The 57,671-nt window shown below is 65.5% G+C and carries 51 protein-coding genes and 1 riboswitch (1 of these 52 running past the window's edge); of the genes, 32 read left to right on the top strand and 19 right to left on the bottom strand.

Annotated features, from left to right (window positions below; translation table 11 throughout):
• A protein-coding gene (gene groL, locus RhoFasB10_RS16760; RefSeq protein ID WP_068432175.1) for a chaperonin GroEL crosses the window boundary here: on the top strand, positions 1-1,017 show its 3' portion. Its footprint begins 597 nt before the window's first position; only the last 1,017 of its 1,614 coding nucleotides appear in the window; its start codon lies off the left edge, out of view; its stop codon occupies positions 1,015-1,017.
• Between the two features lie 60 nt (positions 1,018-1,077).
• Here the strand turns inward: groL and RhoFasB10_RS16755 are convergent, their stop codons facing one another.
• From RhoFasB10_RS16755 to RhoFasB10_RS16740, 4 genes are all read right to left on the bottom strand, one after another.
• Positions 1,078-2,568: an adenylate/guanylate cyclase domain-containing protein gene (locus tag RhoFasB10_RS16755; protein WP_167677437.1), complete on the bottom strand. Its 1,491-nt coding sequence runs from the start codon at positions 2,566-2,568 to the stop codon at positions 1,078-1,080.
• Between the two features lie 95 nt (positions 2,569-2,663).
• Entirely contained in the window at positions 2,664-4,250 is a 1,587-nt protein-coding gene (gene ahpF / locus RhoFasB10_RS16750; RefSeq protein ID WP_068432172.1) for an alkyl hydroperoxide reductase subunit F, read from the bottom strand.
• Positions 4,251-4,388: 138 nt separating this feature from the next.
• Positions 4,389-4,952, bottom strand: a complete 564-nt coding sequence (ahpC, locus tag RhoFasB10_RS16745; protein ID WP_068432471.1) for an alkyl hydroperoxide reductase subunit C — start codon at positions 4,950-4,952, stop codon at positions 4,389-4,391.
• 259 nt (positions 4,953-5,211) lie between these two features.
• Positions 5,212-5,505, bottom strand: a complete 294-nt coding sequence (locus tag RhoFasB10_RS16740) for a WhiB family transcriptional regulator (protein ID WP_068432169.1) — start codon at positions 5,503-5,505, stop codon at positions 5,212-5,214.
• 704 nt (positions 5,506-6,209) lie between these two features.
• On the opposite strand from RhoFasB10_RS16740, the gene RhoFasB10_RS16735 reads away from it, so the two are divergent.
• The 3 genes from RhoFasB10_RS16735 (at position 6,210) to RhoFasB10_RS16725 (ending at position 8,730) form a co-directional block, all read left to right on the top strand.
• Positions 6,210-7,025: a hypothetical protein gene (locus RhoFasB10_RS16735; protein WP_346764413.1), complete on the top strand. Its 816-nt coding sequence runs from the start codon at positions 6,210-6,212 to the stop codon at positions 7,023-7,025.
• Between the two features lie 123 nt (positions 7,026-7,148).
• On the top strand, positions 7,149-7,727 hold the full coding sequence (locus RhoFasB10_RS16730) for a sigma-70 family RNA polymerase sigma factor (protein ID WP_068432163.1): 579 nt from the start codon (positions 7,149-7,151) through the stop codon (positions 7,725-7,727).
• Positions 7,720-8,730 (top strand): anti-sigma-D factor RsdA, encoded by a 1,011-nt coding sequence (locus RhoFasB10_RS16725; protein ID WP_167677436.1) that lies wholly within the window; start codon positions 7,720-7,722, stop codon positions 8,728-8,730. Before RhoFasB10_RS16730 ends, RhoFasB10_RS16725 begins: the two co-directional genes overlap by 8 nt.
• Positions 8,731-8,805: 75 nt before the next feature.
• Here RhoFasB10_RS16725 and RhoFasB10_RS16720 read toward each other — a convergent pair whose 3' ends face one another.
• On the bottom strand, positions 8,806-9,210 hold the full coding sequence (locus RhoFasB10_RS16720; protein ID WP_068432470.1) for a DUF5319 domain-containing protein: 405 nt from the start codon (positions 9,208-9,210) through the stop codon (positions 8,806-8,808).
• Between the two features lie 277 nt (positions 9,211-9,487).
• Between RhoFasB10_RS16720 and guaB the strand changes: the two genes are divergently transcribed.
• The 4 genes from guaB to guaA all read left to right on the top strand — a co-directional run bounded on the left by guaB (position 9,488) and on the right by guaA (position 15,833).
• Positions 9,488-11,011, top strand: a complete 1,524-nt coding sequence (guaB, locus tag RhoFasB10_RS16715) for an IMP dehydrogenase (protein WP_165839629.1) — start codon at positions 9,488-9,490, stop codon at positions 11,009-11,011.
• Positions 11,012-11,059: 48 nt separating this feature from the next.
• On the top strand, positions 11,060-12,199 hold the full coding sequence (locus RhoFasB10_RS16710) for a GuaB3 family IMP dehydrogenase-related protein (RefSeq protein ID WP_167677434.1): 1,140 nt from the start codon (positions 11,060-11,062) through the stop codon (positions 12,197-12,199).
• 266 nt (positions 12,200-12,465) lie between these two features.
• Entirely contained in the window at positions 12,466-14,211 is a 1,746-nt protein-coding gene (locus RhoFasB10_RS16705; protein WP_167677433.1) for a GMC family oxidoreductase, read from the top strand.
• Between the two features lie 32 nt (positions 14,212-14,243).
• Complete coding sequence (guaA, locus tag RhoFasB10_RS16700) at positions 14,244-15,833, top strand: glutamine-hydrolyzing GMP synthase (protein ID WP_167677432.1); 1,590 nt, start codon at positions 14,244-14,246, stop codon at positions 15,831-15,833.
• Between the two features lie 4 nt (positions 15,834-15,837).
• On the opposite strand, the gene RhoFasB10_RS16695 is transcribed toward guaA, so the two are convergent.
• Both RhoFasB10_RS16695 and RhoFasB10_RS16690 read right to left on the bottom strand, forming a co-directional pair.
• Positions 15,838-16,083 carry a hypothetical protein gene (locus RhoFasB10_RS16695; protein WP_068432148.1) on the bottom strand — a complete coding sequence of 82 codons (246 nt, stop codon included), beginning with the start codon at positions 16,081-16,083 and terminating at the stop codon, positions 15,838-15,840.
• The gene (locus RhoFasB10_RS16690; protein ID WP_068432145.1) at positions 16,076-17,461 is read right to left on the bottom strand and encodes a PspC domain-containing protein; all 1,386 of its coding nucleotides are present in this window, start codon (positions 17,459-17,461) and stop codon (positions 16,076-16,078) included. Before RhoFasB10_RS16690 ends, RhoFasB10_RS16695 begins: the two co-directional genes overlap by 8 nt.
• A gap of 137 nt (positions 17,462-17,598) precedes the next feature.
• On the opposite strand from RhoFasB10_RS16690, the gene RhoFasB10_RS16685 reads away from it, so the two are divergent.
• The 3 genes from RhoFasB10_RS16685 to RhoFasB10_RS16675 are packed head-to-tail and all read left to right on the top strand — an operon-like array spanning position 17,599 to position 20,280.
• Positions 17,599-18,267: an NAD(P)-binding domain-containing protein gene (locus RhoFasB10_RS16685; protein ID WP_068432468.1), complete on the top strand. Its 669-nt coding sequence runs from the start codon at positions 17,599-17,601 to the stop codon at positions 18,265-18,267.
• A gap of 22 nt (positions 18,268-18,289) precedes the next feature.
• Complete coding sequence (locus RhoFasB10_RS16680) at positions 18,290-19,636, top strand: ATP-binding protein (RefSeq protein WP_157105444.1); 1,347 nt, start codon at positions 18,290-18,292, stop codon at positions 19,634-19,636.
• Positions 19,633-20,280: a response regulator transcription factor gene (locus RhoFasB10_RS16675; protein ID WP_068432141.1), complete on the top strand. Its 648-nt coding sequence runs from the start codon at positions 19,633-19,635 to the stop codon at positions 20,278-20,280. The genes RhoFasB10_RS16680 and RhoFasB10_RS16675 overlap by 4 nt, the downstream gene beginning before the upstream one ends.
• 24 nt (positions 20,281-20,304) lie before the next feature.
• On the opposite strand, the gene RhoFasB10_RS16670 is transcribed toward RhoFasB10_RS16675, so the two are convergent.
• Complete coding sequence (locus tag RhoFasB10_RS16670; RefSeq protein WP_068432138.1) at positions 20,305-21,522, bottom strand: serine/threonine-protein kinase; 1,218 nt, start codon at positions 21,520-21,522, stop codon at positions 20,305-20,307.
• A 211-nt stretch (positions 21,523-21,733) separates the two neighbouring features.
• On the opposite strand from RhoFasB10_RS16670, the gene RhoFasB10_RS16665 reads away from it, so the two are divergent.
• Genes RhoFasB10_RS16665 through RhoFasB10_RS16650 form a run of 4 tightly spaced genes read left to right on the top strand, consistent with a single transcriptional unit; the run spans position 21,734 to position 25,459 of the window.
• Positions 21,734-22,594, top strand: coding sequence for a hypothetical protein (locus RhoFasB10_RS16665; RefSeq protein WP_157105443.1), 861 nt, complete (start codon positions 21,734-21,736; stop codon positions 22,592-22,594).
• Positions 22,591-24,144: a DNA polymerase Y family protein gene (locus RhoFasB10_RS16660; protein WP_068432135.1), complete on the top strand. Its 1,554-nt coding sequence runs from the start codon at positions 22,591-22,593 to the stop codon at positions 24,142-24,144. The genes RhoFasB10_RS16665 and RhoFasB10_RS16660 overlap by 4 nt, the downstream gene beginning before the upstream one ends.
• 43 nt (positions 24,145-24,187) lie before the next feature.
• Entirely contained in the window at positions 24,188-24,925 is a 738-nt protein-coding gene (locus RhoFasB10_RS16655) for an alpha/beta hydrolase (protein WP_240931178.1), read from the top strand.
• A gap of 24 nt (positions 24,926-24,949) precedes the next feature.
• Positions 24,950-25,459 carry a hypothetical protein gene (locus tag RhoFasB10_RS16650; RefSeq protein WP_167677428.1) on the top strand — a complete coding sequence of 170 codons (510 nt, stop codon included), beginning with the start codon at positions 24,950-24,952 and terminating at the stop codon, positions 25,457-25,459.
• Positions 25,460-25,465: 6 nt separating this feature from the next.
• On the opposite strand, the gene RhoFasB10_RS16645 is transcribed toward RhoFasB10_RS16650, so the two are convergent.
• Together RhoFasB10_RS16645 and RhoFasB10_RS16640 are read right to left on the bottom strand one after the other, a co-directional pair.
• Complete coding sequence (locus tag RhoFasB10_RS16645; RefSeq protein ID WP_167677426.1) at positions 25,466-27,466, bottom strand: SDR family oxidoreductase; 2,001 nt, start codon at positions 27,464-27,466, stop codon at positions 25,466-25,468.
• A 198-nt stretch (positions 27,467-27,664) separates the two neighbouring features.
• Positions 27,665-29,797, bottom strand: a complete 2,133-nt coding sequence (locus RhoFasB10_RS16640) for an MMPL family transporter (RefSeq protein WP_167677424.1) — start codon at positions 29,795-29,797, stop codon at positions 27,665-27,667.
• Between the two features lie 140 nt (positions 29,798-29,937).
• Between RhoFasB10_RS16640 and RhoFasB10_RS16635 the strand changes: the two genes are divergently transcribed.
• From RhoFasB10_RS16635 to RhoFasB10_RS16610, 6 genes are all read left to right on the top strand, one after another.
• Positions 29,938-33,222 (top strand): error-prone DNA polymerase, encoded by a 3,285-nt coding sequence (locus tag RhoFasB10_RS16635; RefSeq protein WP_167677422.1) that lies wholly within the window; start codon positions 29,938-29,940, stop codon positions 33,220-33,222.
• Between the two features lie 96 nt (positions 33,223-33,318).
• Positions 33,319-34,275 carry an ABC transporter substrate-binding protein gene (locus RhoFasB10_RS16630; protein WP_254303672.1) on the top strand — a complete coding sequence of 319 codons (957 nt, stop codon included), beginning with the start codon at positions 33,319-33,321 and terminating at the stop codon, positions 34,273-34,275.
• A 58-nt stretch (positions 34,276-34,333) separates the two neighbouring features.
• Entirely contained in the window at positions 34,334-35,305 is a 972-nt protein-coding gene (locus RhoFasB10_RS16625; protein ID WP_068432117.1) for an iron chelate uptake ABC transporter family permease subunit, read from the top strand.
• Entirely contained in the window at positions 35,292-36,308 is a 1,017-nt protein-coding gene (locus RhoFasB10_RS16620) for an iron chelate uptake ABC transporter family permease subunit (RefSeq protein ID WP_167677420.1), read from the top strand. Before RhoFasB10_RS16625 ends, RhoFasB10_RS16620 begins: the two co-directional genes overlap by 14 nt.
• Complete coding sequence (locus RhoFasB10_RS16615) at positions 36,305-37,063, top strand: ATP-binding cassette domain-containing protein (protein WP_068432112.1); 759 nt, start codon at positions 36,305-36,307, stop codon at positions 37,061-37,063. Before RhoFasB10_RS16620 ends, RhoFasB10_RS16615 begins: the two co-directional genes overlap by 4 nt.
• A 17-nt stretch (positions 37,064-37,080) precedes the next feature.
• Positions 37,081-37,593, top strand: coding sequence for a metallophosphoesterase (locus RhoFasB10_RS16610; RefSeq protein WP_167677419.1), 513 nt, complete (start codon positions 37,081-37,083; stop codon positions 37,591-37,593).
• Here RhoFasB10_RS16610 and RhoFasB10_RS26405 read toward each other — a convergent pair.
• From RhoFasB10_RS26405 to RhoFasB10_RS16595, 4 genes are all read right to left on the bottom strand, one after another.
• Positions 37,579-38,172 (bottom strand): HAMP domain-containing protein, encoded by a 594-nt coding sequence (locus tag RhoFasB10_RS26405; protein ID WP_346764412.1) that lies wholly within the window; start codon positions 38,170-38,172, stop codon positions 37,579-37,581. The genes RhoFasB10_RS16610 and RhoFasB10_RS26405 overlap by 15 nt on opposite strands.
• Entirely contained in the window at positions 38,121-38,528 is a 408-nt protein-coding gene (locus RhoFasB10_RS26400; protein WP_240931165.1) for a hypothetical protein, read from the bottom strand. Before RhoFasB10_RS26400 ends, RhoFasB10_RS26405 begins: the two co-directional genes overlap by 52 nt.
• Before the next feature lie 81 nt (positions 38,529-38,609).
• A complete protein-coding gene (ctaD, locus tag RhoFasB10_RS16600; RefSeq protein WP_167677417.1) occupies positions 38,610-40,397 on the bottom strand; it encodes a cytochrome c oxidase subunit I in 1,788 nt (595 codons plus the stop codon).
• Between the two features lie 127 nt (positions 40,398-40,524).
• Entirely contained in the window at positions 40,525-41,001 is a 477-nt protein-coding gene (locus RhoFasB10_RS16595; protein WP_068429117.1) for a DUF6764 family protein, read from the bottom strand.
• 221 nt (positions 41,002-41,222) lie between these two features.
• Here RhoFasB10_RS16595 and RhoFasB10_RS16590 point away from each other — a divergent pair, with 221 nt between their 5' ends.
• Positions 41,223-42,125 (top strand): DUF4349 domain-containing protein, encoded by a 903-nt coding sequence (locus RhoFasB10_RS16590; protein ID WP_167677415.1) that lies wholly within the window; start codon positions 41,223-41,225, stop codon positions 42,123-42,125.
• Between the two features lie 3 nt (positions 42,126-42,128).
• Here the strand turns inward: RhoFasB10_RS16590 and RhoFasB10_RS16585 are convergent, their stop codons facing one another.
• Positions 42,129-42,593, bottom strand: a complete 465-nt coding sequence (locus RhoFasB10_RS16585) for a tRNA (cytidine(34)-2'-O)-methyltransferase (RefSeq protein WP_217266268.1) — start codon at positions 42,591-42,593, stop codon at positions 42,129-42,131.
• 33 nt (positions 42,594-42,626) lie between these two features.
• Between RhoFasB10_RS16585 and RhoFasB10_RS16580 the strand changes: the two genes are divergently transcribed.
• The 3 genes from RhoFasB10_RS16580 to RhoFasB10_RS16570 are packed head-to-tail and all read left to right on the top strand — an operon-like array spanning position 42,627 to position 44,419.
• Positions 42,627-43,235, top strand: a complete 609-nt coding sequence (locus tag RhoFasB10_RS16580) for a pentapeptide repeat-containing protein (protein WP_068428346.1) — start codon at positions 42,627-42,629, stop codon at positions 43,233-43,235.
• Positions 43,236-43,272: 37 nt separating this feature from the next.
• Complete coding sequence (locus tag RhoFasB10_RS16575; RefSeq protein WP_217266267.1) at positions 43,273-44,139, top strand: bifunctional methylenetetrahydrofolate dehydrogenase/methenyltetrahydrofolate cyclohydrolase; 867 nt, start codon at positions 43,273-43,275, stop codon at positions 44,137-44,139.
• Positions 44,140-44,143: 4 nt separating this feature from the next.
• Positions 44,144-44,419 (top strand): DUF3017 domain-containing protein, encoded by a 276-nt coding sequence (locus RhoFasB10_RS16570; RefSeq protein ID WP_167677413.1) that lies wholly within the window; start codon positions 44,144-44,146, stop codon positions 44,417-44,419.
• Positions 44,420-44,430: 11 nt separating this feature from the next.
• On the opposite strand, the gene RhoFasB10_RS16565 is transcribed toward RhoFasB10_RS16570, so the two are convergent.
• Both RhoFasB10_RS16565 and RhoFasB10_RS16560 read right to left on the bottom strand, forming a co-directional pair.
• A complete protein-coding gene (locus tag RhoFasB10_RS16565; RefSeq protein WP_068428336.1) occupies positions 44,431-45,585 on the bottom strand; it encodes a homoserine O-acetyltransferase in 1,155 nt (384 codons plus the stop codon).
• A complete protein-coding gene (locus RhoFasB10_RS16560; protein ID WP_167677411.1) occupies positions 45,582-46,919 on the bottom strand; it encodes a bifunctional o-acetylhomoserine/o-acetylserine sulfhydrylase in 1,338 nt (445 codons plus the stop codon). The genes RhoFasB10_RS16565 and RhoFasB10_RS16560 overlap by 4 nt, the downstream gene beginning before the upstream one ends.
• 190 nt (positions 46,920-47,109) lie before the next feature.
• Positions 47,110-47,232, bottom strand: a riboswitch (SAM riboswitch).
• A gap of 223 nt (positions 47,233-47,455) precedes the next feature.
• Here RhoFasB10_RS16560 and RhoFasB10_RS16555 point away from each other — a divergent pair.
• Positions 47,456-48,739 carry an MFS transporter gene (locus RhoFasB10_RS16555; protein WP_243637032.1) on the top strand — a complete coding sequence of 428 codons (1,284 nt, stop codon included), beginning with the start codon at positions 47,456-47,458 and terminating at the stop codon, positions 48,737-48,739.
• A 15-nt stretch (positions 48,740-48,754) separates the two neighbouring features.
• Here the strand turns inward: RhoFasB10_RS16555 and RhoFasB10_RS16550 are convergent, their stop codons facing one another.
• Positions 48,755-49,792 carry an ABC transporter substrate-binding protein gene (locus RhoFasB10_RS16550; protein WP_068428332.1) on the bottom strand — a complete coding sequence of 346 codons (1,038 nt, stop codon included), beginning with the start codon at positions 49,790-49,792 and terminating at the stop codon, positions 48,755-48,757.
• Positions 49,793-49,921: 129 nt separating this feature from the next.
• Between RhoFasB10_RS16550 and RhoFasB10_RS16545 the strand changes: the two genes are divergently transcribed.
• The 6 genes from RhoFasB10_RS16545 to yhjD all read left to right on the top strand — a co-directional run bounded on the left by RhoFasB10_RS16545 (position 49,922) and on the right by yhjD (position 56,171).
• Positions 49,922-50,590: a response regulator transcription factor gene (locus RhoFasB10_RS16545; RefSeq protein WP_068429109.1), complete on the top strand. Its 669-nt coding sequence runs from the start codon at positions 49,922-49,924 to the stop codon at positions 50,588-50,590.
• On the top strand, positions 50,587-51,558 hold the full coding sequence (locus RhoFasB10_RS16540) for a HAMP domain-containing sensor histidine kinase (protein ID WP_068428330.1): 972 nt from the start codon (positions 50,587-50,589) through the stop codon (positions 51,556-51,558). The genes RhoFasB10_RS16545 and RhoFasB10_RS16540 overlap by 4 nt, the downstream gene beginning before the upstream one ends.
• 84 nt (positions 51,559-51,642) lie before the next feature.
• Complete coding sequence (locus RhoFasB10_RS16535; RefSeq protein ID WP_254303567.1) at positions 51,643-53,109, top strand: DUF4173 domain-containing protein; 1,467 nt, start codon at positions 51,643-51,645, stop codon at positions 53,107-53,109.
• A gap of 90 nt (positions 53,110-53,199) precedes the next feature.
• Positions 53,200-54,027 carry an exodeoxyribonuclease III gene (locus RhoFasB10_RS16530; RefSeq protein ID WP_167677409.1) on the top strand — a complete coding sequence of 276 codons (828 nt, stop codon included), beginning with the start codon at positions 53,200-53,202 and terminating at the stop codon, positions 54,025-54,027.
• A gap of 35 nt (positions 54,028-54,062) precedes the next feature.
• Positions 54,063-55,103: a tryptophan--tRNA ligase gene (gene trpS / locus RhoFasB10_RS16525; RefSeq protein WP_068429100.1), complete on the top strand. Its 1,041-nt coding sequence runs from the start codon at positions 54,063-54,065 to the stop codon at positions 55,101-55,103.
• Positions 55,104-55,142: 39 nt separating this feature from the next.
• Entirely contained in the window at positions 55,143-56,171 is a 1,029-nt protein-coding gene (gene yhjD, locus RhoFasB10_RS16520) for an inner membrane protein YhjD (protein WP_167677407.1), read from the top strand.
• A 3-nt stretch (positions 56,172-56,174) separates the two neighbouring features.
• Here the strand turns inward: yhjD and RhoFasB10_RS16515 are convergent, their stop codons facing one another.
• Positions 56,175-57,479 carry a D-alanyl-D-alanine carboxypeptidase family protein gene (locus RhoFasB10_RS16515; RefSeq protein WP_167677406.1) on the bottom strand — a complete coding sequence of 435 codons (1,305 nt, stop codon included), beginning with the start codon at positions 57,477-57,479 and terminating at the stop codon, positions 56,175-56,177.
• Positions 57,480-57,671 lie beyond the last annotated feature (192 nt).

The raw sequence follows: 57,671 nt of genomic DNA, 5'->3' as shown, positions 1-57,671 counted from the left end.
CCGTACTTCGTCACCGACGTCGACGCGCAGCAGGCAGTCCTCGAAGACGCCTTCGTGCTGCTGTACCGCGAGAAGATCACGTCGCTTCCCGACTTCCTTCCGCTGCTCGAGAAGGTCGCCGAGAGCGGCAAGCCGTTGCTGATCATCGCCGAGGACACCGAAGGCGAAGTTCTGTCGACGCTCGTCGTCAACTCGATCCGCAAGACGATCAAGGCCGTCGCCGTGAAGGCGCCGTTCTTCGGGGACCGTCGCAAGGCGTTCCTCGACGACCTCGCCGTCGTCACCGCCGGTACGGTCATCACCTCCGATGTCGGCCTCAGCCTGAAGGAAGCCGGTCTGGAGCTCCTCGGCAAGGCACGTCGCGTCGTCGTCACCAAGGACGAGACCACCATCGTCGACGGCGCGGGCACGCAGGACGACATCGACGCTCGCGTCGGTCAGCTGCGTCGTGAGATCGAAGCCACCGACTCCGAGTGGGATCGCGAGAAGCTCGAAGAGCGCCTTGCGAAGCTGTCGGGCGGCGTCGCCGTCATCAAGGTCGGCGCTGCCACCGAGACCGAGCTGAAGGAACGCAAGTTCCGTGTCGAGGACGCGGTCAGCGCAGCCAAGGCTGCTGTCGAGGAAGGAATCGTCCCCGGTGGCGGTACCGCCCTGACGCAGGCTGCTCTGTCGCTCGCAGACAACCTCGGGCTGTCGGGCGACGAGGCCACCGGTGTCGCCGTGGTTCGCGACGCACTCAACGCGCCGCTGTTCTGGATCGCGACCAACGCGGGCATCGACGGGTCCGTCGTCGTCTCCAAGGTTGCCGAGCTGGGTGCAGGGCACGGCTTCAACGCAGCGACACTCACCTACGGTGACCTGCTCGCCGACGGCGTCGTCGACCCGGTCAAGGTGACGCGTTCCGCCGTCGTCAACGCTGCTTCAGTCGCACGCATGATCCTTACGACGGAGAGCGCCGTCGTCGAGAAGCCTGCCGACGAGGAAGAGCCGGCTGCCGGCCACGGTCACAGCCACTGATCGACTCGTAACACGCAGAACGGCCCCCTTCCGAACCCGGAAGGGGGCCGTTCTGCGTGTTCACTGTCGATGGCTGCGTCGTCGCTGCCACACGTACGCGACGCGTGCGGCTGCTCGAAGCGCCGACGGTATGCGTCGGGCCGAGGCGAGAACAGCACGATCCACGGCTGTGAGTCGCGGGCGTCGGCGCGGGACCGGGGTGGCGACGTCGGCCGTCAACGCATGGAGAGGCCATCGGCCGGGAACGCCTTTCAGGGTGTGCGTACCTCGTTCGGTGTAGGTGAGGCCGGAACCACCCGTGAGGTCGCGGACGGTACCGGAGACGAGGACTTCACCCGGCCCGGCCAGCGCGCCGATGCGTGCGCCGGTGTGCACGGTCATTCCGGTGAGGTCGGATCCGCTGCGCTCGAGAGCGCCCGAATGCACGCCCGCGCGGACCTCCACGCCGAGGTTCCGGCCGTCACGGCAGACGGTCTCGGCGCAGCGCACTGCCTCGGTCGGCCCGTCGAAGACGCTGAACGTGCCGTCACCGGTCACGTTGACCAACCGGCCGCCCGCAGTGTCCACGGCCAAGCGGACATCGCGCTCGTGTGCCGAGCGCAGGTCTCGATAGTCGTGGTCACCGAGCGTCGCGAGCAGTGAGGTCGAGTCGACGATGTCGGTGAACAGGACGCAGCCGAGAAAGCGATCGATGTCGACCGGCCGAGCGTCCTCCCGTGCGAGCACCGCCTCGACGTTCTCGAGAACCGGCAGCCATGCTTCGCCGAGCGCTGCGCCGGGTTCGGCGGTCGGGAGGACATGCAGCGTCGCGCCGGGGATTGCGTCGGCTATCCGCTGTGCGACGGACTGCGGACGCGGCGATCCACCCGGTTGCAGAATTCGCGTGGTGCACTGCACCGAGCCGAGAACGTCCCATAGATTCTGTCGCAGCGTCCATTCGAGGTGCACGCGAGCGACTGCGGGAGACGCTGCGGACCGTTCCAGCAAGCCCATCAAGCGGCGGTTCAACGGCGAATTCGTCGTGGAGTCCCACATGGACAGAGAGCTCCCCGAACCCCAGGCGTCGTACGCGTCCTGCCAGCCCGACACATAGCCGGCGAGGTCATGTCCTTCCCATCCGGGAGGGACGGTGCCGTCGGAGCGCACGAGCCCTTCGACCAACGGCGTGTTCAACACCAGTCCGGATATCCGGTCGGGATGCAGTGCGGCTGCGAGCAGACAGGGACCGCACGTACTTCCGGTCCCGCAGACCACAGCGGAGTCGAGCTCTTCCGCGTCCATGACGGCAATCAGGTCCTCTGCCTGCTCGTCCAGCGTGGGGATGCGGTCGACCGGGTCGGACATTCCGAGGCCCCGGCGTTGCAGGTCGAATGTGCGGCTCTGTGCAGCGATCCGGTCGAGCAGGTAGTGGAGATGTGGGTCCGTCCACATCAGGTCGGGGTGCAGGCCGATCTCGAAGTACCACACGACTGCACTGTTTCCTGCACCCGCAGCTTGATAGGCGAGTGCGTGACCGTCGCGCTGGACGTACCGCGTCGTCAGCGGGTCCATGCCGCCAGGGTAGTTGCCGGTTTCGACGGGTGGGAAGCCCGAAAGCATAACGACCCGGCCCGCACATGCGGACCGGGTCGTCGGATCGTTACGGGTCAGCCGACCGCGACCGATTCCTCGGCCGGGGTGCTGGTGCGGATCAGGTGGTCGAACGCGCCGAGAGCGGCGGTCGCGCCCGATCCGGCGGCGACGATGATCTGCTTGTACGGGGCCGTGGTGCAGTCACCGGCCGCGAACACACCGGGCACCGACGTGCGAGCGTGATCGTCGACGACGATCTCCCCGCGAGGAGTGAGATCCACGCTGCCGGACAGCCATTCGGTGTTGGGGAGCAGACCGATCTGGACGAACACGCCGTCGAGAGCGACCGAGTGAGAGGTGTCGGTGGTCCGATCGGTGAAGGCCAGACCGGTGACCTTGGCGCCGTCGCCGATGACCTCGGTGCTCAGCGTGCTGAGCAGAATGTCGACGTTCGGCAGGCTGCGGAGCTTGCGCTGCAGCACGTCGTCGGCGCGCAACTGGCTGTCGAACTCGACGAGGGTCACGTGTTCGACGATGCCCGCGAGGTCGATGGCGGCCTCGACGCCGGAGTTACCGCCACCGATGACCGCGACGCGCTTGCCCTTGAACAGCGGGCCGTCGCAGTGCGGGCAGTACGTGACGCCCTTGTTGCGGTACTCGGTCTCGCCGGGGACGTTCATCGAACGCCAGCGGGCACCGGTGGACAGGATGACGCTGCGCGAGAGCAGGCGTGCACCGCTTTCGAGTTCGATCTCGACGAGGCCCTGCTCGGTGGCCGCGGGGGTGAGCTTCGTGGCGTTCTGGACGTTCATGATGTCGACGTCGTACTGACGAACGTGGTTCTCCAGCTCGGCTGCGAACTTGGGGCCTTCGGTGTAGGCGACGGACGCGAAGTTCTCGATGCCCATCGTGTCCAGCACCTGTCCGCCGAAGCGTTCGGCGACGACACCGGTGCGAATTCCCTTGCGGGCGGCGTAGATCGCCGCGGTCGCTCCTGCAGGGCCTCCGCCGACGACGAGGACGTCGAAAGGGTCCTTCTCCGAGATCGCGGTCGCGGTGCGCTCGGCGGAACCGGTGTCGAGCTTGCCGACGATCTGTTCGAGAGTCATGCGTCCGGATCCGAACGGCTCACCGTTGAGGAACACCGACGGCACGGCCATGACGCCGCGATCGTCGACCTCGTCCTGGAACAGGGCGCCGTCGATCGCGATGTGCTTGACGTTCGCGTTGAGGACGGCCATCACGTTCAGTGCCTGCACGACGTCCGGGCAGTTCTGGCACGACAGCGAGAAGTAGGTCTCGAAGTAGAAGTCGCCCTCGAGGTCTCGCACCTGAGCGAGCAGAGCGGCGTCTTCCTTGGAGGGGTGTCCACCGACCTGCAGAAGCGCGAGCACGAGGGATGTGAATTCGTGACCGAGGGGGATGCCGGCGAACTGCACCTCGATGTCGGTGCCGACGCGACGGATAGCGAACGACGGACGTCGAGGATCGGTGCCGGTGCGCGAGTGGGTGACCGACTCGGACAGGCCGGCGATCTGGTCGAGCAGGTCTCCGAGTTCGACGGACTTGGGCTTGTCGTCGAGCGAGGACACCAGCTCGATGGGCTGAGTGACCTTCTCCAGCAACGACTTCAGTTGAGTGGCGAGGGCGGCTTCGAGCACGAGTGTTACTCCTGTGATTGAAAGGGCGGTCACTTCGGTCGGCGAACTTCTCGGCTCGAGCCGAGCGATCCGAACAGGGAAGATGCGGGCGGCACGGGACGAACGCCCCGTGCCGCCGCATGCTTGCTGTCGCGTGGATCAGATCTTGCCGACGAGCTCCAGCGACGGGGCCAGGGTGTCTTCGCCCTCTTCCCACTTCGCGGGGCAGACCTCGCCCGGGTGCGAGCGAACGTACTGCGCGGCCTTGACCTTGCGGAGCAGCTCGGCAGCGTTGCGGCCGATGCCTTCTGCGGTGACCTCGGTGAACTGGACGACGCCGTCCGGGTCGACGAGGAAGGTGCCGCGGTCTGCGAGGCCCTGCTCTTCGCGGAGCACCTCGAAGTCGGTGCTGATCTTCAGAGTCGGGTCACCGATCATCGTGTACTTGATCTTGCCGATGGTGTCGGACGACGCGTGCCACGCCTTGTGCGTGAAGTGCGTGTCGGTGGAGACGGAGAACACCTCGACGCCGAGGCGCTGCAGTTCTTCGTGGTGATCGGCGAGATCGCCCAATTCGGTGGGGCACACGAACGTGAAATCGGCCGGGTAGAAGAAGAAGATGGCCCACTTGCCCGTGATGTCCTCGTTCGAAACGGTCACGAACGCACCGTCTTTGAAGGCCTCCGCGGTGAAGGGCTTGATCTTCTTGTTGATGAGCGACATGTACAGCCTCATTCGTTCTCGGTTGTTGGTGTGTCGGTTTTCGACCCTAACGACCGAAGATTGATCGCACCAATCGATGATCCCGCGATCTTCGATAGCGCCCGGCTATAAGCCCTGCAATCGGTTTCTGGAACCGTTCAAATCAGGGTGGTATGTGAGCGAACCCATAGTCGACCACCGAGTGGCCGAACGAAAACGGCCCCCTTCCGTGACGAAGGGGGCCGTTCTCGGTGGTCGATCGGTTGTGCGCCTGGCTCGTCTAGACCGCGATGCGGCGGCGCGCGTGCCGTGCGTGCATCTCGCGCTCGGTCTCCGACATTCCGCCCCAGATGCCGTAGGGCTCGGCGACACTCAGTGCGTGCGTTCGGCACTGAGCCAGTACGGGGCAGGTGCGGCACATCTCCTTGGCGCGCATCTCGCGCTGTGCGCGGGCGCGTCCGCGTTCACCGTCGGGATGGAAGAACATCGACGAGTCGACTCCACGGCACACGCCGTGCATCTGCCAATCCCAGATGTCGGCGTTGGGCCCAGGGAGGTGGTTCGGCTGTGGCATGGGAACTCCTAGGGTGTTGTGCTTGCCTCGTGTGGAGCAGCCGCACCTCGGTGTGGTGCCGCTGACGCCTCATGAGCCGCAGGGGCCGTTTCTGCTGTCGTGATTCGCGGGAGACTTCTCGAATCTCTGTCGAACGGAAACAACGTTATGTTGGGCGGCGAAATGACGTCAATGCCGCGCGAACGTGGCCATTTCCATAGGCGAACTCGATAAATTAACGCGCCGGACATTTACTTCGCGACGATTTCGTGCGTGCGTTTCGTGTTGAAAAAGTCGTGGAGTCGCGAGACCATGGGTGCGTTCTCGATAGGACCGGGCACCTGTCACGTCGGCGCTGACGATATCGACGCTGTTTGTGTTTCCGCTGCTCGACGCCGTTCTGGCGCAGTCGGTCGACGCCGCGTTCTCCGCATGCGATCTCCACACGACGCGGTGGAAACCGTCCTGTCGTCGATGAGCGTCCGCGCGAGACTCGAATCGAAGCCGGTCTTTTTCGGAGCAGTGCGACGTCGGCGATTAACCTGACGGCCACATGAATGTCAGAAAATGCTCATCTGCGCGTAACTCGCCCTTTTTGTTAATTCCATGAAACAAAGCGTGAAACGGCCGGACAATCTCGGCGAAGCAGTTGATTCGACCGAATACCGGGTACCGATCGACCGCGACGGCCGGGATCGGGCGGAGGGCGCAGTACTGTTGCCGACGTGACAGGTGCGGCAGTGGCATTGCGAGACGCTGCGTGGGGGCACGTTCCAGGTGCGTGGCCGTTGCCGTCGGCCCGTACGCCGTCCGAGCGATGGGACCGTGCCGTGGCACTCGGCGGCCAAGGGCGATACAGCCAGGCAGCTGCGGAACTCGACGCGCTCGAACGCGTCGGGCGGACCGACGACGCCCTTGCCTCACTCGCATCGTCGACGCGTGCGTCGTGGCTGCGCCAGGTCGGCCGGCACGCGGATGCCGCACGCCACGACGGGTCCGCTCTCGCTCGCGTGGGTCTGCCGCGGGAGCCGTCGTCGCTCCTCGTTCTGGAAGCGCGCTGCGACGCGTTGACCGGACTCGCCGCCGACGCACTCGGGTCAGGGGGCTTCGCCCGTGCCGCCGTGCTGCTGGCGAGGTCCAGGCAAGTCCTGGGCGACGCCGAGTCCGACGGCCTTTGGCGGTGTCGATTGCGGGAGCTCTGGGTGTCCGCCGAACTCGCGATGATGTCGGGGGACGGGCCCGCCGCCGTCCGGCACGCGTACGACGCGCGCGACCGTGCCTCCGATACCGATTCGTTACGTCACAGGGTGAAGACCGATCTGATAGTGGCCGCGGCCCTGAGTTCCGCGGGCGAGGTTCGGACGGCGGTGGACGGCGCGAGGGCGGTGCTCGAGGCCTGCTCGGAGCACGGGCTCGTTCCCTTGGCGTGGGCGTCGGCGATGCTGCTGTGCGGTCTCGGTGAGGTAACGCCTGCGCAGTCGATCGTGGCGGAGTGCCGGGCGCTTCTCGCGCACCGCGGTGGCTTCGTCGCTGCTTCGTGAGATCGCGGACCGCATGGTTCGATCCGGGAGCGGCGAGGTCGCTATCCTTACAAGGTTCCACCTGGGGTGGATACGCCTGTCGAAGGCCGACGGCGTCGCTGTAACGCGGGGATTCCTTGAGCGATGAACAACACGGGTGAGGAGTTGGACTCCTTCGTCGCTGCCGCAGCGCAGGGCGAGCGTGCCGCACTCTCCCGGGTACTGGAAATAATCCGTCCACTCGTCGTGCGGTATTGCCGCGCGCGAGTCGGGTCCGCCGAGCGTGGTCAGCTCTCGGCGGACGACGTTGCGCAGGAGGTCTGCTTGGCAGTCATGACCGCCCTGCCGCGGTACCAGGATCAAGGTCGGCCGTTCATGGCATTCGTATACGGAATTGCCGCTCACAAGGTCGCAGATGCGCATCGAAGCGCGTCGCGTAACAAATCGGACCCGGCCGCCGAAGTACCAGATGTCGTGTCCACGGAACACGGTCCCGAGCAGCGCGCTCTGGAGTCCGAGTCGAGTAGACAGATGACCGCATTGCTGGACACCCTCCCGGCGAAGCATCGAGAGATTCTCGTGCTTCGTCTGATCGTCGGACTGTCGGCGGAGGAGACAGCAGCCGCGGTGGGCAGTACTGCAGGTGCCATCCGCGTGGCTCAACACCGAGCCATCGCGAAGTTGAAGAACGAAGTCGTGAAGGCGGGTGAAATGTATGGCTAGGAACAACGGCCGCGATGGCATTCCCCGTATCGGTCGACCCGACGGGTCGGCTGCCACTCCCGCCGACAGCGCGTACGCGGACTCGGCGTCGGAGACGGGTCCCGTGGACATCGCGTCGGTACGCCGGGACGACGAGTTCATCGAAGCCATTCGCGGCGACGGCCCCATCGCCACCGACAATGCCGACGAGTACCAGCTCGCGCTGCTGCTCGCGGGCTGGCGAGCCGAGGTCACGACACCGGCTCTACCTACCGGCCCCTCGCTCGATGACGTCGCCGCCGCGGTGGACGAAGAGATCCGTGCCGCTGGAATGAACCGCAAGGCTCGATCGCGGACCCGTTCCGGACTGCTGCGACCGGTCGCCGGAGCAGCCGCCGCGATCGCCGTGGTCCTCGGTGGGCTCGTGGTCTTCTCGTACAACTCTGCGCCGGGCGATCCACTGTGGAGCGTCAAGTCGGTCGTCTTCTCGCAGCAGGCGGATTCCACTGTCGCGCAGATCGATACGACGACGAAGCTGTCTCAGGCAGAGGAGCTGATCGCTGCCGGTGACGTCGACGGTGCACGCGCGCTGCTCGACGGCGCATCGCAGACCAGCGGCGGTGTCATCGACCCGAGCCAGAAGTCGGATCTTGAGATCTGGTTGCAGCGACTCAACGAGCAGTTGCAGGCGCTGATCCCGACGTTCCCGCCCGTACCGCCCGTGCAGACGGTGATTCCGCAGCTGCCGTCGCCCGATGTTCTGCAGTCTCCGATACTGCCGGGGATTCCGACGACGTCGGTCCCGGATGTTCCGCCCGTGGTGACGTCGACCGGTCAGATACCGCCGACGGATACCAGCGGTCCGATCAGCCAGGAGCCGTCGCTGCCTCAGGTCACGCAAACCACTGTGCCGCCTGCTCCGACGATTCTGAACGAGCCGAGCCCGACCACGGCGTCGGCGAGTGGATCCACCGGTGCCGATGTCTCGTCGCCGCGGATCGACACCTCTCAGAACGGCGGCTGATCAGCCACCCAGAGCTCGACACACGAAGAAGCCCGGCTCCGAACATCGGAGCCGGGCTTCTTCGTGTCCGAAGTGCTAGTTCTCGAAGCCGTCGCCCTGCAGCGCGTCGTTCATCGACGCGTCGGCGTAGCCGCGGCAGTAGTCCCACGTGACGTACGCGTCGGGGACGGGGTCGTAAGCGGGCTCGTGGGGACGGACGGTGCCGTCGACGAGTAGCTGCAGCAGGTTGGCTCGCAGCATGTCCCAGTCGTGATAGTGGTCCTGCTGGCAGTCCTCGCAGCACACGACGAGGCCGCGAATGCCTCGGTGGCCCAGGAGTGCTTCGTAGACGGCGAGGTCGGCAAGATCCTCCTCGACGGCGAGCCGCTCCTGAGGATCCAGCGGCTGGCCCGGCTCGATGGCATCGAGGGCGGCCGAGGGGTCGGCTGGGTCTCCGGCGAAGGGGTCCGGCGGTAGACCTGGAGGCAATTGATCGCGCACGCCTCCACGGTACGCAGGATCGGTGGGTATGCGCCAGCTGTTCGGCTCTCGCGCGGGAATATCCGGGACGTCGGCAAGGGTTCCGGGTGCATGCAGCGGAGTGCCCGATGCGCGTTCACGCTGGCACAGCGGAGCCGATACCATGGAACGAGGCGCCGCGCGCCCGCGTCCATGTTTCGATCCCGCACTGTCTCCATCCGTTCTCGAACACGCCTATCTCTGGTGCCGCCGTCCGTGCGCCCGAGAGGCACCCGGCTCTAGGGAGGGCCAGATTTAGATGAGTAGTTCCGGAGCCCATGTCCGTACCGGTGGCGACGACCCCAACAAGGTCGCCATGCTCGGTCTCACGTTCGACGACGTTCTGCTGCTTCCTGCTGCGTCGGATCTGATCCCCAGCGCGGTCGACACGTCCAGCCAGCTCACCAAGGAGATCCGGCTGCGGGTTCCGTTGGTCTCGTCCGCGATGGACACCGTCACCGAGGCGCGAATGGCCATTGCGATGGCGCGCGCAGGCGGCATGGGGGTCCTGCACCGCAACCTGTCACTGCAAGACCAGGCGTCCCAGGTGGAGACGGTCAAGCGCTCCGAGGCCGGCATGGTCACCGACCCGGTCACCTGCAAGCCGACCGACACGCTTGCCGAGGTCGACGCCATGTGCGCCCGCTTCCGCATCTCGGGCCTCCCCGTCACGGACGAGACCGGTGCGCTCGTCGGCATCATCACCAACCGCGACATGCGCTTCGAGGTCGATCAGAACCGTCGCGTCGCCGATGTGATGACGAAGGCACCGCTCATCACGGCGCAGGAAGGCGTCACCGCCGAAGCGGCGCTCGGTCTGCTGCGTCGCCACAAGATCGAGAAGCTTCCCATCGTCGACGGCCAGGGAGCTCTCACCGGGCTCATCACGGTCAAGGACTTCGTCAAGACCGAGCAGCACCCGAACGCCACCAAGGACCGTGACGGCCGACTGCTCGTCGGTGCGGCGGTGGGCGTCGGACAGGACGCGTGGGCGCGTTCGATGGCGCTGGCCGACGCGGGCGTCGACGTCCTCATCGTCGACACTGCACACGGGCATAACTCGGGCGTGCTCGAGATGGTCAGCAAGCTCAAGTCCGAGGTGGGCGAGCGCGTGCAGGTCGTCGGCGGCAACGTCGCGACCCGTGCGGGCGCACTGGCGCTCGTCGAGGCAGGGGCCGACGCGGTCAAGGTCGGCGTCGGACCCGGCTCGATCTGCACCACCCGAGTCGTCGCAGGCGTCGGCGCGCCGCAGATCACGGCCATCCTCGAGGCCGTCGCAGCCTGCAAGCCGCACGGCGTTCCCGTCATCGCCGACGGCGGCCTTCAGTTCTCCGGCGACATCGCGAAGGCACTCGCAGCGGGCGCGTCGACGGCCATGCTCGGCTCGCTGCTCGCGGGTACCGCCGAATCGCCCGGTGAATTGATCCTCGTCGGTGGCAAGCAGTTCAAGAGCTACCGCGGCATGGGTTCGCTCGGTGCGATGCAGGGACGTGGCGCCGCCAAGTCCTACTCGAAGGACCGCTACTTCCAGGACGACGTGCTGGCCGAGGACAAGCTGGTGCCCGAGGGCATCGAAGGCCGGGTTCCCTACCGGGGTCCGCTGTCGCAGGTCATTCACCAGCTGACCGGTGGTCTGCGTGCTGCGATGGGGTACACCGGATCGACGTCGATCGAGCAGCTGCAGGAGGCGCAGTTCGTGCAGATCACGGCGGCCGGTCTGAAGGAAAGCCACCCGCACGACATCACCATGACCGCGGAAGCGCCGAACTACACCACGCGCTGACCCGACCGGCCAGAAACAGTTCCCGAACCTCTCGAGAAAGGGGCGCGCGTGCGCGACCTCGTTGAAATCGGCATGGGCAGAGCAGCCCGGCGTACCTACCAGCTCGACGACATCGACATCGTGCCTTCGCGCCGTACTCGTTCGTCGAAGGAGGTGTCGACGGCGTGGCAGCTCGACGCGTACCGGTTCGACATTCCGGTGATGGCGCATCCGACCGACGCGCTGGTCTCGCCCGAGTTCGCCATCGAACTGGGTAAGCACGGTGGCCTCGGTGTCATCAACGGCGAAGGGCTGTGGGGTCGGCACGCCGACGTTCAGGCGAAGCTCGACGAGCTGGTGGCCATCGCGGAGAACGAGTTCGACGCCGACGCGCCGGTGAAGTTCCTGCAGAAGCTGCACGCGGCACCGCTGCAGCCGGATCTGCTGGCTACCGCCGTCGCACAGGTGCGCGACGCCGGGGTGACGGTTGCGGTTCGAGTGAGCCCGCAGAGCGCGGCGAGCCTGACGCCCGCTCTGGTGGCGGCCGGAATCGACCTGCTGGTCATCCAGGGCACCATCATCTCCGCCGAGCACGTCGCGCACGGTGACGAGACGCCGCTGAACCTGAAGACGTTCATCGCCGATCTCGACGTCCCGGTCATCGCGGGCGGCGTCAGCGACCACCGCACCGCGCTGCACCTCATGCGTACCGGTGCGGCGGGCGTCATCGTCGGGTACGGATCCGTAGAGGGCGGCACCACCACCGGCGAGGTGCTCGGAATCGGCGTACCGATGGCGACGGCCATCGCCGACGCCGCGGCTGCACGTCGCGACTACCTCGACGAGACCGGCGGACGCTACGTCCACGTCATCGCCGACGGTGACATCGTTTCCTCGGGCGACCTCGCGAAGGCGATCGCCTGCGGCGCCGACGCCGCTGTGCTCGGCGCGCCGCTCGCCGTTGCCGCCGAAGCTCCCGGCGGTGGCTGGTACTGGCCGTCGGCGGCAGCGCACCCGTCGATGCCGCGTGGCGCCCTCCTGCCGGTCGCGGCAGGTGACCGTCCGAGCCTCGACCAGGTGCTGCACGGGCCGTCGAACGATCCGTACGGTTCCATCAACCTCGTCGGCGGCCTCCGTCGGTCCATGGCTAAATCGGGCTACTCGGACCTCAAGGAGTTCCAGAAGGTCGGACTGAACGTTCGGGCGTAGGTAGTGTGCCGCAGCTGCACGAAAAGCGCGTGTCCCCTCGGGATGCGCGCTTTTTTCGTGCGGCTACGCCACCCGTGCGCGCATAGTTGGCCCAGGTTGCAACTATCCCCGCACGGGTGGCGCAGCCGCACTTGGTGATACTCCGGGTTGCAGCTACAGTGGCTTGTGCCGACTGTCACAGGACCGTTGGCACTTCGGAAGAAATGTCGCCTGAAATGTGGCTCCGGTCACACGTCGGGGTGGGCGCGTAGAGGCGGAGGGCGAACATGGGTTCACAGGCTCGCAAGACCGACTACGACGTGTTGATCGTCGGATCGGGCTTCGGTGGCAGCGTCACTGCGCTGAGACTCGTCGAAAAGGGCTACAAGGTCGGCATCCTCGAGGCCGGAAGACGGTACGAGGACAAGGACTTCGCCAAGACGAGTTGGGACCTGAAGCGATTTCTGTGGGCTCCCAAGCTCGGCTGCTACGGCATCCAACGCGTTCACCTGCTGCGTGACTGCCTCATACTCGCGGGAGCAGGCGTCGGCGGCGGTTCGCTGAACTACGCCAACACGCTCTACCAGCCGCCGGAGCCGTTCTTCAAGGACAAGCAGTGGGCCCACATCACCGACTGGAACAGCGAGCTGTCTCCCTTCTACGAGCAGGCCACCCGCATGCTGGGAGTCGTTCGCAACCCGCACATGACGCCCGCGGACGAGGTCATGAAGTCCGTCGCCGAAGACATGGGTGTCGGCGACACGTTCATTCAGACGCCCGTCGGTGTGTTCTTCGGTGACGAGCCGGGCAAGAAGGTCGCGGATCCGTACTTCGGCGGCGTCGGCCCCGAGCGCACCGGGTGCATCGAGTGCGGCGAGTGCATGACGGGGTGCCGTCACGGGGCCAAGAACACACTGCTCAAGAACTACCTGGCCCTGGCCGAGCGCGCAGGCGCCGAGATCATCCCGATGACCACCGTCACGGGCGTTCGAGCCTTGCCCGACGGCACCTGGGACGTCGCCACCGAGCGGACGGGTGCCTGGATGCGCAAACGCCCCACGACGTACACGGCCGCCAATCTCGTACTCGCCGCGGGCACGTGGGGCACACAGAACTTGCTGCACAAGATGAAGGACGAGGGTGCCCTGCCCCGGCTGTCGGACACGCTCGGTGAACTCACCCGCACCAACTCCGAGTCCATCGTCGGCGCCGCGAAGATGAAGGTCGATCCGAACGTGGATCTGACCAGGGGAGTGGCCATCACGTCGTCGTTCCACCCGTCGGCGAGCACGCATATCGAGCCGGTGCGCTACGGCAAGGGGTCGAACGCCATGGGCATGTTGCAGACCTTGATGACCGACGGCGGCGGTCGAATCCCGCGATGGCTGAAATTCCTCGTCATGGTCGTCGCGCGTCCGCTCGACTTCGTGCGAGTGCTGAACGTGAAGAACTGGAGTGAGCGGACCATCATCGCGCTGGTCATGCAGAACCTGGACAACTCGATCACGACGTTCACCAAGCGCGGACTGTTCGGCCGCCGCACGGTGTCGAGCAAGCAGGGACACGGCGAACCGAACCCGACCTGGATTCCCGAGGGCAACGACGCCACCCGACGCATCGCGAAGAAGATCGGCGGAATCGCAGGTGGCACGTGGGGCGAGTTGTTCAACATCCCGCTCACCGCGCACTTCCTCGGTGGTTGTGCGATCGCGTCGGACGCGGAGCACGGTGTCATCGACCCGTATCACCGTGTGTACGGCTACCCCACGATGTTCGTCGTCGACGGCTCGTCCGTGTCGGCCAATCTGGGTGTGAACCCGTCGTTGACGATCAGCGCCCAGGCAGAGCGTTCGGCGGCGTTGTGGCCGAACAAGGGCGAGCAGGACCTACGTCCGCGGCAGGGTCTGCCGTACGAGCGCATCGAACCGATCGCACCGAACAATCCGGTCGTGCCGGTGTCCGCGCCGGCGGCACTGCGGCTCACGATCACCCCGGTTCGCCGCGACAAGCCTGCCACCACGGGTGCAGCGTAAGTGCACGACGCGTACGCAACTAGACTGACCCGGTGACCGCTACGCAACAGCCCGATCCCGCGCTGCCCAGGCCAGTACTCGTCGTCGACTTCGGTGCCCAGTACGCCCAGCTGATCGCACGTCGTGTGCGTGAGGCGAACGTGTACTCCGAGGTCATCTCGCATACCGCGACGGTCGAAGAGATCGCCGAGAAGAATCCGGCCGCTCTGGTGCTGTCCGGTGGTCCGTCGAGCGTGTACGCCGAGGGTGCGCCTGCGCTCGATCCTCGCGTGTTCGATCTCGAAGTGCCTGTCTTCGGTATCTGCTACGGATTCCAGGCCATGGCGCAGGCGCTCGGTGGAACGGTGGCGCACACCGGGACTCGCGAGTACGGCCGTACGCAGCTGTCCGTCGACGGCGGCGTGCTGCACGACGGTCTTCCTGCGACGCAGCCCGTATGGATGAGTCACGGCGACGCGGTCACCGACGCCCCCGAGGGATTCATCGTCACGGCGACGAGTGCGGGCGCGCCCGTCGCGGCGTTCGAGAACACGGAACGTCGATTCGCAGGTGTCCAGTACCACCCCGAGGTGCTGCACTCGCCGCACGGACAGCAGGTGCTCAGCCGCTTCCTGCACGAGACCGCGGGCATCAAGGGCGAGTGGACCGCGGCCAACATCGCCGACGCACTCGTCGAGCAGGTGCAGCAGCAGGTCGGCCCGACGGGTCAGGCCATCTGCGGTCTGTCCGGCGGCGTCGACTCCGCCGTGGCAGCGGCGTTGGTGCAGCGCGCGATCGGCGACCGTCTGACGTGTGTGTTCGTCGACCACGGCCTTCTGCGCGAGGGTGAGCGGGAGCAGGTCCAGCAGGATTTCGTCGCGGCGACCGGGGCCAAGCTGGTCACCGTCGACGCCGTCGACACCTTCCTGTCGGCTGTCGAAGGCGTTTCCGACCCGGAGGAGAAGCGCAAGATCATCGGCCGCGAGTTCATTCGCAGCTTCGAAGGCGCTGTGTCGGAGGTGTTGGGGGAGAACGCATCTCACGGCGCCGAGGTCGAGTTCCTCGTGCAGGGCACGCTGTACCCCGACGTCGTCGAATCCGGCGGAGGGTCGGGGACGGCCAACATCAAGAGCCACCACAATGTGGGCGGGCTGCCCGAGGATCTGCAGTTCACGCTCGTCGAGCCGCTGCGCACGTTGTTCAAGGACGAGGTGCGGGCGGTGGGCCGCGAACTCGGCTTGCCCGAGGACATCGTGAACCGTCAGCCGTTCCCCGGCCCGGGTCTGGCGATCCGCATCGTCGGCGAGATCACGCAGGATCGCCTCGCGACGCTGCGTCAAGCCGATTCGATCGTGCGCGAAGAACTGACCGCCGCCGGTCTCGACCAGCAGATCTGGCAGTGCCCGGTGGTGCTGTTGGCCGACGTTCGCAGCGTCGGCGTGCAGGGCGACGGCCGCACCTACGGTCACCCCATCGTGCTGCGTCCCGTGTCGAGCGAGGACGCGATGACGGCCGACTGGACGCGACTGCCCTACGACGTCCTGGAAACGATCTCGACTCGGGTGACCAACGAGGTGTCGGAGGTCAACCGAGTCGTTCTCGACGTGACGAGCAAGCCGCCGGGCACCATCGAGTGGGAGTGACGCGCTAGCCGCGTGAGCGGCCTGGCGCGATGAGCAGCGCCAGGCCGACGACGATCGCCGCGACGACGAACACCCAGCGGAACTGCACGTCCCCCAGGGCTTCGATCGCGGACGGTCCGATCAGAGCGCTGATGCCGACGACGAGCGCTGCGAGTCCGACGAGGAACAGAAGTGCGGACGGGCGAGTCCGCGCCTTGTTCTCCTCGGGAGTGTCGGTGTCGCTGTCGCCGTACTGCCATGTCTCAGCCACGGATGACCTCCAGGTTTCCTGCGCGTGCGGTGGCGTCGATCGTCAGAACTGCGCTGTTGTCCGGTGAATTTCCCTGCTGCACACCAGGTTCCGCGCAAGTGGTGCTCGCTGCGATCGCGACGCACTCGGTGCGGTAGTTCATGCTCGGGGGCAACGTGATGGTGGCGTTGCCTGCCGTGACGTCGACCTCGATCGTCTTGTCCTCGGTCAACGTCAGCCCGCGAAGATCGAGCTGAAGGTCCCCGCCCTGCACGGTGTACGTCGGCTGCAGTCCGGCGACGGTGGTCGGCGCGTAGTTCTGCTGGCCCGAGTACCGGCCGTCGAACTGCACCGGCCCGACGATCGAGGCGAAGACGACGAATGCCGCGAGCGGACCCGTCACGATCAGCAACCCGTAGCCCTTGCGAAGGAACGCGCCGAGCACGAGACCGGTACCGACGACCACGAGTGCGACGGCGGCGATACGGGCCGGCGTCAACCATTCCGAATCGGTCGCTGCGGCAACGGCTCCGGTGATCGCGGCCGCGACGAGTGCCAGGCCGATGAAGCTGGACGTCCATCTCGACCGCCGCTTCTTCTCGGGGACGGCGGGAACCGTCGTCGACGTGGGTTCCGGAAGATCCCAGGCGAACGGTGCCACGCCGAGCGGGTCCCACGACGGTGGCGTCGGCGACTCGGGGAGCGCCGGTTCGGCCGGGGTGTCGTGCTTGGTGAGGTCGACGTGGTCTGTCGAATCCGCAGCAGGCGTGGAGACGGGCTTGGCGGGCGGGGGCGTCGGAACGTAGCTCTTCGGGAGCCGCGTGTACGGCGTGTACTGCTGGTACGACGTCGTGCGCTGCTCGAACTGCGGCGGACGGTAGTTCGCCCCTGCCCACGGGTTGTACGGGTTGTCGAACGAGATCGGGAATCCCTGCTGTCGGTATGTGACGGTTCCGCCGGGGAGGAAGGCAGGTGGCTCCGGTTGCCGCTGGTGCAGCAGCCACCACCCGGCAAGCAGTGCCAGCACGCTGATGACGCCGGAACCGCCGAGTCCGACTCCTACCGGCCCGAGCGTCGTGACGGCGATGATCAGCGCAACGATCAGCACCACGATCTTGGTGTTGGACTCGGAGCTGTTTCCCTTGCCGACGAGAGATTCTGCGGGAGAGGCCGTGTCGCCTGCTTTGCTGAAGAGCAGCCAGGCCGCGAGGTAGAGGACGATCCCGGCGCCGCCGAAGATCGTGCCGACGACGAAGGCGACCCGGATCAGGACCGGATCGACGTTGTAGCGGTACCCGATGCCCGCCGCGACACCCGCAATGTGGCCCCGCTGCGGCAACCGATACGGACGTGTGCGCCACATCTGCTGTAGCTGATCGGAGACGGTTGCGTTGCTCATGGAACCATCGTGGCCCGCGGCGCCGACTGTCGCATCAGGGATCGCCCTGATCTTCGGTCGTCGGGGTCGGAATGAACCGGCGCCCGAACGGCTTGGAAGCAGAGGAACTGTATCGCGATTCTCGAGGAGCTATCGACGTGAAGATCGGCATCATCGGAGCTGGATTCATCGGTGGGACGTTGACCCGCAGGTTGACGGAGTTGGGTCACGAGGTTCGGGTCTCGAATTCCCGTGCACCCGAAACACTTTCCGAACTCGCCGCCGAAACGGGCGCACAGGCGGTCTGGAGCACCGAGGCGGCGCAGGACGCCGATCTCGTGATCGTGAGTATTCCGCAGAAGAACACCCCGAATCTGCCGTCGGACATCGTGGATTCGGCGAACCCGGGCGCACCGATCATCGAAACGAACAACTACTACCCGCAGCAGCGCGACGGCCTGATTGCCGAGATCGAGAACGGCACACCGGAAAGTGTCTGGGTTGCACGGCATCTCGGTGCGCGCGGTGGTGACGTCGTGAAGGTCTTCAACGGCATCTACTGGAAGCACCTGCTCGAGAAGGGCGTTCCCGCAGGATCCGAAGGACGCATCGCGCTTCCGATCGCAGGCGCGGACGGCGCGGGCAAGAAGCTCGTGTTCGACGTCGTCGATCAGCTGGGGTTCGACCCGGTCGACGGCGGCACGCTCGAGGAGTCGTGGCGTCAGCAGCCCGGTACTCCCGTCTACGGCAAGGATTACGACGCCGACGGCGTGACGACCGCACTCACGGAAGCGACCGAGGAACGCCCTGCGGAGTGGCGCGCCTGAACGAAGATCAGGGGAGACCCTGATGCGAACGGTGTCCGATTCGTGCCAGGATCGAACAGTGCACCCTGTCGACCAGCCGGCCGCCCCCGGAGGCTACGAACCCGCCACGTTCCACCGGCGTGGTGGTGGACGCATCGTGGGTGGAGTCGCGGGTGGGCTGTCCGACCATCTGGGCGTCGACGTCTTCAAGGTGCGTGTCGCGTTCGTGCTGCTGGCCATCATGGCAGGCGCGGGAATCTTCGCGTACGGACTGCTGTGGATCTTCAGCCCCGCGGGAGACGACGTCGATCGGCCGACCAGCGTCGAGCGTCAACGGGCACTCGGTCTCGCGGCCGTCGGTCTCGGACTGGCGGCAGCGGTGGCCTGGTTGCTCGACGGCACGGCAGCGTCGGCATTGGTACCGATCGTCGTCGTGGTCGTCGGAGCGGCACTGGTCTGGCGTGAGTTCGACTCGGACGGACCGCGTTCTGTTCTCGGCCTGGCGAAGAAGCCGACGGTGCTCGGGTGGGCACGCGTCGTCGGCGGGGCGACGCTCATCGTGTTGGGGCTCGGCGTCGTCGTGCTGGCCAGGGTGGATCTTGCGTCGTTGCGCTCGTCGCTGCTGGCGGTCATCGTCACGTTGGTGGGCGCCGCATTGTTAACGGTTCCCGTGTGGTTGCGCATGTGGCGCGCGTTGAACGCCGAACGTTCCGCGCGTATCCGCAACGACGAGCGCGAGGAGATCGCATCGCATCTGCACGACTCGGTTCTGCAGACACTGGCGTTGATTCAGAAGCAGTCGGATCAGCCCGGTGAGGTCATGCGGTTGGCGCGCAGCCAGGAACGTGAACTGCGCAAGTGGCTGTTCGAGGACGGCGATCCCGATCACTCGTCGCTTGCCGAAGCACTGAAGACCATCTCGGGTGAGGTCGAGGACCAGCACGGCATCACCGTGCGCCCCATCACCGTCGGTGACGTGCAGTTGGCGCTGGACGATTCGAGCGCGGGTCTGACGCGCGAGACCTTCACCGCGGTACTCGGTGCCACCCGTGAGGCGCTCGTCAATGCAGCCAAGCATTCGGGTGAGACCAACGTCGACCTGTTCGCCGAGACCGAGGACGACAAGGTCACCGTGTTCGTCCGCGACCGCGGTACAGGGTTCGACGAGTCCCAGGTGCCCGAGGATCGCCGCGGCCTCGCCAAATCGATTCGCGGCAGGATCGAACGGCGAGGAGGAGAGGTGTCGGTGCGCTCCGGCGTCGGCAAGGGCACCGAAGTTCGAATCATGATGCCACGGGGCGGTAGTGGCCGGGATTCTGCGAGCAAGGACACTTCCAAGCACAATCGAACCGAGACGACAGAACCTCGACCGCAGGAGCAGCACAGGTGACCGACCCTTTTCGTGTCTTTCTCGTCGACGACCACGCAGTTTTTCGTTCGGGTGTACGCGCGGAATTGGGTCGGGAGACCGACATCGAGGTCGTCGGTGAGGCAGGTGGCGTCGCCGACGCGGTAGCCGGGATCGAGTCGACCAAGCCGGATGTCGTGCTGCTCGACGTGCATATGCCCGACGGTGGGGGCGTCGCGGTGTTGGGTCGCATCTCGGACGGCCCGGTGTGCCTGGCGTTGTCGGTGTCCGACGCCGCGGAGGACGTCATCGCCGTCATTCGAGCGGGTGCGCGAGGCTACGTCACCAAGACGATCTCCGGTTCCGAACTCGCCGACGGTGTCCGACGCGTCGCCGGGGGAGATGCGGTGTTCTCGCCTCGCCTCGCCGGGTTCGTGCTGGATTCGTTCACGGGCAAGTCCGCTGCACCCGAACCTCCGCTCGACCCCGAACTCGATTCGCTGACGCCTCGCGAACTCGAGGTCCTACGGCTGCTCGCGCGCGGATACACCTATCGCGAAATCGCCGAGGATCTCTTCATCTCGGTCAAGACCGTCGAGACCCACGCGTCGAACGTGCTGCGAAAGACTCAGCAGTCCAACCGAAATGCGCTCACCCGGTGGGCGCACAAGCGTCGCATCGACTGACCGGAGTGCCCTCGACGGGCGTGATCACAGCAGAACGACGAGCAGAACGAGGATCACGACGACCAGGGCGACGGCGCCGGCGAGGATGATTCCCGGTTCGATGTCGGTCTTGTCACCGACGACGTCGTCGATCCAGTCGAGGACGAGATCGAGAGGATTCTTCTTCTTGGGCGGGTCGAAGGGCGGCGGCGCATAGGGTTTGGGCGAGTCGGTGAGACCGTCCGAGCGCACCGCGGGCAATCCTGCGATGGTGCTTCCGAATTCGCGCGATGCACGACGCGTGTCGGCGACAGGCGTCGACCGGTGTGCCCACCGCGGCACGGTGCCGTCGGCCGAAGTCAGTGGCACGCCCCGCATCTGGGCGATACTTCCCCGGCTGCTGATCGCCGCGACGATGATCTCGTCACGCGCCTGCGCCATCGTCGGGCGCCGAGCCGGATCCGGTTCGAGCATGTGCAGCAACGCATTCGTCAGATCGCCCGACTTCGTGGGCGGAATGATCTGCCCCTTCGCGACGCGGTGGAGCAACGCGATGGAATCCTGATCGATGTCGAACGGAGGCTTGCCCTCGATGGCGGTGTACAGCGTCGCGCCGAGCGAGAAGACGTCGCTGGCCTCCGTCGGATCCTGTCCGCGTGCGACCTCGGGGGCGAAGTACGCGGGCGTTCCGGTGATGACGGAGGAGTCGGATTCCTCGACGTCGCCCTTCGCGCGGGAGATACCGAAGTCGCTGATCTTGACGACGCCGAGTTCGCGCCCGCGATCGGCGATCAGAATGTTGCCCGGCTTGATGTCGCGGTGCACGATGCCTGCCTCGTGTGCCTCGGTCAGGGCGTCGGCGATCTGCGCGCCGATCTGCGCGACCTCGTACGGCGGCAGCGTATCGACGGTGTTGAGCGCCTGCGCGAGGCTGCGTGACGGCATGTACTCCATGACGAGCCACGGTTCGCCGTCCTCGATCGCGACGTCGTGCATCGCGATGGCATGTGCACTCGACAGGCGTGCGGCGATGCGGCCCTCACGCATCGCGCGGTTGCGGATCTCGCGTGCGGCTTTGTCGCTCAGTCCGACGGTCGACGTGACCTGTTTGACGGCGACCTTGCGGCCCATGAGTGTGTCCTGCGCGAGCCACACCGCACCCATTCCACCACCGCCGAGTTTGTAGGCGAGACGGTATCGACCGGCGAGGAGATAGTCGGGTCCCACGACCCGGGCGGCGCGCTTCTGCTCTGTCACGACCATAGGTTAGTTGACTGCTGCACTCTGTGCCGACGAGGTGTCTCGGCGGGTCGTATCGACGCCTCTACCTGCGGATACGGGGCCGTCTTGACGAGTGGCGATGCACCGGCTTTACTGGATAGCAGTTCGAAAGTCTGTTCGAAAGGCAAGACTTCCCCGTGCCTTTCGAACCGGCTCGAGTGTCGTGGGTTCGTCTATTTTCGGGGAGTGAAGCATGTCCGTTCCTGCCGGTGATCCAGCTGGTGACCCAGCTCTGGCAGACATGTCGTTGCCGGAGCGAGTCGAGTACCTGAGACGACGCATGGCGTCGGTCCCTGCGCGTGGTGAGACGCGCGCGGACCCGGTCCAGATTTCGGCTCCCGCATCTCGGAGTGACGGATCCCATCCTGCACCCATGGTCCGACATCGACACCCATCGCAGCCGGAAGTTCCTCGCAAGCCGGTGCTGGCCGTACCCGATGCTCTCGCGTCGATCCTTCCGCACGGCGGTTTGGTGCAGGGGTCGGTGGCCGCGGTGTCGGGAGCCGGTTCGTTGCTGCTCGGCATGGTGGCTGCGGTCACTGCGTCGGGCAAGCACGTCGCGGTGATCGGCCAGCCACGGTTCGGTCTGCTCGCGGCTGCCGAGATGGGTGCCGAGCTGCATCGGCTGGCCGTCGTTCCCGATCCGGGCGAGGACCCGGTCGAGGTGGCCGCGATCCTGCTCGACGGGCTCGACCTCGTCGTACTCGGTCTCGGTGGGCGGTCGGTGCCGCCGTCACGTGCCCGTGCCGTCGTGGCGCGCGCCCGAAGCAAAGGGGCGACGCTGCTGGTGACGGACGGGCAGTGGGACGGCATCGAACTGCGTCTCGACGCGGTCGTGCGGAGTTACGGCGGCGTCGGCACCGGCGCGCGATCGGGACGTGGACGGCTGCGCACCCTGCAGTTGGAAGTGCGGGCGCAGGGCAAGGCGATGCGTCCGCGCACCACGCGTGTCGATCTCCGGTCCGAGCAGGGGCGGGTGCAGTGGACCGTCGCACCTGAGATTCGTCGTGCGGCAGTGGATTCGGATGCCGACGATCTCGCGGTACTGGCATGAGCCGCGTTCTTGCGCTGTGGTGTCCGGACTGGCCTGCGGTGGCCGCTGCCGCCGTCGCGGATCTTCCCGCGACGCATCCGGTGGCGGTCACGTCGGCCAACCGGGTGATCGCGTGTTCGGCGACGGCCCGCACCGAGGGCGTTCGCCGGGGACTGCGCAAACGGGAGGCTCAGGCGCGGTGCCCCGACGTCCACGTCGCGACGGCGGATCCGGATCGCGACGGGCGTCTGTTCGAACCTGTCGCGGCTGCCATCGACGCCGTCGCACCCGGTGTGGAAATTCTGCGTCCCGGGTTGCTGATACTCGGTGCTCGCGGAGTGAGTCGGTACTTCGGCTCGGAACACGCTGCCGCCGAACGGCTCATCGACCAGGCGTCGAGCGCCGGGGTGGAGTGCCAGATCGGCATTGCCGACGAATTGACGACGGCCGTCATCGCTGCACGTCACGCGGCTGTCGTTCCGCGCGGTGGGGGTGCGCAGTTCCTGTCCGCGCTGCCGGTCGCCGAACTCGCCGCAGAGCCGAGTCTCGCCGCGCAGGAGCGAGGTGAGTTGATCGATCTGCTGCGACGCCTCGGCCTCCGCACGATCGGGGCGTTCGCCGCACTCACGCCCGGTGACGTCGCGTCCCGGTTCGGGACCGATGCCGTGTTGGCGCATCGCAGTGCCCGAGGCGAACCGGAACGTCCGCCGTCCGCTCGTGCGCTGCCGCCGGACCTGAACGTGGAGCACTCGTGTGATCCGCCGATCGACCGCGTCGACGCCGCAGCGTTCGCCGGTCGAGGCATGGCCATGAAGCTGCACACCAAGCTGGCGGCGGCCGGGGTTGCCTGTACGCGGTTGCTCGTTCATGCATCGACCGGGAACGGCGAGAACCTGTCGCGCATCTGGCGTTGTGCCGAGCCGTTGACCCCCGAGGGCACGGCCGATCGCGTGCGGTGGCAGCTCGACGGATGGCTCACCGGGCGCAGTGAGAACAAGCCGACCGCGGGCATCACGACGCTTCGGCTCGAACCCGTCGAGGTCGTCGCGGCAGGCGAACTCCAGTTGGGGTTGTGGGGAAGCGTCGGCGACGAGGACGAACGGGCGCGTCGCGCTCTGGTGCGGGTGCAAGGACTTCTCGGCGGTGACGCGGTGAAGATCGGTGTGCTCAGCGGTGGGCGTGGTCCCGTCGAACAGGTGACGCTTCGCTCGTTGGGCGACGAGCTCGTTCCGCTGCGCGATCCGTCGGCGCCGTGGCCGGGGAAGCTGCCGCAGCCGGCGCCCGCGGCGGTGATGGAGTCACGTCCCGAGGTGTTGCTCGAAGATGCACTCGGATCGTCGGTGCACACCTCGGAACGAGGCGACTTCGACCGTGCGCCCGCAGTCCTGCGATGGGGGAGCAAGAAGTGGGCGGTGACGGGATGGGCCGGGCCGTGGTCGGTCGACGAACGGTGGTGGGATCCTGCAGTCGGTCACCGCGGCGCGCGGGTCCAAGTGCACATCGACGAGAACCGGGTACTTCTGTTGGCGTACGACTCGGAAGGATGGCACGTCGAGGGAATCTACGAATGAGGAGGAGATCGGTCTGAAGCCCGACAGAGTGCGCGTCGCCCATCTGGATGTGGGGGGAGTCGACATCGCCTACCGAGACTTCGGCGGCACCGAGCCCATCCCGGTCGTGCTGGTGCACGGAATGGGCGGTGACAGCGGCACATGGGATCGATTCGCGACGGCGCTGGTCGCCGCCGGGCGACGCGTCGTCACCGTCGATCTGCGTGGCCACGGCCGCAGTTCCCACACCGACGACTATTCGTTCGCGGCGTTCGGTCGCGACATCGTCGCCGTCCTTGATCATCTGGGGTTGACCGAGGTGGATCTGGTGGGACATTCGCTCGGCGGATACGCAGTGACGCTGGTCGCGCAGGAGCGTCCGAGCTCGGTTCGGTCGTTGGTCATCGAGGAGATGCCGATTCCCATTCGGCAGGGCGACGCCGAGCCGACACTCACCGGCCGCCTTCCGTCGATCACCGAACTCTGGCATGCGGCAACAAGTATCCTTCGCCATCCCCGTGCCGTCTTCGTGTTCGACCGGTCGATGACCGGACCGGCACTCGCGCAGTTTCGTCGCCCCAACTCCGAATGGTGGAAGAAGCTGGCCGACATCACCGCGGCGACGCTGGTGCTACGCGGAGGCCCAGGCGGAATGATGGACGACACGCGTCTCGATCTGTTGGCCGGCGAGATTCCGGACTGTTCGGTCGTGTCGTTCAGGACGGGACACAGCATCCACCGCGACAAGTACGCCGAGTTCGAAGCAGCTGTGATGCCATTTCTGATGCGACATCGGAACTGACACACGACCCTTTACGATCTGCGTATGGGACTGGGGAGACGAGATGTGCGACTCATCGGCTGGTCGGCCGTGTTCGCTGCATCGCAGGCGAACATCGTGAGGTTGCTCGGTCCGGCGGGGCCGCACGTTCTGGAGGTTCAGACGGCCTGGTCGGCCGATCGTTATCGGCAGATTCTCGACTCCATGGACACGACCATGACCGCCCGTTTCCGTAGTCACTACTACCCGGACATGCTGCATCCGGCGCTCTACGCACTGGCGCTGCGCGCCGGCGCCGCACGACTCGGTGAGCTCACCGAACTCGATCCGCGGACCGCGCGGATTCTCGCGACGGCGCCGGTGATCTCCGCTGCCGGTGACTACATCGAGAACGTCGTCGGACTGCATCTGCTCGATCACCCCGAGCACATCACCGACAAGGTCGTTCGCGCGACGACCGTGGTGAGCGTGAGCAAATGGGTTCTGGCGCTCGGATGCTTGGCCTACCTGAGCGCTGGGTTCACCGGAGTGTGGTCGCGCGCGCTCCGACGCTGAGCGCACTCACCAGTTCGCGCCGGGCACCAGACGTCCGAGCCGACGGGCCAGTTTCGCCACCTGCGCGGCTGCGGTGGACGAATCGTACTGCGCGCGTTGCTCGTAGCCGGCGAGCGTCGGCGGGATCTCGGTCGTCTCGCCCTTCGCCGCGGCGGAGTCGGGGTATCGACGGTAGAACTGATGCATCGTCCGGTCCTTGCGCTTCGGAACGAAGATGCTGCTGAACTGCCCCAGTGTTCCGAGCGGGGTGTCGATGCGCTTCGGTCTGTCGACGAGCGCTCGAATCACCATGGCTGCAGCCTTCTCCGGTGACACGACCGGGCCGACGTTTTTGTCCCCGGTCGGCGCGATCATCGGCGTTGCGACGAGAGGCATGTGGATCGTCGTGAACGTGATGCCGTCCGAGAGCGTTTCGGCTGCGGCGACATCGGCGAACCCGTCGAGAGCGGCTTTGCTGGCGACGTAGGCGGCAAACCTCGGCGTATGTCCTTGCACCGCAGCGCTACTGATGTTGACGACGTGACCGAAGCGACGCTCGCGCATCTGGGGAAGCAGTGCAAGCACGAGCCGAACCGCGCCGAAGTAGTTGACGGCCATGGTCCGCTCGAAATCGTGCAGCCGATCGGTCGAGCGGTACAGCGAGCGACGGATCGACCGGCCCGCGTTGTTGACGAGCATGTCGACGTGATCGTGTTCGCTCAGAATGGCTTTGACGGTCTGGTCGACCGATTCCGAATCGGTGACGTCACACGGATAGCCGTAGGCGTCACCGCCCTGTCCGCGAATGTCCTCCACGACCGATGCCAACTGCTCGGCTCCCCGGGCGAGCAGGATGACCGTCGCACCCTTGCGGGCTGCAGCTTCCGCACTTGCCCGACCGATACCCGACGAGCCGCCGGTGATGACGATGTGGCGTCCGACCAGCGGTCCGCGCGAATCCTGACGACGAGCCCGGTTCGGGTCGAGATTTTTCTGCCAGTAGGTCCACAGTACGTTGGCGTACTCGGCCAGGGGAGGTGGAGTAATGCCACTGTCGCGCAGTGTGTTTCGTGTCGCCGACGAATCGAATGTCGTCGGCAGTGTCAGATGGTCCAGCATCACCGGCGGCACGCCGAGTCGGGACACGAGCGCGTCACGGCCGGTCTTCACGACGTCGAACCGCGGGGACACGACAGGTGCAGCGACGAGACCCGGTAGTCCGACGACCTTCGCCTTCGATCCCGCGGCACGGCCGAATGCACGGTAGACCTCGACCATCGACTGGGGATCGGGGTTCACCAGATGAAAGACCCTCTGTCCCAACGGGTTGCGATGAATCAGCTCGACGATCGCCGACGCGACGTAATCGACCGGCACCAGATTCGTGGCGCCGATGTCCGGAACGGTGACCGGCAACGCGTCGGGAAGCTTCGCCAGTTCGGCGAACAGGGGGAAGAAGAAGTAGGGGCCGTCGACCTTGTCGATGGCGCCGGTGTCCGAGCGTCCGACGACCGCCGACGGACGGTAGACGCGCCAGTCCGTCGCCGATTCGCGAACGAGCGCTTCCGATTCGAACTTCGTGCGGTGATACGCCGTCGGGAAGCCCTGTCCTTTGTCGAAGTCGTCCTCGGTGAACGTGCCCGTGTAATCGCCCGCGACGGCGATCGACGACATGTGGTGAAGCCGGGCGCCGGTGCGTACCGCGAGTTCCACGACCGAACGGGTGCCGTCGACATTGGTGGCGGCCTGTTCGTCGCCGGCGGTCATGTCGTAGATCGCCCCGAGATGCACGATGTGGTCGATGTTCGCAGGTGTGGTCTGCAGGCCGAGTGCGGGCTCGGTGAGGTCGCCGACCAGTGGGTGGATGCGGTCCTTGCCGTCGAGTGCGGCGATCTGCTGCTCGAGCTTCGCGAGGGACTGCTGGCGAACGAGTACATGAATCTGCGCCGACGGGTCACGTTCAAGCAGCAGTGGCAGCACGTTCTGCCCGAGGAATCCCGTACCGCCGGTAACGATGTAGTTCGCCATGGGCGTCAACTTACTCCGAAGTAAGTTCTGTGGCCAGTTCGGTTCGTCCCGCCCCGAGTGACCGAATGTCACCCTCGGTTACGTGAAGTGACCGAGGGACGCCCTCGCTCCGACCCGCCGCGCGGCCGGGACGGGGCGAGGGCGCCCCGTGCTCACTCCACGTGACCGCGTGTGACATTCGGTCCGTGATGGGGCGGCTCAGTGCCCGATCCCCACCTTGTCGTGCACCTTCTTCATCCACGCAGGCGCCCACCAGTTGGCCTCGCCCATGAGCTTGACGAGGGACGGCACGAGGAGCATGCGGATGATGGTGGCGTCGACGATCAGCGCGACGATCATGCCGAGGCCGAGGAATCGCATGATCGACAGTTCGGAGATCGTGAACGCTCCGGTCACGACGATGAGAATCAGAGCGGCCGCGGTGACGATGCGTCCAGTGCGTTGGGCGCCGAGGACGACGGCTTCCTCGGTCGTCGCACCTGCTGCTCGTGCTTCGACCATCCGCGACATCAGGAACACCTCGTAGTCGGTGGAGAGACCGAACACGACGGCGAGGATGAGGACGACGAAGGTCGCTTCGAGCGGTGCGGGCGTCACCCCGAGTACTTCGGCACCATGTCCTTCCTGGAACACCCAGGTCAGCACTCCGAACGTCGCGCCGAGGCTGAGTCCGGCCATGAGCACGGCCTTGATCGGCAGCACGATCGAGCCGAAGGCGAGGAACAACAGGATCAGGGTGGAGATCACCATGATCGCGATCATCGCGGGTAACCACGTCGCGATCGCGGCGTTCCCGTCGTCGGTCAAGGCCCTGTTGCCGCCGACCAGGATCTCGGTGCCCTCCGGCGGTGTGATGTCGCGCAGTCCTTGCACTGCAGCGCTCTGCGATTCGGCTTCGGTCCGTCCGTCCGCCGGTTCGCTGTACGTTGCCTGGAGAACGACGACGTCGTCGGTCGATCCACGGAACTGGACGTTGCCGATACCGTCGACCTCACCGGCTTCGCGGGTGACCTCGGCGATCGGTGAGCCCTGCGGTTTCGTGCCGTCGGTGCCACGAAGGACGACGACGGCGCCTTCGCCGGTGGACGGGAACTCGCTGCTGAGGGTTTCGACGGCGACGCGTGCCGGGTCGTGTTCGGGCAGCGCGGTGTAGTCGACCTCGCCGAGCGTCACCTTCAGGATCGGCGCGGACAACACGAGCAGTCCGGCGACGATGACGGTCGCGACGATGCCGGGCTTGCGCATCACCCGGGTGACGACGCCTCCCCAGAACTTCTGTGCGCGTGCGTCGCCCCGATCGGAGGCGGTCTTGCTCCACGTCAACGAGTTGATTCGCGGCCCGAGGATCGCGAGCAGGGCGGGCACGGCCGTCAGCGACAGAACTGCGGCGCCCGCGACGGCGGCCATCGCGCCGAAGCCGAGCGATTTGACGACCGGTTGCGGGAACACCAGCATGCCTGCGAACGCGCAGATCAGGAGCAGACCGGAGAAGACGATCGTTCGTCCCGCGGTCAGAACGGTGCGCACGGTCGCGTCGGCCGGGGTCTTGCCGTCGCGCATCTCTTCTCGAAATCTGCTGACGATGAACAGGCCGTAGTCGATGGCGAGACCGAGACCGAGCAGCGATGCGACGTTGATCGAGAACGAGCTCACCTCGGTGATCGTCGTCAGCACGTGCAGAATCGTCAGAGCGGTGACGACGCTGAGAATGCCGACGAACACCGGGACCGCCGCGGCGACGACACCGCCGAAGATCACGATCAGCAGGACGAGCGTGATCGGGATTGCGATGGCCTCGGAGCGAACCAGATCGCTCTGCAGCGTCGTGCTGAACGAGACGCCGACGACCGAACCCCCGGCGAACTGCGAGGTCACCCCTGGCACTTCGAGCTGCGGCGGAAGCTGACCGAACGTCGAGAACGTGACACCCGAGTTCGAGCCGAGCGTGACGGTGGCGAGTGCCTTCGTTCCGTCGTTCGAGACCAGAAGCTCTTTGGCTGCCGGGTTCTCCGCCGTCCAGTACGACGTGACGTTCTGAACGGTGTACTTGCTCTGGAAGTCGTTCAACACGGCCTCGACCTCGGGGCCGATGTCGTCGATGGTCTTGCCCTCGGGCGGGGTGTAGATGGCCACGATGTCGGGTGTCTGTTGTCCGAGTCCCGAGACGAGCGAGCTCACCTGGGCTGCTTCGCTACCGGGATCGATGAAGCCGCCTTCGCTGAGCTTGCCGAACACCCCGAGTCCCCAGATGCCACCGAGTGCGACGAGGACGACGGCGATGGTGAGCACCCATCGCTTCCTGGCCACGACGAATGAAGCCCAACGTGTCACTCGAGATCTCCGGATCTGATCGAAGGGGGCCGCGCATGTGTTCCGGGCGAGCCTATCGGTGTCGCGAGCCGACGATTGATTCGTGTCGGTGGCTCGAGGTGTAATGGGAACATACGTTCGAACACTGACCGGAGGTGCACATGGGTTGGAACGACGGCCCACCCACGTGGTCGGAGATGGAACGTGTGCTGTCGGGCCGCCCGGCGCGGCCGGTGCCCGAGGTCGTCGGCGACGGCGGCGACAGTCCGGCGTGGTCGCGTAAACGCGAAGCATACGAGAACGAGGTGACACGTCCGGCGGTGTCGACGACGGCGTACGCGGAACTGCACGCTCACTCTGCTTTCAGTTTCCTCGACGGCGCGAGCCAGCCGGAGGTGATGGTCGAAGAGGCGGTGCGGCTGGGCCTGGAGGCCATCGCGATCACCGATCACGACGGTTTCTACGGTGTGGTGCGTTTCGCCGGGGCAGCCAAAGCGCTCGGTATCGGGACGATCTTCGGGGCCGAGCTGTCCCTGGGCACGGCGCGGTCTCGCGCGGGAGAGCTGGATCCGGACGGTTCCCATCTGTTGGTCCTGGCCAGGGGACAGGAAGGGTATCGACGGCTGTCGCGCGAGATCGCGGCGGCGCATCTGCGCGGTGGCGTCAAAGGCAAACCGCAGTACGACATCGACGGCTTGTCCGACGCCGCGGGCGGGCATTGGCAGATTCTCACCGGGTGCCGCAAGGGTCATGTTCGACGAGCCCTGGATACCGGGGGCCTGTCGGCAGCCGACGCGGCGTTGGCCGACCTCGTCGACCGGTTCGGTGCGGACCGTGTCAGTGTCGAGCTCACCCATCACGGCATTGCGGAGGACGACGAGCGCAACGACGCCCTCGCACAACTGGCACGTGGATACGAGCTCCCGATCGTCGCGACGACGGCTGCTCACTATGCGACACCCGACAGCGGCCGACTCGCGATGGCGATGGCCGCGGTTCGCGCCCGCAGCAGTCTCGACGATGCGTCCGGGTGGCTCGCTCCGACCGGGGGCACGCATCTGCGATCCGGGGCGGAGATGGCACGGTTGTTCGCGCATCACCCCGGCGCCGTGCGTGGCGCGGTCGAACTCGGGCGCGAGTGTGTGTTCGATCTTCGTCTGATCGCGCCGAAGCTCCCGCCGTTCGACGTGCCACCGGGGCATACCGAAATCAGCTATCTACGGGCACTGTCGTTCGACGGCGCTGCCCGCAGGTACGGTACGCGGCAACAGCATCCGTCCGCCTACGCGCAGATCGAGTACGAACTCGACATCATCGAACGGCTGCAGTTTCCCGGCTACTTCCTTGTCGTGCACGACATCGTCGACTTCTGCAAGACACACGACATCCTGTGTCAGGGAAGAGGTTCCGCGGCAAACTCTGCGGTGTGTTACGCCATCGGCATCACCAACGTGGATCCGGTGGCGAACAAGCTGCTGTTCGAACGTTTTCTCGCACCGGAACGGGACGGCCCGCCCGACATCGACATCGACATCGAATCGGACCGGCGTGAGGAGGCCATTCAGCACGTCTACGAGAAGTACGGCCGCACGTACGCGGCGCAGGTCGCCAATGTGATCACCTATCGAGGAAAGTCCTCGGTGCGAGACATGGCTCGCGCGTTGGGGTTTTCGCAAGGACAACAGGATGCCTGGAGCAAGCAGGTCACCCGATGGTCCAAGGTGGGGGATCAGGAGGACAGTGAGATTCCTGCGTCCGTCCTCGAGTTGGCGCAACAGATCGAGGGGTTTCCGCGGCATCTCGGAATTCACTCGGGCGGCATGGTCATCTGTGATCGCCCCATCGCCGACGTGTGTCCGGTGGAATGGGCGACCATGGCCGATCGCAGTGTGCTGCAGTGGGACAAGGACGACTGTGCCGCAGTCGGATTGGTCAAGTTCGACATGCTGGGGCTCGGCATGCTGTCGGCGTTGCACTACATGATCGACCTCGTGGCCGAGCACAAGGACCTCCATGTCGATCTCGCCGACATCGATCTGAGCGAGAAGGCTGTCTACGACATGCTGCAACGCGCGGATTCGGTCGGTGTGTTCCAGGTCGAATCCCGCGCGCAGATGGCGACGCTGCCCAGGCTGAAGCCGTCCGAGTTCTACGACCTCGTGGTCGAGGTCGCGCTGATCAGGCCCGGCCCCATCCAGGGTGGTTCGGTGCACCCGTACATCAAGCGCCGCAACGGACTCGAACCCGTCACGTTCGATCACCCGTCGCTCAAGAAGGCGCTCGAACGCACTCTCGGGGTGCCGCTGTTCCAGGAACAATTGATGCAGATGGCCATCGACGTCGCAGGATTCAGTCCTGCCGAGGCGGATCAGTTGCGTCGTGCCATGGGGTCCAAACGGTCTCCGGAGAAGATGAACCAGCTGCGTGATCGGTTCTACGACGGCATGCAGAACCTGCACGGTATCACCGGCGACGTCGCGGACCGGATCTACGAGAAGCTTGCCGCATTCGCCAATTTCGGTTTCCCCGAAAGTCATTCGCAGAGTTTCGCGTCGCTGGTGTTCTACTCGTCGTGGTTCAAGCTGCATCATCCCGCGGCGTTCTGCGCGGGTCTGCTCCGCGCGCAGCCGATGGGCTTCTATTCGCCGCAGTCCCTCGTTGCCGATGCGCGTCGTCACGGAGTCCAGGTGCACGGTCCCGACGTCAACGCCAGTTCGTGGTACGCCGATCTCACCGGCTCCGGCCTCGAAATCCGAATGGGCCTCGCCGACGTGAGGCACATCGGGCAGGACCTCGCCGAACGCATCGTCGAATCTCGCGTCCTGCACGGCCCGTTCGCGTCGTTCCTCGATCTGACCGGACGAGTGGAACTGTCGACGTCGCAAGCCGAATCTCTTGCCACTGCAGGCGCTCTCGGATGTTTCGGCATCACCAGAAGAGAGGCTCTGTGGGCGGCGGGTGCGGCCGCGGGGGAAAGGTCGCATCTGCTACCGGGTCTCGGCGCGTCGACGCGGGCACCGATGCTTCCGGGCATGAGCGACCTGGACATCGCGTCGGCCGACGTCTGGGCGACCGGTGTCTCGCCCGATTCCTACCCGACACAGTTCTTCCGGGAGAAACTCGACGACATGGGTGTCGTCCCGGCCAACGGATTGCTGCAGGTGCCCGACGGAGATCGTGTTCTCGTCGGCGGCGCGGTGACGCATCGTCAGCGGCCGGCGACGGCAGGGGGTGTCACGTTCCTCAACATCGAGGACGAGACGGGCATGGTCAACGTCGTCTGCTCGGTGGGACTGTGGGCCAAGTTCCGCAAACTGGCCCTCACGGCACCGGCTCTGCTCGTGCGCGGCAAGGTCCAGAACGCCGAGGGCGCAGTCACCGTCGTGGCCGATCATCTGCAGCTGATGGACCTCCGTGTCCGTTCCAAGTCCAGAGATTTTCAGTGATCGGCGTCACCCCGTTATGATTTGCATAGCCTCACCTAAACCATTACTTTTCTCGTCGACTAAAGACTTCGTAAACAAACCTTGGTGAGGAAACGCGTGAAGATCTCTCGTACGTCGATGCTGCTCATGGCCGGCGCCGCTGCGTCGATGCTCGTTCTGTCGGCGTGCAGCGAATCGTCGACCGACGCCGACAGCGCTTCGTCCTCGGACACGGTCAGCGTCGAGACCGCCAACGGTCCTGTCGAGATTCCGGCCAACCCAGTGCGTGTGGCCGCGCTCGACAACACGTCGTTCGAAACGCTGCAGGCGTTCGGGATCGAGCCGGTCGCGCTCCCCAAGCCGTTGATGCCGGACGAGGGCTTCGAGGAGTGGATCTCGAACGACGCCATTCTCGACGTCGGTACGCACCGCGAGCCCAACCTGGAGGTCGTCAGCGAAGCCGAACCCGACCTGATCATCGGCGGCTACCGCTTCCAGGAGTACACCGACGAGCTCAGCCAAATCGCCCCGACGATCGACATCTCGCCGACCGACGAGAACTACGTCGAGTCGCTGAAGGCGCAGACCGAGAAGCTCGGCACCATCTTCGGCAAGGAGGATCAGGCCGCCGACATCATCGCGGCCCTCGACGCAGCCGAGGCCGACGCTGCCGCCCAGACCACCGGGCAGACTGTGTTCCTCGCCAACGTCAACGGCGGCAAGATCGACAATGGTGCCCAGCGCATCGGCCGTCTTCTCGAGCCGCTGAACCTGCGAGACGTCTTCGCCGGAGAAGCCGGTGACGTGCACGGGGATTCGGGTCTGGCGCCGGAGACCATCGCGCAGGCCAACCCCGACTGGGTCATCGTGCTCGACCGCGACGCCGCCGCAGGCGAAGAGGGTGCGTCCCCGGCTGGGGCTGTGTTCGCAGCACAGGAGGCCTTCGCGAACACCACGTTCACGACGCAGGATCAGATCATCTACCTCGACCCGTACTTCTACACCCGCGAGGGCATCCAGGCGTACACCGAGGCGTTCGAGGGAATCTCGACCGCGTTCGCGAACGCCGCCTGATTCGTCGGCCGGCTGTGCCGCGGCTTTCCGTCGAAAGCCGCGGCACACGGGTATCTCCATGACCAAGCATCGAACACTGCTTCTCACCGCGATCGTCGTGACCGTTCTCGGTCTCGCCGTCCTCTCGCTGTTCGTCGGCGGCTACGACATCACCCTTCGGACGTTGCTCGACGATCCCGAGGCGCGCAACATGTTCCTCATATCGCGTGTACCCCGTACTCTCGCACTGATCTTCGCGGCGATGGCGATGAGCATCTCCGGCGTGATCATGCAGATGATCACGCAGAACAAGTTCGTCGAACCGACCACGGCAGGCACGGCTCAATGGGCCGGACTCGGAGTACTGTTCACGTTCATCGTGCTGCCGGGCGCTACCCCGATGGTCAAGATGATCGTTGCCACGGGCTTCGCATTCGTCGGCACGATGATCTTCGTCGGCGTGCTTCGTCAGGTATCGGTACGGTCGTCGTTGGTCGTTCCCCTCGTCGGAATCATGCTCGGGGCCGTCGTCGGCGCCGTGACGACGTTCCTTGCGGGAACCTTCGATCTGCTGCAATCGATGTCCGCATGGCGGTCCGGCGGATTCAGCAGTGTCGTGCGCGGTTTCTACGAACCACTATGGGCTGTCCTGGTCATCGCAGTCCTGGCGTACGTGCTGGCCAACAGGTTCACGGTCGCCGGTCTGGGCAAGGACCTCGCGACGTCGGTGGGTCTACGCTACGAACAGATCGTGTTCGTCGGCGTCACGATGGTCGCCGTCGCCACGGGCGTCACGAGCGTCGTCGTCGGTTTCATACCGTTCCTCGGATTGATCGTGCCGAATCTCGTGTCCATGATCCTCGGCGACGACGTGCACAAGAATCTGCCGTGGGTTGCCTTCATCGGGGCCGGTTTGCTGTTGGCGTGCGACATCGTCGGACGAATCGTCGTCGCGCCCATGGAGATTCCGGCCTCGGTGATTCTGGGTGTCGTCGGTGCGGTCGTGTTCGTTCTGTTGATAGTGAGGCAGCGTCGCTATGTCAGTGCTTGAATCTCACGTCGCGTCGCGTCGCGCGCCGGTGCGACGGCGAATACCGCGCCCGTACCTCAGTCCCGGTGTCCGGCTCGTGCTGGTGTCGGTGGTTCTGGTCGCCCTTATCGCTTGCTTTCTCTTTCTGTTCGTCCGTGGGTCCTTCGCATTCGCGTTTCCACGACGGTTGAACATGTTGGGCGCCATGGTGATTGCCGCGTTCACGCAGGGAGTCGGCACCGTGGTTTTTCACACGGTGACCGACAACCGAATTCTGACGCCGTCGATCATCGGCTTCGATTCGATGTACACGCTGATGCAGACGCTGATGGTGTTCGTCTTCGGCGGCACGGTCATAGCGAACACCGAGGGCATTCCGAAACTTCTTGCCCAGACGGCGCTCATGGTCGTCTTCGCGACGATCTTGTACCGCTGGATGTTCTCGGGCAAACTCGGGAGCCTGTTCCTGATGCTGCTCGTGGGGGTCGTCATCGGCCTTGCGTTCGACAGCATTTCGACGTTCCTCCAGCGTCTGCTGTCTCCGACCGAGTACGACATGTTGTCGGTCAAGCTGTTCGGTCGGCTGAGCGCGGTCAAGGGGGACTACCTTCCGCTGGCCTTCGGCGTCTGCATCGTGATCGGTCTGATTCTGTGGAAGCGCAGACATCATCTCGACGCGTTGCTGTTGGGCCGGGAAGCGGCGATGGGCATCGGGGTTTCGCACAAACGCGAACTGACGCTGATGCTGATTCTGATCGCGGTGATGGTCGCATTCTCGACGGCGTTGGTGGGCCCGATGACGTTCTACGGCTTCGTCGTCGCAACGCTGGCGTATCAGTTCGCCGGTAGCTACAAGCACGTGTATGTCATGCCGATGGCCTTCCTGCTCGGCTTGCTGACGCTCGTGCTGGGCCAATTCGTCATGCAACATATCTTCTACGCCGGTGGATTCCTGACGGTCATCATCGAATTCGTCGGCGGCGCACTGTTTCTCGCCGTCATACTTCGTAAGGGCAAGCTGTGATCGAATTCGTCGACGTTGCCATGTCGTATCAGGACCACCGTGTGCTGGGGCCCGTCACCGGCACCATCGCGAAAGGGGGCATCACATCGCTGATCGGCCCCAACGGCGCGGGCAAGTCCACGTTGCTCACAGTCATCGGTCGGCTGCTCGACCCCACATCGGGGACGGTCACGGTCGGAGGCATGGACATTCGAACGACCAGATCGGCGGATCTGGCCAGGCACCTGTCGATCCTGCGGCAGGACAACCACATCACCGCGCGTCTGACGGTGCGTGAACTCGTCGGATTCGGTCGGTTCCCGCACTCGAAGGGGAGGCTCGGCCCAGCCGACACCGAACATGTCGACAGGGCGCTCGCGTTCCTCGAACTGGACGGATTGGCACACCGGTTTCTGGACCAGCTGTCCGGAGGTCAGCGTCAGCGAGCATTCGTCGCGATGGTGCTGGCGCAGGACACCGATTACGTGCTGCTCGACGAGCCGCTGAACAACCTCGACATGAAGCACTCGGTCCTGATGATGAAGCAGCTGCGCAGAGCAGCGGACGAACTCGGCAAGACCATCGTGCTCATCGTCCACGACATCAACTTCGCTGCGGCCTATTCCGATCGCATCATTGCACTGCGTGACGGAATCATCGTGACGGGCGGTACCTCGGACGAGATGATGCAGGATCACATTCTGAGTGACGTCTTCGACACGTCGGTCCGCGTGCACACGATCGACGGCAACAGAACTGCGGTCTACGCGCGCTGACGGGCACACTGGTCGTCGTGAAGTTACTTCTGTTGGCCGACACGCACGTTCCCAAGCGAGCCCGGGCGTTGCCCGAGCAGGTGTGGGCAGCCGTCGACGACGCCGATGTCGTCATCCACGCAGGTGACTGGGTCGAAATCGGATTGTTCGACGATCTCTCCGCCCGATCGAAGCGACTGATCGCATGTTGGGGAAACAACGACGGTGACGACTTGCGGGCCGTCATGCCCGAGCGGGCCGACGTGACACTCGACGGGCTTCGGTTGACCGTCGTCCACGAGACCGGTGCGGCAGCGGGACGCGAGAAACGAATGGCTGCGCTGTATCCGGATACCGATGTACTCGTGTTCGGGCACAGCCACATTCCGTGGGACACGGTGGCGGATACCGGTCTGCGTTTGCTCAATCCAGGCTCGCCGACCGACCGTCGTCGTCAGCCCCACTGCACCTATATGACGGCGACGATCACCGACGGCGTTCTCGGCGACGTCGACGTTCACCGGGTCGAGAAGGAGTCACGCACTCGTTGACTCGGGAACCTCTCGGGCCTGGTCGACGAGTTCCTGGACGAGTCGGATGATGACGTCCATCTCGGCCATGACTCCGGCGCGCAGTTCGTCGTGTTCGGCCGGGGTGAGGGGAGGGTTCTGTGTGTCGACGGACATCAGGATGTCGATCCTGGACCGCAGAGTGTTCAGTGGTTCCATCAGCTCTTCGGCCGCGTCGGTGATCAATTTGTTCTGCCGGGCACCCGATTTGTCGAGCGCGAGCAGCATCTCGTTGAAACTCGTGGCGAGCGAGGCGAGTTCGTCGTCGCCCGTCACTGCGATCGGCTCCAGCGAGCCGGTTCGGGCGATGCGTTCGGTTGCGTTGCGCAGTCGTTTGACCGGACGCAGACCCGTGCGCGCGACGGCCGCGCCCGCGATGCCGGCGAGCGCGACGAGGAATGCGCCGATCATCACGAGTGCGAGCGTCAGCTTGCCCAGTAAGGGCGCGTTGGTGTCCAGAGATTCGGCCACCATCACGGTCTCCCCCGACACCGTGCGTTTCGCGGAGATCATGTAGCCGCGCACTTCGCGGAGCGACGTCTCGGCATTGCCGTCGGCCACCGCTTGTTCGGGTGGTCGAGGACACCGTTCGTTCCGGTGAACGGACGGGACTCGGCGGTGAAGGTGATCAGTTCGCCGTCCACGGAGACGAGGGCAACCTTGATCGCCGGTCCATCGGAACTACCGACGCCGAAACCGAACAGCGTCGCCGTCACGCCCGATGTTGCACTGGCGATCAACGCGTCCGCGTTGCGACTGACCCGATCGGCGACCTGAGCGCGCAGGGCTTGTTCGGTGACGGCATAGATCGCGAGCGCGCTGACTGCGACCGCCAACGCGGCCACGCTCATGATCAGCAGGCGAATCCGACTGTGCAGAGAGAAATGCGGCGACCGCCCGCGTCGGGCTATCGGCATGCCGACAGCCTCGGCGCGGGGGAGTCGAACATCGGTCGAGTATTGCTTTCGCTGCTGAGAACGATCTGAGAGAGCTGCGAACTACGCGTCGGGGTCGCCGGAGTGTTCGTGGTCGCTGGTGCTCAGCGGCGCACGGCGGGACTGTTCGAGTACCTCGGTGGTGTGTCCGCCGTGGCTGCCGGGTCCGACGTGGGCTTCGGAGCGCATGCGTTCGACCATGTGTGGGTAGTGCAGCTCGAACGCGGGACGCTCGGAACGGATACGGGGCAGCTCGGTGAAGTTGTGACGCGGCGGCGGGCAGGAGGTGGCCCATTCCAGCGAGTTGCCGTAGCCCCACGGGTCGTCGACGGTGACGACTTCGCCGTACCGGTAGGACTTGAACACGTTCCACACGAACGGCAGCGTCGACGCACCGAGCACGAACGCACCGACCGTGGAAATGATGTTCAAGGTGGTGAACCCGTCCGAGGACAGGTAGTCCGCGTACCGGCGGGGCATGCCCTCGTTCCCGAGCCAGTGCTGGACCAGGAACGTGCCGTGGAACCCGAGGAACGTCAACCAGAAATGCCACTTGCCGAGACGTTCGTCCATCATCCGGCCGGTCATCTTCGGGAACCAGAAGTAGATCCCGGCGTAGGTGGCGAACACGACCGTGCCGAACACCACGTAATGGAAATGCGCGATCACGAAGTAGGTGTCGGTGACATGGAAATCGATCGGCGGCGACGCGAGCAGCACACCCGACAAGCCACCGAACAAGAAGGTGATCAGAAAGCCGATGGAGAACAACATCGGCGTCTCCAACGTCACCTGCCCCCGCCACATGGTGCCGATCCAGTTGAAGATCTTCACACCCGTCGGCACCGCGATCAGGAACGTCATGAACGAGAAGAACGGCAACAACACCGCTCCGGTGGCATACATGTGGTGCGCCCACACCGCGATCGACAACGCAGCGATCGCGATCGTCGCGTAGATCAACGTGGTGTACCCGAACATCGGCTTACGCGAGAACACCGGGAAAATCTCGGAGACGATCCCGAAGAACGGCAACGCGATGATGTACACCTCGGGGTGACCGAAGAACCAGAACAAGTGCTGCCACAACAACACCCCACCGGTGGCCGGGTCGAACAGATGCGCACCCAGATGCCGATCCGCCGCCAGACCCAACAATGCCGCGGTCAACAACGGGAATGCCAGCAGGATCAGGATCGAGGTGACCAGAATGTTCCAGGTGAAGATCGGCATCCGGAACATCGTCATTCCCGGCGCGCGTAGACAGATCACCGTGGTGATCATGTTGACGCCACCCAAAATGGTGCCCAGACCAGCAACCGCCAGACCCATGATCCACAGATCCGCACCCACACCCGGCGAATGCAACGCCGACGTGAGCGGGGTGTACGCGGTCCAGCCGAAGTCCGCCGCGCCACCGGGGGTGATGAACCCGGCCGTGGTGATCAACGCACCGAACAGATACAACCAATACGAGAACGCGTTCAACCGCGGGAACGCCACATCCGGGGCGCCGATCTGCAACGGCAGAATGTAATTAGCGAACCCGAACACGATCGGCGTCGCATACAACAGCAACATGATCGTGCCGTGCATGGTGAACAACTGGTTGTACTGCTCGTTCGACAGGAACTGCATCCCCGGCACAGCCAACTCGGCGCGCATCAACAACGCCATCAACCCGCCGACCAAGAAGAACGCGATCGACGTCGCGATGTACATGATCCCCAACACCTTGGGATCAGTCGTCGTCACCGCCTTGTGAATGAAAGAACCCTTCGGTCCCATCCGCGGCGGAAACGGCCGTGCCGCTTCCACAGCGGGAGTCGGCCTAGGCGCTAGGGCAGTCACTGATCCTCCTGACGACGCGAGTGCGTCAATCCTAAACCGGCGTGGCCTCAGGTACTACCCAAGGTCGTAGAAACAGCGAATCCCGTCACCGAAGGCGGTGACGGGATTCGACGCCCGAGAAAATAAGTCAGTTTCCGAGCATGCAGAACTGTCCGGTCTTCAGGTTCAGAGCCATCGACAGCGGTCCGACGCAGTCGACGCCTGCAGCTTCTGCTGTCGCCCCCGAGCCCCAGCCCGCGACGGCGACCGTCGTCGCGCCCTCGTCGGCCCAGGAGTGCGCGATGCCTCCGCCGAGAGCCCATGCGTAGGCGGTGCCCGCGTTCTTCGATGCACCGAGCGCCGTTCCGAATCCGTTGGCGTAGGTGGTGGTTGCGCCCGGGCCGTCGGTGACGCTGACCGCGGTGCCGCTCTCTGCGGCGCCTGCGTTCGCGATGCCGGGGCCGGTGGATGTCGCGCCGCAGCTGGCGGTGCCGTCGACTCGAATGTCGTTGGCGGCGGGAGGCGACACACAGCTCACCGGAGCGGCAGCTGCGGTGCCTGCTCCGAGGAAACCGGCCGCGGCGACTGAACCACCGACAGCGAAAAGTGCTGCCGTGCGCGAGATTCGACTACCGAACCGAGCTGAAGAGCTCTCCTGAGACGTGCGACGGAGCGAAGAGAAAACGGTGGAAGCGGAGAACAACAGGAGGCTCCTTCACGAAACGAAATGGGTCGGTGCGGGACACCGTACCCCGGTTCAGCGCTCAGGTCATCAGTGAGATATCCCTATGGCTGTAACGATTCGGTACTCCCCGCCGATGGGCCACGCTGATCTACCATCCTGGGATGACGCGCAGCCTGGTTGCCGCCCTGGTCGGATCGTTGTTTCTCGTCGTGGGATGCAGTGGATCGGACGGGACCTCCGGAGCCCCTGCGCCCGAACAGTCCTTTTCGCAACCGGGCGTGGCGCTTGCGCCCGAATCGGGAACCGCGGCGCGTGACCAGGCGCCCGGTTCGTCGGACTCGTCGGAGCGCAAAGAGGTTGTGACGGGCCAGGTTTACATCACCGCGGTCGATCCGATCGCGGCGGCACGGGACGCGACGTCCGTCGTCGAAGAGGTGGGCGGACGCGTCGACAATCGGTCCGAGAATCCTGCGACGGACAATTCGACGGCAAGCAGTTCCATCACTGCACGTATCCCTGCCGACGAATTGACCGGCACCCTCGACCGCATCGAGGGGCTCGGGAAGGTGACGTCCGTCAGTATTTCGCGCGACGACGTCACCATGCAGTACCAGGACCTCGGTGCGCGCATCGGTGCGCTGCAGGAGTCCGTCGATCGGCTGAAGGGGCTGATTGCCGGCGCGACCACCACTGCGGATCTGATCGAAGCGGAGTCCGCGCTGTCGAGCAGGCAGGGCGAACTGGACAGTCTCACGTCACAGAAGAACTACCTTGCGGACCAAGTCGATTTGTCCACCATCACAATCCAATTCACCACCGACGATGCGACGCCGTCTCCTGGACCCGATTCGTTCTGGGACGGTCTCGTCGCGGGTTGGCATTCGCTGCTGGACGCGATGGCCGACGGCGTCGTCGCGCTGGGACGCGCGATCCCGTGGATCGGGGCGCTCGCGATCGCGGCCGGGGTCGTCTACGGGGTCGTCCGGGCGATTCGAGGGACCGCGAGGAAGACGTCGGACACGGAGCCTGCGACCGAGCCCGAACCGGACCCGAGCGACACCTGATACCTAGACCGCGCCGTCGAATCCGTGTTGCCTCCACGCCTCGTACATGACGACCGCCGCAGAGTTGGCGAGGTTGAGCGATCGGCGACCGGCGATCATGGGAATGCGTAGCTTGTCTGTGACTCGGGGGTCGTCCAGTACCTCGTCGGGAAGTCCCGTCGGTTCCGGTCCGAACAGCAGTACGTCGCCGGGCTGGTACGCGACGTCGGTGTGAAAACGCGTCGTATGTGCGGTGTAGGCGTAGACGCGTTCGGGTGCCAATGCATCCCAGGCGGCGGCGAGGTTCTCGTGCACGGTGACCGACGCGAGGTCGTGGTAGTCCAGGCCTGCGCGTTTGAGCTTCGGCTCGGACATGTCGAAACCGAGGGGCCCCACGAGGTGCAGTTCGCACCCGGTCCCGGCCACCAGGCGGATCGCGTTGCCGGTGTTCTGTGGGATGCGGGGCTCGAAGAACATGAGTCGAAACACCCGGTTCACTCTGCCACTAGCGGGACCGCAAGGATGGAGCAGGTGGACGGCGAACAGATCATCGGCGAGGACTTCTCCGACGCGCGACTCGACCAGCAGCAGTGGACGGACCGGCAGTACGTCTCGTGCACGTTCCGCGATGCCGACCTCAGCGGCGTGAAGACGTCGTCGGTGGTGTTCACCGAATGCGACTTCACCGGGACGGACATGACCGAGTCGGTCCACGTCAACACCGCTTTCCGGTCGTGCACGTTCACTCGAACGAATCTGCAGCACAGTACGTTTCGCAATTCGACGCTGATCGGGTCGACGTTCGTCGATTCGCGGATGCGGCCGTCGACGTTCGACGAGGTCGATTTCACGCTCGTCGGGCTGGGGGGAGCGGTCATGCGCGGCATGGACCTGACCGGTTGTCGCCTGGCCGAGGCCAATCTCGTGAACACCGATCTGCGCAAGGCCGTGCTGCGGTCGGCCGACCTGTCCGGCGCTCGGGCCACGGGCGCGAAACTGCAGGAGGCCGACCTCCGAGGCGCGCGGGTCGACGCGAACCTGTGGGTCGCCGCCGTCGTGACCGGCGCGCGCATCGAGTTGACGCAGGCCGTCGCGTACGCCCAGGCGCACGGATTGTCCGTCGAGGGTTGACTACACGGGTTCGGCGTCGCCTGGAACAATGGCAGCCGTGACTGCGAGAATTCTTGACGGCAAGGCGACCCGCGACGAGATCTTCGTCGACCTGACCCAGCGTGTGACGGCTCTGCGTGAGCGCGGCGTCGTGCCAGGGTTGGCCACCGTTCTGGTGGGCGACGACCCGGGCTCGGCCGCCTACGTGCGCGGCAAGCACAGCGACTGCGCGAAGGTCGGCATCACGTCGATCCGCCGCGACCTGCCGGCCGACATCTCGCAGGCAGATCTCGAAGCCGTCATCGACGAGCTGAACGCGAACCCCGAGTGCACCGGCTACATCGTGCAGTTGCCGCTGCCGAAGCACCTCGACGAGAACGCAGCGCTCGAGCGCATCGACCCGTCCAAGGACGCCGACGGCCTGCACCCCATCAACCTGGGACGCCTCGTGCTGGGCAAGGAAGCGGCGCTTCCGTGCACCCCGCGCGGCATCGTGCACCTGCTGCGTCGCTACGACGTCGAGCTGAACGGCGCGCACGCCGTCGTGATCGGCCGCGGTGTCACGGTCGGTCGCCCGATCGGCCTGCTGCTGACTCGCAAATCCGAGAACTCGACGGTGACCTTGTGCCACACCGGGACCAAAGACCTGGCCGCCGAGGTTCGTCGTGCCGACATCGTCATCGCAGCCGCGGGTGTCCCGGGGATCGTCACCGCCGACATGGTCAAGCCCGGTGCAGCCGTTCTCGACGTCGGCGTCACGCGCACGGACGAGGGACTGCGCGGCGACGTCGCCGCCGATGTCGCCGAGGTGGCGGGCTTCCTGTCTCCCAACCCGGGTGGCGTCGGACCGCTGACGCGTGCGTTCCTGCTGGCCAATGTCGTCGAACGGGCCGAGCAGATGCACGCGACGACCGCGGCGGTCTGATCCGATGGGCGAGCGGATCCGCAAGAACCTTCCGTTGCTGGTGGTGCTGCTCGTCATCCTCGCCGCGCTGGCGCTGGTCCTCGCGGACCGGTGGCGGCGCGGCGCCTTCGTCCTCGGAGTGGCGACCATTCTTGCGGCGGGCTTCCGCCTGTGTCTACCGGAGAACCGCGTCGGCCTGCTTCAGGTGCGCAGCCGCGGATTCGACGTCGCCGCACTGGCGTTGATGGGCGGAGCGATCGTGTTTCTCTCCGCCTCCATCGATCCTCTGGGCACCGACTGACCGCCCGCCGCTCAGTTGTCGGCGGTGCGGTTCCGTCGTGCCTGGTCCATCGTCTCGCCGAGCAGTTTCGCCACCGCTCCCGCCTCCGTGAGGAAGCCGTCGTGGCCGTCGCGTGACTGGATCACTTCGAGGCCGCTGCAGTTCGGCAGTCCCCGTGCGATCTCCTTCTGCTGGCGCAGCGGGTAGAGCCGATCGGAGTCGACACCGCCGACGATCGTCGGCACGGTCGCGCGAGCCAGCGCGGCTTCGACTCCGCCGCGGCCACGGCCGATGTCGTGGCGGTTCATCGCCTCGCTGAGCAGCACGTAGGTTCCCGCGTCGAAACGGCCGACCAGCTTCGTGGCCTGGTGCTGGAGATAGCTTTCGATCGCGTAGCGACCGCCGTTCCACGGATCCTCTTCCGCCTGAGGCGAATTCGAGAAACGTAGATCGAGCTCGCTCTCCGTGCGGTACGTCAGGTGCGCGATCCTGCGTGCGATGCCGAGGCCGGTGAGCGGAGCCTTGCCGGTGCCGTAGTAGTCACCACCCTGCCAGTCGGGATCGGACATGATGGCCGCGATCTGTGTGGTCTGGGTGCCGATCTGGTCTGCCGTCGCGCGAGCGCCTACGGCCAGAACCAGCGCGGCGGCAACACGTTCGGGGTATTCGACGATCCATTCGAGCGTGCGCATGCCGCCCATCGAGCCGCCGACGACGGCAGCGAAACGCTCGATGCCCAGGGCATCGGCGAGTGCGGCCTCGGCGGCGACCTGATCGCGGATCGAGATCTCCGGGAATCGGCTGCCGTAGGGCTTGCCGTCCGGCGCGATCGACGACGGACCCGTCGTGCCGCCGCACCCACCGAGAACATTGGTGGCGACGACGCACCACTCGTCGGTGTCGACGGGTGCGCCGGGGCCGATCATTCCGTCCCACCACCCCGCCAACGCGTGGGCGTCGTCGGGAGGGCCGGACACATGCGAATCACCGGTCAGCGCGTGCTCGACGAGCACCACGTTGTCGCGAGCGGGCGAGATGGTGCCCCACCGCTGCAGCCCGATCGTCACACCGCGCAGCGTCGCGCCGCTTTCGAGTTCGAGGTCACCTATGTCGACATGGCCGAGCCGCCCGTCGGCCGCAGGAAATCCTGCGGCCGACAGAGCGTCGTGCACGGAGCTGATGGTCAAGACGCCGCCGCTGCGAAACCGCGTTCGAGATCGGCGAGAATGTCGTCGATTCCCTCGATGCCCACTGCGAGCCTGACCAGGCCGGGAGTGACGCCGGAGGCGAGCTGTTCCTCCGGAGTCAACTGCGAATGAGTGGTCGACGCGGGATGGATGACTAGTGAACGCACGTCCCCGATGTTAGCGACATGGCTGTGGAGGCTCAGCGCGTCGACGAACTTCTTGCCCGCGTCCACGCCGCCGGTCAGTTCGAACGACACGATCGCGCCCTGTCCCTTGGGTGCCAGCTTCTGTCCTCGCTCGTACCACGGCGAGGACGGAAGACCCGCATAGCCGACGCTGGAGACATCCTCGCGTGCTTCGAGGAACGCGGCGACCTTCTGCGCGTTCTCGACGTGGCGCTCGATACGCAGGCTGAGCGTTTCGAGTCCCTGGCTGATGAGGAAGGCGTTGAACGGGGACACGGCCGCGCCGATGTCGCGGAGCAGCTGCACACGAGCCTTGAGCGCGTAGGCAGGCGCACCGAGTTCGGCGAACATGACGCCGTGGTAGCTCGGATCGGGCGTCGTGAAATTCGGGTGACGGCCCTGCGTCCAGTCGAACGTGCCGCCGTCGACGATGACGCCTGCGATCGCGGTTCCGTGGCCTCCCAGGTACTTCGTCGCCGAATGCACGACGATGTCGGCGCCCAACGTCAACGGCTGGATGAGGTACGGGGTGGCGACCGTGTTGTCGACGATCAGCGGAATCCCGCTGGCGTGCGCAACCTCGGCGACACCGGGAATGTCGAAGATGTCGTTCTTCGGGTTCGAGATGGTCTCGCCGTAGAAGGCCTTGGTGTTCGGCTTGATCGCGGCCTTCCACTGCTCGAGGTCGTCGGGGTTCTCGACGAAGGAGACCTCGATGCCGAGCTTGGGGAGTGTGTAGTGGAAGAGGTTGTACGTGCCGCCGTACAGGCGCGGACTGGAGACGATGTGGTCGCCTGCCTCGGCGAGGTTGAGAATGGCGAGCGTCTCGGCGGCCTGGCCCGACGACAGCAGCAGTGCGGCGACGCCACCTTCGAGCGCGGCGATGCGCTGCTCGACGGCGTCCTGCGTCGGATTCATGATGCGGGTGTAGATGTTGCCGGGTTCGGCGAGTCCGAACAGTGCGGCGGCGTGGTCGGTGTTCTCGAACGTGTACGACGTGGTCTGGTAGATCGGCAGAGCACGCGCACGGGTGACTCCGTCGGCGTTCTGGCCGACGTGAATCTGCTTGGTCTCGAAACTCCAGGACGCGGTCGGATCCTCGATCGGGGCGCCTGCGGCGTCGACTACGTCGGGGTTGTTCTCGGTCATGTCGTGAATACTCCGTCTTCGAAGGATGTGCAGAATTCGAAACGGCACTCGCATGCGAGGGCCGGGCGGGGCCTATCGAGACAACAACACATGCAAACCTCCTCGGGGGCCTTCGCGGTCCAGTCGTGCCCGTCTGGCCAGTCGTGCCCGGTCAGTGGGCCCGCCGAGTCGGCCTGAAGACCGTCCTGCGGACCCGCGCTTGTTCTTCGGTTGCGTTCTGCAACCGAGTAACCAGGTCTTCACCCGGAGCACCCCACCGCGGTTGGAGGGTTGCCGGCCAGCAAGCCGGGGCTCGATGCTGGCGCTCATGACCTGCTGGAATCCTAGCGGTGCGCCCGGGCGGGAGGAATAGCGACGTCGGAACTCCGAAATCGTGCACTGTGACCTGCGAATAAGTGTCCCGTGAGCACAATCACCGCCGATCGAGAAGAAAATCCGTTGCGTGCGGGACGACAATGGATCGCAGGGACGTTCCCTCCAGGGTCCGTCCCTTCTTCATGCTTCCGTTCCCCCTCTCGAGACAAGGTCGTTCTGCTGTGTCTGTCACCGATTCCGCCCTCGCCAAGAATGTCGGCGCCGTGCGTTCGAAGGTGTCTCACGGCCTGAGTACCGAGAAGCGGCCGCACTCCACGAGTAGACGGCTCGCGATGGTGGCGTTGTCGATCGGCGGTTTCGGCATCGGAACCACCGAGTTCGCATCGATGGGTCTGCTGCCGGATGTCGCGTCGTCGATGGGAATTTCCGAGCCGTCCGCCGGCCACATGATCTCTGCGTACGCGTTGGGTGTCGTCGTCGGAGCCCCGGCGATCGCCACGCTGGCCGCACGTGTTCCGCGAAGGCTTCTGCTCATCCTGCTGATGGCCGCGTTCACGCTCGGCAACCTCGGCACGGTGTTCGCGCCGAGCTTCCACGAGTTGGTCGCATCGCGGTTCGTCGCCGGACTCCCGCACGGCGCGTACTTCGGTATCGCCGCGCTCGTCGCCGCGCATCTCGCGGAGCCCGGCAAGCGCGCGAAAGCCGTAGCCATGGTCATGATGGGATTGTCCATCGCGAACGTCGTCGGCGTGCCCGCGGCGACGTGGCTCGGCCAGAGCCTCGGATGGCGCAGTGCTTTCGCCGTCGTCGCCGTCATCGGTGCACTCACGGTCACGGCGCTGATCATGTGGATGCCGCGTCTGGACGGAATGCCGACGACGAACCCGATCACCGAGTTGGGTGCACTCCGGCGCGTCCAGGTCTGGATGACGCTGCTGGTCGGCATGGTCGGATTCGGTGGAATGTTCGCGGTGTACACGTACATCGCATCGACGCTCACCGACGTCTCGGGCCTGGCCAAGGGTCTCGTCCCGGTAGCGCTGATGATCTACGGACTCGGCATGATCGCCGGAAACTACTTCGGCGGTTGGATCGCGGACAAGCTGCAACTGCGCGGTACGTTCGTCTCGATTTCTGCCATGGCCGTGTTCCTCGCGTTGTTCGTGATCGCCTCGCACAACTCGGTCACCGCGCTCGTTCTGTTGTTCCTCATCGGTGCGTCGGGTTCCTCGGTCATCCCGGGTCTGCAGACTCGGCTGATGGATGTCGCCGACGATGCTCAGACGTTGGCGGCGTCGCTGAACCACGCTGCGTTCAATCTCGCGAACGCCATCGGTGCCGCGCTCGGCGGCGCGGTCATCGCGGCCGGGTTCGGGTACACCGCGCCCGCCGCTGCGGGTGCGATCCTCGCGGTGGCCGGACTCGGCGTCCTCGCCACCGCGATGTGGATGCAGCGCCGTGACGACGCCAAGGCTGTGCGTGCGGATGGTTCCGCAGCTGCTTAGCGTCGCCCGCGGGGGCTAGCTGCTGGTCGTGGCCGCGCCGTCCCCGGCGAGCGTGCTCGCGAATGCGGGCGTCAACTTGTCGACCACGTACGGCAAGCTCAGCAGCGACGTGAAGTAGATCGCCCCTGCTGTGATGCCGTCGGTGAAGACCAACTTGTCCTCCTCGACGGCATCGAGGTTTCGGTACACGGGCTCCTGCTCCAGCGCGGTGCGATCCTCCGGCTTCTCGGTTCCCCACAGCAGCACGTCCGCGGTGTCGAGCACCGACAGGTTCTCCAGCGGGATGGCGGCCTGACCGCCGCCTTCCGGTGGTGCGTATCGATCGATCTCCGACGGGACGACGAACCCGAGGTCCGTCAGGAAGTCCGTGCTGAGTCCGTTCTGGTACGCGATGGCTGCGCCGTCGTAGAACGCGTTCTGCAGGAAGATCGCCTTGGTTCCCACGAACTCGGGGTGCTCGGCCCTGGCGGCCTCGAACTTCTGCTCGACGGCGTCGATCTGCTGGTCGACCTCGTTCGCCTTGCCCAGCGCCTTGCCGATGTTGCGAGCCTGGACGTCCCACGGTTCGAAGTACTGCGTGTACTGGCCCGAGTGCGCGATCGTCGGTGCGATCTCGGACAGTTTGTCGTAGCTGTCGCGGTCGAGTCCGGCGTTGGTTGCGATGATCAGGTCCGGGTCCAGGGCGACGATGCGTTCGTACTGGAAGCCGTCGTCGGCGCTGAGGACCTCGGGTGTGGCGTCGCCCAATGCTTCCTGCGCCCACGGCCATGTCGCATACGGCTGTTCGCCGTACCACTCGGTGACGGCGACGGGTGTCACGCCGAGGGCGAGCACCGTGTCCTGCTCGGTGTACCCGGCGACGACGACGCGCGTCGGCTCGGCGGTGATCGTCGTGTCACCGAACGCGTGCTCGACGGTGACCGGGAAGGCGCCGTTTCCGGCGACCGCCGCGTCGGCTTCACCGTCGTCGGACGGGGTCGAGCACGCGGACAGCACCAGCGCAGCCGCGAAGGCAACGGTGGCGATCTGGAACGAACGGGCGGATCCGACCATCGAGGTCCCTTTCGGAGGATGAGTGACGGCTAAGGGTAGCCGACCCTAACGTTCACGTGGTGTCGATCTTCACGGAACCTCCACATTTCCTGCCGAACTCCTCCATGACGGCCCTCTAGTGTCGTGAACATGAACCGCACCGTGCTCGTCGTCGACGACGAACCGACGATCTCCGACGCGCTCGCGGCACGCCTGCGCGGCGAGGGCTTCGACGTCGTGACGGCAGGGGACGGGCCGTCGGCCGTGCAGGCATGCGCGCGCGTCGATCCCGACGTGGTGGTTCTCGACGTCATGCTTCCGGGGTTCGACGGGCTCGAGGTGTGCAGGCGCATTCAGGCCGACCGTCCCGTACCGGTGCTGATGCTCACCGCGAAGTCCGACGAGACCGACATGCTCGTCGGGCTCGGTGTCGGCGCCGACGACTACCTGTCCAAACCGTTCAGCATGCGAGAACTCGTCGCTCGTGTTCACGCGCTCGTGCGTCGCGCGAATCGAAACGCGTCGGCGACGGCACTGTCGTTCGGCCCCATTCGAATCGACCACCAGGCTCGGCGTGTGTGCCATGGAAGCGACGAAATACATTTGACGCGTACCGAATTCGACATTCTTGCGTTTCTGTCCCATCGTCCGGGTGCGGCCGTGACCCGCGAGACGTTGCTCGCCGAACTGTGGGGTTGGGGAGATTCTGCCAGCAGCCGAACCGTCGACAGTCACGTCAAAGCGTTGCGTCGCAAGATCGGTGGCGACATGATCCGAACCGTCCACGGCGTCGGGTATGCGTTGGACGTGCCGCGATGACGCGCACGATTCCGCGGCCGCTCGACGCACTGACCTCGTTCAAACTCAAGGTCTCGCTGATCGTCGGCGTCGTGTTGGTCGTCGCCAGCGTCGTGTTCTGGATCGGCGCGGGATGGCAGTTCAGGTACGCCCTCGTGGCGGCGCTGGTCATGTCGTTGGTTGCGGTGCAGGTGTTGGCGCACGGCATGACGTCGCCGTTGCGTGAGATGACGTCGGCCGCGAAAGCCATGGCGCGCGGGGACTATTCGACGCGGGTGCGCGCCACGTCACGTGACGAGGTCGGACAGCTCGCCGCGGCGTTCAACACCATGTCTCACGATCTCGAAGCTGCCGATACGTATCGACGAGAACTGATCGGCAACGTCTCGCACGAACTCAAGACACCGATTGCCGCACTGCGAGCCGTGCTGGAGAACATGGTCGACGGCGTCACCGCGCCTGACCGAACGTCGTTGGAGCTCGCGCTCCGGCAGACCGAGCGGCTCGGCGATTTGGTGACCGAGCTGTTGGACCTGTCTCGGCTCGAAGGGGGAGTGCTGCCGCTGCGCCCCGAGTCCTTCGCCGTCGGCTCCTTTCTCGACGAGGTGACCGTCGAATATGCCTGTGTACGTGCCGATGTCGATCCTGCTGACCTGACCGTGACGGCCGACAGATCCAGGCTGACGCAGGTTGTCACCAATCTCGTCGAGAACGCGGTCCGGCACGCACCGGCAGGGTCGGAGGTGACGGTGTCCGCACGCGCGACGTCGGCCGGGCTGCACCTCGAGGTTGCCGACGCCGGCCCCGGAATCGCTCCCGAGGAACGACTTTCGGTGTTCGACCGATTCACCCGGGGTGGCGCAACCGACGGCAGTACCGGCCTCGGGCTCGCTATCGCTCGATGGGCGACGGAGCTGCACGGCGGGACGATCGAGGTCCTCGACCGCAGTCCTGGGTGCCGCATTCGCGTCACCGTCCCACACGCCTGATCTCCCTACAAGGCAACAGTTCTCCGAATCCGACGCAGGGCTCCTGCGTTCATCTCGTCGTGCCCGCAACAGAAAGGTCGTGCCGTGATCGTCGACGTGGAACCGAAAGCTGTCACCCGTACACCCATGGAATCGCTGTGGCCCCCGCGCGTCTGGCCCAGGCGGGCCTATCGCGCGGCGTCGCCCCGTGTGCTGCTGGCGGCGATCGCCGCGGGCGTCGCAGGGGCGATTCTCCTGGGTGCCCCAGGCATCGCCTATCCGCTCACCGCTATAGCCGTCACCGGCGTCGTGCTCGTCGCAGCGCGACGTCGTCCGACCGCATGGGGCGTTGCCGGAGCAGCGGCAGTACTTGCGCTCGTCTCGGTCGCGGCGTTCCGGACGTCCGAGTGGCTGGTGACGCTGTCGCTGTGGCTGGCCGTGATCGTCGCAGGCGCCGTCGCGTGCCGCGGGCGTACGTGGATCGGTCTTGCACTCGGCGCGCTCGTACCGCTCTTCGTGCCGGCGCGTCTGTACCGGTGGTGCTCGCGAGGTGCCAGAGACGTGCGGGCCGGCGAGCTGCGTGCAGGTCGGGTCGTGGCAGTTCTCGCGACGACGGCTGTGCTCGTCGTCGTGTTCGTGACCTTGTTCGCCGGAGCGGACCCGGTGTTCGCGCGGGCGGTCGATGCCGTGACACCACGGTGGCGATCGGACGTCGTCGTGGCGCGGACCGTGCTGTTCGCTCTCGTGACGCTCGCTGCGCTGACGGCTGCGTACGTCGTCGGACATCCGCCACGGTTCGATGTTTTCGCCCGCAAACCGCGCTCGCGTGTTCGGTTGTGGGAGTGGGCAATTCCTCTCGGCGCGCTCGTCGCCGTGTTCTGTGTGTTCGTCGCGGTACAGGCGGCTACGTTGTTCGGGGGACAAGAGCACGTGCTCGTCACCGACGGATTGACCAACGCCGAGTACGCCAGGCAGGGCTTCTGGCAGCTGCTCACCGTGACGGGACTGACGCTGGTCGTCCTCGCAGTCACCGTTCGGAAGGCGTCGCGAGAGACTCGACGCGATCGCGTCGTGCTGCGGGCCCTTCTCGGTGCGCTGTGTCTACTGTCGCTCGTCGTCGTCGCGTCGGCATTGCACCGGATGTCGCTGTACGAGGAGCAGTACGGCTACACCACGTTGCGGCTGTTCGTCACCGCGGTCGAGTTACTGCTGGGCGGCGTGTTCGTTCTCGTGCTGATCGCGGGTGTGTCCATGTCGGGCCGCTGGCTGCCACGCGCGGTGGGTGTCGCCGTCGTCGCCACGGTTCTCGGTCTCGCGCTGCTGAACCCCGACGCGTACGTCGCCCGGCACAACGTCGATCGCTTCGTCGAGACAGGCGAGATCGACACCCGATATCTCGCCGAACTGTCCGCCGATGCGACGGGCGAACTCGATCGCCTGCCCGAGCCGTACCGCAGTTGCGTCCTGCCGCGCGTCGAGCCTCGACGTTGGAACGAATGGAACGTCGCCGACTCCCGTGCGCGCACCGTTCTGGACGGGCGCCCGGTTCTTCCATGCCCGTCGGTGCGGTGAGGGTCTTCCACAGGGAAAGCCGACGGGATCGACGTCTGGACGACGTTCGCGATTGCCGGTCTGTCGGTGGTCTCCGCTACGGTGCGGGACGTGACTGACTCCCCGTTCACCGTTTCCACTGTCAATGTCAACGGAATCCGCGCTGCTGCCCGCAAGGGAATGTTGCCGTGGCTCGAGACCACCGACGCAGACGTCATCTGTTTGCAGGAAACACGCGCGAACGACGGTGAGTTGACGAAGGCCCTGGCTCCGGCGCTCGACGCCGGGTGGCATCTGGCGTCGGCCGAGCCGTCGGCCAAGGGACGCAACGGTGTCGCGATCCTGTCGCGCACCGCACCGGACGCCGTCCGAGTCGGTATCGGTGCCGATGCGGATGCTGCCGAGTTCGCAGAGTCCGGGCGCTACATCGAAGCCGATTTCGACGACGTCACCGTCGCGAGTCTCTATCTCCCCTCGGGCGAGGTCGGTACCGAGCGTCAGGAGGAGAAGGAACGGTTCATGGCGGCGTTCGCGGCGTACCTCGACGCGGCCGCGTCGGCAGCCACGTCGGCCGATCGTGATCTCGTCGTCTGCGGCGACTGGAACATCGCGCACACCGAGAACGACCTGAAGGCGTGGAAGACCAACCGTAAGAATTCCGGGTTCCTCCCGGAGGAGCGCGAATGGGTCTCTGCGCTGCTGGCGGACGGCGCGCACTGGACCGACGTCGTGCGTCAGCTGCACCCGGACGTCGAAGGTCCGTACAGCTGGTGGTCGTACCGCGGCAAGGCGTTCGACAACGACGCAGGCTGGCGCATCGACTACCAGTTCGCGACGCGCACGCTCGCCGAACGTGCGAAGGAAGCCGTCACCGAACGTGCCGACGCGTACGACCAGCGGTGGTCCGATCATGCGCCTGTCACCGTTCGGTACCGCTGAGAATCGGCTTGCCGGGACGTGAAAAGATCGTGACCATGTCTTCCCCCGCACAATCCGACACTCCACAGGGACCGCGTCAGCGCGTTCTGTCCGGCATCCAGCCGACGGCGGACTCGTTCCACCTCGGCAACTACCTGGGTGCCGTGCGTCAGTGGGTGGCGTTGCAGGAGGACTACGACGCGTTCTACTTCATCCCGGATTTGCACGCCATCACCGTTCCGCAGGATCCGAAGGCCCTGCGGCAGCGCACCCGCATCGCGGCGGCGCAATTGCTGGCCGTCGGCATCGATCCGTCGCGTTCGACGCTGTTCGTGCAGAGCCAGGTTCCCGAACATGCTCAGCTCGCGTGGGTCCTCAACTGCCTCACCGGTTTCGGTGAGGCCGGGCGGATGACGCAGTTCAAGGACAAGTCGGTCAAGCAGGGTCGTGATCAGACGACCGTCGGTCTGTTCACGTATCCGATCCTGCAGGCTGCCGACATCCTGCTCTACCGCCCCAACCTCGTGCCCGTCGGCGAGGATCAGCGTCAGCACCTCGAACTGACGCGTGACCTGGCGCAGCGCTTCAACACTCGGTTCAAGAAGACGTTCCTCGTGCCCGAGGCGCACATCATCAAGGGCACCGCGAAGATCTTCGACCTGCAGGAGCCCACCGCGAAGATGAGCAAGTCGGGGTCCAACCCGGCGGGCATCGTCAACCTCCTCGACGATCCGAAGGTGACGGCGAAGAAATTGCGGTCGGCGGTCACCGACAACGAACGCGACATCGTCTTCGATCCGGTTGCCAAGCCGGGCGTCAGCAATCTTCTGGTCATTCAGTCTGCGCTGTCGGATCGGACCATCGACGAGCTCGTCGCGGGGTACGCCGGCAAGGGTTACGGAGACCTCAAGTCCGACACCGCGGACGTGTTGACCGAGTTCGTGACGCCGCTTAAGGCTAGGGTCGACGGGTATATGTCCGATATTGCCGAACTGGACAAGATCCTCGCCGACGGTGCGGATCGGGCCCGAGAGGTAGCGTCACGCACGTTGGCGCAGGTGTACGACCGGGTGGGGTTCCTGGCTCCGCTCTCCTGACAGCGGGCTCGTTGGCAGTGAGGGCCTGACAGCGAGAGGGTGATTGTCGTTCCCGACTTCCAAGCGATCCTTGCGGAGCGTCGTGCGAAGTGGCCGTGGTTCGACCACACGGTGCGTGCTGCGTCGCGCTATCAGTCTCAGAAGGGCGATTACTACGCCGCCGGGATGACGTATTTCAGCGTCCTGGCATTGTTCCCGCTACTGATGGTGGCGTTCGCCGTCGCCGGCTTCGTGCTGGTCGGCCATCCCGAATGGCTCGACGAGATTCGCAAGCAGATCACCGACAACATTCCCGGAAGCCTCGGCGACACGGTCAATTCGCTCGTCGACACGGCCATCGAGTCGCGCACCAGCGTCGGCATCATCGGTCTGCTCGGTGCGCTGTACGCGGGACTCGGCTGGGTGGCCAACCTGCGCGCCGCATTGACCGCGATGTGGGAGTCGACGCACGAGCAGGGCGGTTTCCTGTCGACCAAGCTGCGCGACTTCGCTGCTCTGCTCGGGCTCGGTCTCGCGGCGGCGGTGTCGTTGGGACTGTCGGCGCTGAACGGCAGCGGCGTCATGCGTGGCATTCTCGAACTCGTCAAACTCGACAATGCGCCCGGCGTCGGGGTCTTCCTACGCATCGTGTCGGTGGTTCTGGCCATCGTTGCATCGTGGTTGGTGTTCACCTGGGTCATCTCGCGGCTGCCCCGCGAGCCCGTTCCGTTCCGCAGCGCCTTGAAGGGCGGCCTGTTGGCGGCCGTCGGATTCGAGATCTTCAAACAGATCGCGGCCATCTACCTCGCGTCGGTGACGTCCGGCCCAGCGGGAGTGGTGTTCGGCCCGATCATCGGTCTGCTTGTGTTCGTCTTCACGACGTCGCGGTTCATCCTGTTCGCCACCGCTTTCGCGGCCACGACCCGGGAGGCGTTGGCGTTGGCATTCGTTCCGCCACCGGATTCGGCCGTGATCGCACCGCGTCTCGAGGTCAACAACGGACCGACGGTCAAGGGCGGACTCGCTCTGGTCGGCGCGGGTGCGCTTGCCGTCGTGGGTCTGGGAGGGTTCCTCGGCCGACGGCGCTGAACCTCATGGTCGTCGACTGAGTCGGCGCGCACCGATCAGAAGGGCCAGGACGACGATGCCTCCGACCACGCCGATTCCGATGCGGAGCGCAGTCGTGTCACTGCCACCGTCGTCGGCCGCGGTGGCTCGCTGGGTGGCGTTGTCAGGTGGGGCAGCCAGGGTCGGGCTCTGCGGCGTCGGACGCGTACTGCTCACGGCGCCCACCGAATTCGCGTCGACCAGCTCAGCGACGCTGGTGCCGGGAGCCGTCGCGAATCCGTAATCGAGAAGCCGAGCAGCCTGTTCCCATGGGCGGATCGGCAGGACGTCGCCCTTCATGATCGTGACCGCGAGCCGTCTGCCACCGCGTTCCGCGCCTCCGACGAACGTCTGACGTGCGTCGTCGGTGTAGCCAGTCTTCCCTCCCAGCGCTCCCTCGTAGTTGTAGAGCAGTGGGTTGTCGTTGGACAACGTGAAGCCGGGGCGATCCTGATCGTCGGGAATCGTCGGGTCCTTGGGAAAGCCCGGAAATTCGACCGTCTCCGTGGAGATCAGTTGCGCGAACATCGGGTTCCGCATCGCTTCCCGGAAGAACAAGGCGAGATCGTATGCAGAACTGGACATTCCGGGTCCGTCCAGGCCTGACGGCGTCGCGGTGCGCGTATCGAGGGCGCCCAGTTCTTTCGCTTTCGCGTTCATCTTGGCGACGGTTGCCGCGTCGCCGCCCATCTGTGCAGCGAGAGCGTGCGCCGCGTCGTTGCCCGACGCCATGACGAGTCCCTGCATCAATTGGAAGTTGGTGTAGACGCCGTTCTTTCCGATGCCGACAGCGCTGCCCTCCGCATTGGCGTCGTCGGCAGTGGCGACGATCGTCGTATTCGGGTCGAGCTCGTCGAGAGCGACCAATGCGAGCAAAATCTTGATGGTGCTCGCCGGTCGATAGCGTCCGTGCGGATCCTTGGCGGCAATGACGTCGCCGGTGTCGAGATCGGACAGAACCCAGCCGGTCGCCGAGATGTCGGCCGGTAGCGGACCTGCACCGTCGGGAGTGATCGTGCCGCACGCGGCCAGAGCGTCCCCGCCGACTGCCTCCGCGGGGACCGGAAGGAGCTCCGGCGTCGGATCGCCGGGTGCGGGGACTTCGGACAGATCGATCGCCGGGGGAGGCGACGCCGCGTACGGGCAGTCGTCGGTGTTCGGCGTAGTGAACGGCGTGGTGGTCGTCTCGTTCGGAGGCTGGACCGGAGGTTGAGCAAGTGCCGGTCCGCCGCCTGCGAACAGCAGCGCCGTAGCAGTCAAGGCCGCTGCCGCCCGGAAAATCGTTCTCATCGCGAACTACCCTAGGACTCGGAGTTCGGTGTATGCCGCCGACTCACCGAACCTACTCCCCAGGGCTACGCCTCGTGCGCGCGAATGTATAGCGGGCTATACATTCGCGCGCACGTGGGGGTGTCAGCTGTTTTCGGGGAATCCGAGGTTGATGCCGCCGTGGCTGGGGTCGAGCCAGCGGCTGGTGATGGC

It is taken from the genome of Rhodococcus sp. B10 (assembly GCF_011770055.1).
Lineage (GTDB): Bacteria > Actinomycetota > Actinomycetes > Mycobacteriales > Mycobacteriaceae > Rhodococcoides > Rhodococcoides kyotonensis_B.
The sequence above is the reverse complement of the archived record's forward strand: the minus strand, read 5'-3'. Positions and strand labels throughout refer to the sequence as shown.

What these genes read in the sequence shown, in the direction of transcription:
- RhoFasB10_RS16755 (WP_167677437.1), bottom strand. Translation starts at nt 2,568, where the DNA reads ATGGACCCGCTGACGACGCGGTACGTCCAGCGCGACGGTCACGCACTC.
- ahpC (WP_068432471.1), bottom strand. Translation starts at nt 4,952, where the DNA reads ATGTCGCTCATCAACAAGAAGATCAAGCCCTTCACCGCGGAGGCCTTC.
- RhoFasB10_RS16740 (WP_068432169.1), bottom strand. Translation starts at nt 5,505, where the DNA reads ATGCCACAGCCGAACCACCTCCCTGGGCCCAACGCCGACATCTGGGAT.
- RhoFasB10_RS16730 (WP_068432163.1), top strand. Translation starts at nt 7,149, where the DNA reads ATGAACAACACGGGTGAGGAGTTGGACTCCTTCGTCGCTGCCGCAGCG.
- RhoFasB10_RS16725 (WP_167677436.1), top strand. Translation starts at nt 7,720, where the DNA reads ATGGCTAGGAACAACGGCCGCGATGGCATTCCCCGTATCGGTCGACCC.
- guaB (WP_165839629.1), top strand. Translation starts at nt 9,488, where the DNA reads ATGAGTAGTTCCGGAGCCCATGTCCGTACCGGTGGCGACGACCCCAAC.
- RhoFasB10_RS16705 (WP_167677433.1), top strand. Translation starts at nt 12,466, where the DNA reads ATGGGTTCACAGGCTCGCAAGACCGACTACGACGTGTTGATCGTCGGA.
- RhoFasB10_RS16690 (WP_068432145.1), bottom strand. Translation starts at nt 17,461, where the DNA reads ATGAGCAACGCAACCGTCTCCGATCAGCTACAGCAGATGTGGCGCACA.
- RhoFasB10_RS16680 (WP_157105444.1), top strand. Translation starts at nt 18,290, where the DNA reads ATGCGAACGGTGTCCGATTCGTGCCAGGATCGAACAGTGCACCCTGTC.
- RhoFasB10_RS16670 (WP_068432138.1), bottom strand. Translation starts at nt 21,522, where the DNA reads ATGGTCGTGACAGAGCAGAAGCGCGCCGCCCGGGTCGTGGGACCCGAC.
- RhoFasB10_RS16665 (WP_157105443.1), top strand. Translation starts at nt 21,734, where the DNA reads ATGTCCGTTCCTGCCGGTGATCCAGCTGGTGACCCAGCTCTGGCAGAC.
- RhoFasB10_RS16660 (WP_068432135.1), top strand. Translation starts at nt 22,591, where the DNA reads ATGAGCCGCGTTCTTGCGCTGTGGTGTCCGGACTGGCCTGCGGTGGCC.
- RhoFasB10_RS16650 (WP_167677428.1), top strand. Translation starts at nt 24,950, where the DNA reads ATGGGACTGGGGAGACGAGATGTGCGACTCATCGGCTGGTCGGCCGTG.
- RhoFasB10_RS16645 (WP_167677426.1), bottom strand. Translation starts at nt 27,466, where the DNA reads ATGGCGAACTACATCGTTACCGGCGGTACGGGATTCCTCGGGCAGAAC.
- RhoFasB10_RS16635 (WP_167677422.1), top strand. Translation starts at nt 29,938, where the DNA reads ATGGGTTGGAACGACGGCCCACCCACGTGGTCGGAGATGGAACGTGTG.
- RhoFasB10_RS16625 (WP_068432117.1), top strand. Translation starts at nt 34,334, where the DNA reads ATGACCAAGCATCGAACACTGCTTCTCACCGCGATCGTCGTGACCGTT.
- RhoFasB10_RS16620 (WP_167677420.1), top strand. Translation starts at nt 35,292, where the DNA reads ATGTCAGTGCTTGAATCTCACGTCGCGTCGCGTCGCGCGCCGGTGCGA.
- RhoFasB10_RS26400 (WP_240931165.1), bottom strand. Translation starts at nt 38,528, where the DNA reads ATGCCGATAGCCCGACGCGGGCGGTCGCCGCATTTCTCTCTGCACAGT.
- RhoFasB10_RS16590 (WP_167677415.1), top strand. Translation starts at nt 41,223, where the DNA reads ATGACGCGCAGCCTGGTTGCCGCCCTGGTCGGATCGTTGTTTCTCGTC.
- RhoFasB10_RS16580 (WP_068428346.1), top strand. Translation starts at nt 42,627, where the DNA reads ATGGAGCAGGTGGACGGCGAACAGATCATCGGCGAGGACTTCTCCGAC.
- RhoFasB10_RS16570 (WP_167677413.1), top strand. Translation starts at nt 44,144, where the DNA reads ATGGGCGAGCGGATCCGCAAGAACCTTCCGTTGCTGGTGGTGCTGCTC.
- RhoFasB10_RS16560 (WP_167677411.1), bottom strand. Translation starts at nt 46,919, where the DNA reads ATGACCGAGAACAACCCCGACGTAGTCGACGCCGCAGGCGCCCCGATC.
- RhoFasB10_RS16550 (WP_068428332.1), bottom strand. Translation starts at nt 49,792, where the DNA reads ATGGTCGGATCCGCCCGTTCGTTCCAGATCGCCACCGTTGCCTTCGCG.
- RhoFasB10_RS16545 (WP_068429109.1), top strand. Translation starts at nt 49,922, where the DNA reads ATGAACCGCACCGTGCTCGTCGTCGACGACGAACCGACGATCTCCGAC.
- RhoFasB10_RS16540 (WP_068428330.1), top strand. Translation starts at nt 50,587, where the DNA reads ATGACGCGCACGATTCCGCGGCCGCTCGACGCACTGACCTCGTTCAAA.
- trpS (WP_068429100.1), top strand. Translation starts at nt 54,063, where the DNA reads ATGTCTTCCCCCGCACAATCCGACACTCCACAGGGACCGCGTCAGCGC.
- RhoFasB10_RS16515 (WP_167677406.1), bottom strand. Translation starts at nt 57,479, where the DNA reads ATGAGAACGATTTTCCGGGCGGCAGCGGCCTTGACTGCTACGGCGCTG.